Here is a 54,541-nt window from a genome sequence, read left to right on the forward strand (position 1 = left end):
CCGCAAGTCATTCCCATACCCAGCCGCCCCAACACGTTTCATCCTCTTATTATGTCAAATGCTCTAGTGTCGCTGGCGCAGGGCCTCGTACAGCACGACGGCAGCGGCCACCCCGACATTTAAGCTGTCGGCCTGCCCGCGCATCGGAATAGAAACCGCCGATTCGTCCCGCCGCCAGTGTGCCGGAAGGCCTTCGTGTTCGGTCCCCAGCAGCAGCGCGACTCGGCCTGTCAGATCGGCTTCCCAGAACGTGCGTGGGGCATCAGGTGTGCAGGCCACCAGGGTAAAGCCTTCTTGCTCCAACCAGGCCAGAGCCTCTGCCTCCTCAGTTTGGCGCAGCGGCACATTGAACACGCTGCCCTGTGAGGCACGGATCACGTTCGGACTGTAGGGGTCGGCCCCTCGGCCCAGGATAAGTACACCATCTGCGCCTACGCCGTCTACGGTACGCAAAATCGCCCCTACATTGCCCGGTTTCTCCAGGCCGTGCAGCACAACCAGCAACGCCTGCTCCGGCAAGCGGGGCCAGTCGCTGTGCGGTGGACGGCTCAGCAGCAGCACACCGTCGGGGTGCTCACGTCCACTGACCTTGGCGAACGCTTCGGGGCTCAGCTCGGTGATGGCGGAGAGCGGCAGCTGCGGGGCCAACTGAGCCGCTTCAGGACTCCATAGAGCCGAACACAGATACACCTCCTCAGGGGGCCAGCCTGCCGCCAGCGCGCGGGAAACCTCGCGGGCACCTTCAATTACGACTCTTCCCTCCCCTTCCCGGACACGGCGGCTGCCGCGCAGGCGGACCAAGCGCTTGACGGTGGGGTTTTGTAGGGAGGTGATGGGGCTGGGCATGGCTGTCACTATGCCGTATTCCGCCTGCTTTCTCCTCTTTTGTAATTCAAGATGTAAAAATTTCTTTCCTCTGTTCTTTGCTCCAGCTTCTACAATGAGAGCTGATGTCCCTCGAACCGTTGACGGAATCGCTGCAACACTGGGTCATGGGCGCGGCCCACCTGGTCGCTTCGCTGGCCGAAATTTCGGCGGTGCTGATTGTGGCAGCGGCGCTGCTGGAGGCGGCGTGGCGGTCTGTGCGGGTGTTCGCCCAACGTGACCGGGTGCTGGATGAGGTCAAGGAGTCGCTGCGGCTTCAGCTGGGGCGCTGGCTGGCGATTGCGCTGGAATTTCTGCTTGCTGCCGATGTGCTGCTGACGGCGGTGGCCCCCACCTGGGACGAAATCGGCAAGCTGGCCGCCATCGCCACCATTAGGACCGCGCTGAACTACTTCCTGCAAAAGGAAATTGAGGCGCACGAGCGTCAGCACGGCCGTACCAGCCACCCGGAGCACACCTGAGCCCCCCAGCGCTAAGCTGCAACTATGAGCACAGCATTTATCGGCCTGGGCGCGATGGGTTATCCCATGGCAGGCCACCTGGCCCGGCAATCTGACACCCTGGTCTGGAACCGTACCCCGGCGCGGGCCCAGGCGCACGAAGCCGAGTTTGGCAGCGCTGCATGCGAGCTAAGCAGCCTGGCGCACGCCGACGTTATTTTTTCGTGTCTGCCCACTTCTGCTGAGGTGTGGGAGGTGTTGCGGGTGCTGGACGGCCAGCTGGAAGCGGGCACCGTCTGGGTGGACTGCACCAGCGGGCATCCGCAAGAAGCCCAGGCGCAGGCCGCCTGGCTGGCAGAGCGCGGCGTCCACTTTCTGGATGCGCCCGTCTCGGGCGGCACGGGCGGCGCGGAGGCCGGCACCCTCACCGTGATGGTCGGTGGTGACCCCGCAGTGCTGGAACGGGTGCGCCCACGCCTCGCCTTCGCGGGCAAAGTGGTGCATGTGGGGCCAACAGGCGCAGGCTTTGCGGTCAAAGCGGTGAACAATGCCTTGCTGGCTGTGAATCTCTGGGCGGCGGGCGAAGGTCTGGCTGCCCTCAAAGCAGGTGGGGTGGAACTGACCGCCGCACTGGACGTGATTAATGCCTCTTCGGGCCGCTCGAACGCCAGCGAGAATCTGATCGGGCAGCGGGTGCTGAGCCGCGAATTTCCGGCGACGTTCGCTCTGGGGCTGCTGGCCAAGGACGTGGGCATTGCGCTGGACGTGGTCGGAGCCCAGAAGGGAGCGGCTCCGCTGCTGGGAGCCACAGGCGGACTGTACCGGGCCGCCGAGCGCGTCATTGGCGGCAGTGCCGACCATACCGCCGCGCTGAAGCTGGTAGAACAGATGAACGATGTGGAGATTTCATGACTGATTCCCAATTTGCGGTGGTGACCGACGGCGGCTTGGACGCCTTTACTGGCCTGAACAATGATGTGCCGGTGGCTCCTTTTTCGGTGACGTTCGGCAACGATACCTACGCCATGCACGAGCTGCCACGTGAGGAGCTGATGGCGCGAATTCTGGCCGGGAACCCCCACCCCAGCACTTCTCAGCCCACGCCGCAGGCCTGGCTGGAAGGCTACCGGCAGGCCGCCGCCCAGGGAGCGCAGCAGATTGTCGCGCTGACCATCAGCCCGGGGCTTTCGGGCAGTGCCAACGCCGCCGAGCAGGCCCGCACCCTACTGGAGCAGGAGCTGCCCGGCGTGCAGGTACAGCTGTTCAACTCTGGCAGCCTGAGTGCGGCGCAGGCCTTCGTGCTGCACGCTCTGATGACTGCCGCCGGGCGCGGTGAGAGCGTGGAGACAGCACTCCAGTGGGCCGAGCAGGTCCGGGACGAGACCGAGCTGTATTTCACCATCGAGACACTGGATTTTCTGCAAAAGGGCGGACGCATCGGCAAGGTGGCCGCCACGCTGGGCGGCCTGCTGAACCTCAAGCCAGTGGTGACGGTCGAAAAGCCCGCCGGTATCTACACCACTGCGGCCCGCGCCCGTGGGTACAAGGGGGGCATCCGCGAAATCGCGGCGCAGCTCACCCGGCGCTACGGTGAAGGCACGCCGCTGCGGGCGGGCCTGCTGTACGGCTCTCACCCTGAAGATGCCGAGGCCCTGCGCGAACAGATTGCCGCTTCGCACCCCCTGGTATGGGCCGAATATGCTCCAGTCAACGGTTCCCTGATGGTGCACACTGGCCCCCGCGCCGTCGGGGCTGCCGCTGCGCCAGGAGCCTGGCCTTGGGAGCGCTAACCACGCTGAATATTCAGCTGCTGGGAGCCGCCCATCCGCTGGCCGCCGAGTGGCTGCGCTGGACGGCCTGGCACCCAGAGCTGCGGACCGTGCGCCTGGTTTCGGCGGCGCATGCGGGCGCTTCGGCAGAGGAGCTGCACCCCGGCCTGTTCGGTTTCCGTGGCCTGGGCATCAGCACCGAGGCTGGAGCTGCCGATGTGACCGTCATCTGCCCGGAATGGACGGGTGACTTGCCGCCGGAAGGTGGACAAGTGCTGGACCTGCGCCCCCGCGCGGCTGGGCATCCCACCCTGCCGGAGCTGCATCCCCCTGCCGCTCTGGCTTCCCTGGCCAGCGTACCGGCCAGGGTGGTGGCCGCCGCGCTGGCGCTGGAGCCTTTGCTGCGGGGCCGGGTGGTGTCGCCGCGTGAAAGCATCGGCCTGACCCTGGACGCAGATGATCTGGAGGCGCTGCGCCCGCTGCTGACTGGGCATTTCCGCCTGGAGACACTGCCCGGTGATGGCGGGACCGTGCAGGCCCGCATTCCCCTGTTCGAGGGCTACTCCGAGCACGACGCGCTGGCGGTCTACCGCGATGAATACCGCTCACAGCCCTGGATCAGAATCCGGCGCGCAGCCGAGCAGGCCCTGGGCGTGACGGGCAGCCCCACCTGCGAACTACACCTGCGCATCCTGGAGCGCGAAGACCCCGAAATCCCGATTCCGCTACTGGGCGTCACTGCTGGGCTGGACCCGTTCCCGGCGCAGGCAGCGCGGGCAGTGGCGGCGCTGAACCTCTCGCGGGGCTGGCCAGCGCTGCTGGGGTTGATTCCCGCAGAGACGCCCGCTGCAGAGATATCCTCCTAAAGCGAAGGGCCTGTAGACTGTCATGCGCTTGACACTTCGCAGGTCCGGACTTACACTTGCTGGCATGTTGCCCCTGGCGAACAACAATGACGATTCCCGTTAGGGGACGTCTTTTCGCCGTGTGCGCCCCCGCTTCCTGAATCAGGCAAGCGGGGGCTTTCTTTTTCGCCTTCTCGCCCGACAAGGAGCCCTCACATGACCAGCCCACACGACACTCCCACTTTGCCCCGCACCTTTATCCGCGACCTGGCCCCCATGACCGGCCAGGAGGTCCGGCTGCGCGGTCAGATTCTGTCGCGCCGTGACCTGGGCGGCCTACAGTTCGTGACCCTGCGCGATGGCAGCGGTGCCGTGCAGTGCGTCAGCGACGGCCTGGGCCTGGACCTGCCGCTTCCCGAAAGCAGCGTGGAGATTCTGGGGACAGTGGCTCCGCACCCCAAGCAGGCGGGCGAGGTTGAGGTGCGGATGCAGGCCATGCGCCTGATTTCGGCGGCGGCTGAAGCCACTCCGGTTGAGCTGCCCAAGCTGAGCCGCGTCCACCCTGACACCCTGCTCAACCACCGCGCCGTGACGGTGCGTGGCCTGAAGGAACGCGCTGTGCTGCGGGTCCAGGCCGAACTGCTGGCCGGCTTCCGCGAGGCCCTGAGTGGCATGGGCTTTACCGAAATCAGCACGCCCAAAATCGTAGAGGCAGGCGCAGAGGGCGGGGCCAATCTCTTCAGCGTGGATTATTTCGGTGAACCGGCTTACCTGGCGCAGAGCCCGCAGCTCTACAAGCAAATGATGGTGGGCGCATTCGAGCGGGTGTTCGAGGTGGCCCCCGTATTCCGGGGCGAGCAGCACAACACCAGCCGCCACCTGACCGAATACCTCAGCCTGGACGCCGAGCTGGGCTTTATTGACTCGGAAGAGGATGTGATGGACGTCGAAACCGAGGTGCTGCGCGTGATGCTGGCCCGCGTCGCCGAGCGCTGCGGCCCCGAGCTGAAGCTGCTGGAGGCCACGCTGCCACAGGTGCCGGACCGGATTCCGCGCATTCCGCTGCTGGAAGCCCGCGCCCTGGTCGAGCGTGAATTCGGGCACGCGGTGGGCGGCAAGGATCTTGACCCCGAAGGCGAGCGGCTGCTGGGCGAATACTTTATCCGCGAGCACGGCAGCGATTTTGTGTTCGTGACCCAGTTTCCACAGGCGGCGCGGCCTTTTTATACCCATCCGGCGGGCGAGGTAGACGGTGTGCCGGTCACACGCGGCTTTGACCTGCTGCTGCGCGGGCTGGAAATCACGTCGGGCGGGCAGCGCATCCACGACCCGGAAATGCTGCGCCGCAGTATCGAAGCCTATGGCCTGAACCCTGAAACCCTGCGCGGCTACGCGGAGGTGTTCCGCTACGGCATGCCTCCCCACGGAGGTTTTGCCATCGGCGCAGAGCGGCTGACGGCGCTGCTGCTGGGCATCAGCAATGTGCGGATGGCGCGCGCCTTTCCGCGTGACCGGACCCGGTTGCAACCCTGAGCCGCTGCCTGCGCCGCCTTCATGGTTGCGTGGGTAAGCGTGGGCGCAAGAGAAGTGCAAGTTTGCCTGCCCTAGCATGAGCCGAGCCTTATGATGGAGTAAAGCGGGTCACTCCGCTTTGTTGCACGGTTCTTCGCCACTTCTCCCAAGTCCTTTCAAGAAGGAACCCCGATGAATTACGTATTGACTGCCCTGCTGCTGGTAATTGTCGTCATTGCCGCCCTGCGTGTGCGCCGTATTTTGCGTGACCGCGCCGCCGAAGCGGGTCAGACTGCTGCCGCTCCACTGGACCAGGCCCCCTTGGAGCCCGCACAAGTGGAGGTGGGCATGCAGGGAGCGCCCGCGCCTGCCCAGCACTTGCAGGCGACCTCGCAGGAGGTGTACCGGCCCGCGCCGAGCGTCATCCCCACCATCACCTGGGAAGAGCTGGACGATGAAACCGCCGAGCGTCCTCAGGTAGACGCCGAGCTGCTGCGGACAGCGCGGGCCAGTGTCTCGGCAGAGATTCCCGACGAGGTGCTGGAGGAAATGCTGTTCAAGGCAACGCCGCAGCAGACCGCGCAGATGCTCTCGGGCGTTTCTCCGGACCTGATGGCCGACCTGACCGCTGGGCATGGGCAGGGCGTCCACTTCGAGGGCCAAGCCCGCGCTGAGGACCTGGCCGCTCTGAGCAGCCTGGGCAGCGCTGTAGATGACCTGGATATCTGGGATTTTGGCGAGGAAAGCGGCGATAAACTCAGGGCATGACCCCGCCCCGCCCGTATGTGCCTGAGTTCCGCGCCCGCTGTGTCCCCTCGCCTTGCCTGATGTCAGCGCGGTGCTGGCTGTGAGGGAGGTGCTCAACACTGCCGAGCACCTGGCCCGGCAGGCGGGCGACCTCGTGCGGCGCTTGCGGCAGGGGACGCTGAACGTGGACTACAAGACCGGAGCCGACGACCCGGTGACCGAAGCTGACCGCGCCGCCTCGCAGCTGCTGATGCGTGAGCTGGCCGCCGCTTTTCCAGAAGATGGTCTGCTTTCAGAAGAAGAGGCCGACAGCGCCGGGCGGCTGAGCCGGGAGCGGGTCTGGCTGATTGACCCGATTGACGGCACCAAGGAGTACGCGGAGGGCAGCCCTGACTACTGCGTGTCCATTGGGCTGGCCGTGGCGGGCGAGCCGGTGCTGGGCGTCATTTATGCGCCGGAGACGGATGAACTGTTTTCAGGAGCGCTAGGGCTAGGGGCTTTTAAGAACGGGCAGCCGGCTTTGCACCATTCGGCTGCGCCCTATGTCATCGCCACTTCAGTGACTGAGACGGACCGCGAACTGAAGGACCTGCCTCTGGCCGGGATGCGGCCCAGCGGCTCTACGGCCCTCAAGCTGGCCCGAATTGCAGCGGGCGAGGCAGACGCCACCTTCACCATGTCCCCCCGCGCCGAGTGGGATATTGCCGCCGGGCATGCCCTGCTGCGCGCCCAAGGCGGCGACCTGACCCGCCGGGACGGCCAGCCGGTTCGCTACAACCAGCCCAAGCCCTATCTGGAACAGGGCTTGCTGGCCGGGCACCCAGCAGCGCTGGCATGGCTGCGGGCCGAGCTGCTGCGGCTGGACGTACCCAACGCTGTACTGGCCCTAGAACCGGATGCGCAGGGGCAGCGCCGACATGTGCGCCGGGCAGGCAAACGTGAGCTGGCCTGGCTCGTGACCGCGCAGGATGAGCGGGGAGAGACAGTGGTGCTGGACATGGGCGGCGACGCCTTTCACCTGGAGCGCCTGACGCGTGATGTGCGCCGGGGCCGCGACTCGCTGCGCTAACGCTGGTACGAAACCCCGGGAAGAGGCGCACCCCGCCTATAATGTCGCCCGTGCGCCTGAGCAAGCTCTCTACCCTGAATTACCGTAACCTGGCCCCCGACACGCTGGAGTTTCCGGCGGGGGTCACGGGTGTATGGGGTGAGAACGGCGCGGGCAAGACCAACCTGCTGGAAGCCGCTTACCTGGCACTAACAGGCCGCACCGAAGCAGGACGTCTCGAAGAGTTGGTGCTGGCCGGGCAGGCCGAAGCCTACGTGCGTGCCGACGTGCTCGAAGGGGGCAGCCTCAGCGTGCAGGAGGTGGGCATCGGGCGGGGACGGCGGCAGCTGAAGGTGGACGGGGTCCGCACCCGCACCGGCGACCTGCCACGCGGCAGCGCCGTGCTGATTCGCCCGGAAGACTCCGAACTGGTGTTCGGCTCGCCCTCTAAGCGCAGGGCTTATCTGGACTCGCTGCTGGGCCGCCTCAGCGCCCGCTACGCCGAGCAGCTCAGCCGCTATGAGCGCACGGTGACGCAGCGCAATGCCGCTCTGCGTGACGGCCAGGACTGGGCGCTGGACGTGTGGGACAGTCCTCTGGTCACGCTGGGGCGCGACATCATGGAGTTCCGGGGCCGGGCGCTGGTGCGGCTAGAGGAGCTGGCGCGGCAGGCCAACGCCGAACTGGGGAGCCGCAAGGCATTGCAGATTCGGCTGCTGGAAAGCACTGACCTGGAGACGTACGCCCAGACCCTGCACTCGCGCCGCGCCGAGGAATTGGCACGCGGCGTCACGCTGACTGGTCCACACCGCGATGACCTGGAGCTGACCCTGGGCGGCCTGAGCGCGGGCACCTACGCCAGCCGGGGCGAGGGCCGCACCGCTGCGCTGGCCCTCCGCTACGCCGAGTTGCAGCTGCTCAGCGAGCGGTTCGGGGAGCCGCCCGTGCTGCTTATTGATGACTGGACCGCCGAACTGGACCCGCAACGCCGGCAATTTCTGCTGGACCTGGCGGCCTCGGTGCCGCAGGCCATCGTGACCGGGACCGAGCAACCACCAGGGGCGCAGCTGGTGCTGCAAGCCGCTGCCGGACGCTTTAGCCCCCAGGAGGTGCCCGCGTGAACAGTGACCGCGACCGTCCCTACACTCCCAAGCCCAGCTTCCGCACCCGCGCCCGCAGTGGCCGGCGCGAAGGCGACCTCCGCACCGTCGGGGAACTGATGAACGCCGCCCTGGGCAAGAACCGCCTGGGCTTTGGGGTGCAGCGGGCACAGGCGCTGCTGATCTGGCCGCAGGCCGTGGGCCCCGATGTGGCGCGGCTCACACGGGCACGGTCCTTTCAGTTCGGCACGCTGCACATTGAGGCCCGCGACTCGGCAGCGGCGCACCATCTCAGCATGCAGCGGCACCACTTTCAGCGGCGGCTCAATGAGCTGCTGACGCAGCAGGCCCCGCCCGGCGTGACTCCTGAGCAAGTCACCGAAATTCGCTTTGGCACCGGCTGGACCGACCCCGGCGAAGTGCGGCGCGTGCAGGCCCCACAGTTGCCCGCGCTGGCCCCAGCCGAGCAGGCCCGCGCCGCAGAGGTGGCCCAGGCTGCCGGTGAAGAGTTGCAGGAAGTGGCGCGCCGGGCCGCTGAAGCCGTGGCTCAGCGTCGGCGCTGGCGTGAGCAGCAGGGATGGCAGCCCTGCCCCGTCTGCGGCGAGCCAAGCCCGCACACACCTTGCCGCCCCTGTCAGCTCACCCTGCGCGAACCACTGGTCCGCCGCGCTGCCGACGAGCTGATGCACCGGCCTGAAACCGTCCTTGGTCTGGAAGACCGCCTGGGGCCAACAGCAGAGCAGGCCGCACATTTTCTGGCGGTGCAGGGCTTAGAAGGCCGGCTCAAACTGCTGGCGCTGGAATGTGTGCAGTCGGGCGGAGCAGGCGACTACCACGAATTCCTGGAAGAACAGTGCGGCAAGCTGCTGGCAGTACTGGGACGCAAACCGCTCAGCGCCGTGACCGCCAGCGACTACGCGGCGCTGCCCGAACAGGTCCGCCAAGTGTTGCTGGCTGGACGTAAGGCCAGCCAACGTTGAGACGCCGGAAGCAAGTTCAGAGGCCTGAGGGCCTTGGCCGCGCTGCTTGTTCCACACTTTCCACGCTCAAGCGGTGGTGCAAGTAACCGCGCTCCTCCTCTGCCGTCCCATGCTCTCCTGGGCCCTACTGAAATCTTACTTTTTTGACGCTTGCCGGGGGTGGGGCGGAGTATGGTAAGCGCATGTCTCCTTTAGCGGACCACGCTGCGCCGGCCACGCACCTGCCCCGCACTCCCCTGGTCCTGCGCTGCGGGGTGCTGACGATCAGCGACACGCGCACGCCAGACACGGACCACAGCGGGCAATTTCTGGTCACGGCGTTGCAGGAGGCCGGGCATCAGGTGGACGGCTACCGCATCGTGCCGGATGAGCAGGCAGACATTGATCAGCAGCTACGCGACTGGCAAGTGGGCGGCTTTGACCTGATCCTCAGCACCGGCGGCACCGGTATCACCGGGCGGGACGTGACTGTGCCTGTGGTCGAGAGCCTGCTGACCAAGCCCCTGCCCGGCTTTGGGGAGCTGTTCCGGATGCTGTCGTATGGAGAAGTGGGCGGCGCAGCCATGCTGTCGCGGGCGGTGGGTGGGCTGGCCGGCCACACCCTGCTGTTTGCGCTGCCGGGGTCACGCGGCGCAGTGCAGACCGGCTGGACCCTGCTTGAAGGGCAATTGCAGCACCTGGCGGCTGAGGTACGCCGGGGGCAGCCCTGATGCTCGAAGGGCTCCTCACCACGCCCTTTTTGGAGCGGCTGAACCTGTGGTTCGTGGCTGCCTGGGCCGTGCTGGCCCTGTACTGGCTGACGCGGGTGGGGCTTGCGGCGCGGCAGCGGCAGCGTCCAGCGGTGAGCTGGTGGAGCATTCCGGGGCTGCTGCTGCTGCTGCTCGCTCCTCTGCTTGAAGTGCCGGTGCTGTTCGGACTGGGCGCAGCCGTGCTGTTGCTGGCCGAATGGTGGCCGCGTGCCTTTGTGCCGGTCTGGCAGCGAACCGCCTGGGGTTGGGGACTGGTGCCAATAGCGCTGGGTGGAGCCGCGTTGCTGGCGCAGCCCGTGACTTTTCTGAGCCTATGTGGGGGCTTGGCGCTGGCCCTGTGGGGCTTGGCCCACCTGCTCGGAGGTCTGCTCTGGCTCCCGCCCCGGCCACCAAGTGGCTGGCTCCCGGCCAGCAGCCTGGGCAAGGTCGAGTCCCCCACCTTTGGCACGGCTGTCCGCTGGCAGCCCCGGCACCGGCCTGACCCACCCGAGCTGAGTGTGGCGCTGGGACCTGGTTACCTGACGCTCCGCAATGAGAGTGGGCAAACGGTGCAGCTGCGCGGCTGGACTCCGGCCCACCGCAACGCTTTTCTGGCCCTGGACCGCGCCCTTGCACCCCGTGCCGAGCACCGCCTCAGGCGCGACCCCGCGCAGCAAGGGGTCCGGGTGTGGTACACGGCGGACGGCAGCCGTGACGTGCGTGTGCTGCACGCCGACTGGCAGGAGCCCACGCCAGAGCGCACCCTGAACTAAAGCGTTGGCTTCCAACAACATCAAGCAGGAAGTGAAAATGGCCTCTTCACCGGGACAAGCTTCACTCTGCGGACCAGGCCGCCGCGTTAGACTGGCCGTTATGGTCGAAGTTGCCAGCGCCCCTACCCTCACGGTTGCTTTTATCGCCGGGTTGCTGTCTTTTCTCAGCCCCTGCGTGCTGCCGCTGGTGCCCTCCTATCTGGGGGTCATCGGCGGTACCCGCGCTCCGCTGGTCCGCGCCCTGGGGTTCATCGCCGGATTCGGTTTGGTGTTTGTGGCGCTGGGTGCGACCGCCAGTGCACTGGGCGCGCTGCTGGCTCCGCATAAGCTGCTGCTGGGTCGCCTGGCCGGTGGACTGATTGTCTTCTTTGGCCTGGTGATGCTGGGGGCGATTCGCCTGCCCTGGATGATGCGCGACACCCGCCAGATGAGCAGCGCCGACCACTACGGCCCGGTGGCACTGGGGGCCGCTTTTGCTTTTGGATGGAGTCCCTGCCTGGGGCCAGCGCTCGGCAGCATTCTGGGTCTGGCGGCCAGCACCAGCTCGCTCTCGCAGGGTGTGGTGCTGCTGCTCATCTATACCCTGGGGCTGGCGGTGCCGTTTCTGCTGGCCGCGCTGCTGTGGGACCGCGTCAACCTGCGCGGCCTGAACCGCTACACCGGCACCTTCGAGAAAGTAGGCGGAGCCATCCTGGTGGTGGTCGGTCTGCTGATGCTCAGCGGCTACTTTACGGTGCTGTCGTCCTTTTTTTACAGCGTGATGCCCGAATGGCTGCGGGTCTGAGGTGACGGGTACGGGCGAATACGCTGTGCAACTGCGTGCAGTCTGGCTGCGGCTGGGCCGTGAAGCGGTGCTGCGCGGCATTGACTTGGACATTCCACAGGGTGAGCACGTCACCTTGCTCGGCCCGAACGGCGCGGGCAAAACCAGCTTGCTGCGGCTGCTGGCTTCGGCGCTGCGTCCGGCGCGGGGCGAGGGGCGCATCCTGGGCTATGACCTGCGCGACGCTGCTGCCGTACGCGAGCAGATTCACCTGATGCCGGTAGACGCGGCGCTTTATCCGGACCTCACCTGCCGCGAGAATCTGGAATTTGCCCTGCGGATGCACAGCCGCCCCCTGAGCGGTGTATCAGAGGCCCTGGCCCGCGTACACCTGACCGACGCTGAGGACCGACGCACCCGCTTCCTCTCGGCGGGGATGCGCAGGCGCTTGGCCCTGGCCCGGGCCTGGGTCCTGGCCCGCCCACTGACCCTGGTGGACGAACCCTTTGCCAACCTGGATACGGCTGGGCGTGAGCTGGTGCTGGAGCTGCTGGGCGACCTGACGACTCGCGGCACGACCCTGATCATTGCCGCCCATGAGCCGGAACTGGCCGCCCGCCTGGCCCCCCGGCAGCTGCATGTGGCAGCGGGGCAGCTGCGTGAAGTGCGCGAGGCTGCCAGATGAGCGCCCTACACGTGGCCTGGGCGGTGGCCGCCAAAGACCTGCGCCTGGCGGGCCGCACCCGTGACGCGCTGCTGGCCACTGCTTTTTATGTGGCCCTGGTCCTGCTGGTCCAGGGCTTCGCGCTGGGCGCTCCGGATGGCCGCTCTGCGGGGGCCACCGCCAATCTGGCTGCGGGGGCCGTGTGGACCGCACTGACACTGGCCTCGGCGGTGGCGGCGGGCCGCGCCTTTTCTGCTGAGTCGGAAGCGGGCGCGCTGGAGCAGTTGCTGCTCTATCCTGCCCCGCCTGCCGCCATCTACCTGGGCAAACTGCTGGGCGTGCTGCTGCCACTGCTCCTGATTGCTGCAGTGACCTTGCCCACTGGCCTGCTGCTGTTTGGCGCACTGGGGGCAGGTCAGCCCCTGCCCTGGCCTGGGCTGCTGGGCGTGCTGTTGCTAGGTATCTTCGGCCTGAGTGCAGCGACCACCTTTTACGCCAGCCTGACCGTCAACCTGCGCGCCCGCGAAGCGCTGCTGCCCGCCCTGGCCTTCCCACTGCTGGTCCCGCTGGTGATCGCCACCGTGCGCATCACCTCCGTCCTCCTGACTGGGGGCTGGACGGATGAGGCCCTGTCCTGGGCGGGCTTTTTGCTGGCCTTTGACCTGGGCACGGTGGTGCTGGCGGCGTGGCTGTTTGGATATGCGGTAGAGGGATAGGGCTCGGTGAGCTATAGGCATCTTCCCTTCTTTCAGCTTTTATTGGTAATTCGCGCTGCAAAACAGCGTGTTGAAAGAGGAGGCTCTCGCCTCCCTGAATACCGCTGACTTCAGAGTTACTTCAGTGCGCCCTGTTCATACAGATATTCGGCAATCTGCACAGCATTCAGCGCCGCGCCCTTGAGCAGTTGGTCCCCCGCCACAAACAGCTCAATGCCGCCATCAAAGACCAGGCTCTGACGAATGCGGCCCACTTCCACGTCATACTTGCCGGTGGCCGTCAGGGGCATGGGGTACACCTTTTGCTCCACGTCATCGCGCACTTCCACGCCGGGCGCAGCGGCCAGCAGCGCGCGGACCTCCTGCGGGGAAGCCGGACGCTCCAGCTCCAGCGTGATCGCCTCGGCGTGGGTGCGGAAGGTGGGAATCCGCACCGCCGTGCAGCTCACCAGCAGCGACTCGTCGCCAAAAATCTTGCGGGTTTCCCAGGCCACTTTCATCTCTTCTTTGGTGTAGCCATTGTCCTGAAAAGCGTCAATATGCGGAATGACATTGAAGGCAATGGGATGCGCGAACGCTGCCGGCGTATAGCTCTCCCCAGCCAGCTCCTGACGGGTCTGCTCCTGCAACTCCTCGATGCCCTTTTGCCCGGCTCCCGAGGTGGCCTGATAGGTGCTGACAATCATCCGCTTGACCCCGTAGCGCTGGTGGATGGGATACACCGCCACCGCTGCGATGGCTGTGGTGCAGTTGGGATTGGCAATGATGCCCTGGTGCTTCAGGGCCGCTGCACCGTTGACTTCGGGCACCACCAGTGGCACGGCGGGGTCATAGCGAAAGGCGCTGGAGTTGTCAATCACCAGCGAGCCGCCCGCCACCCACTTGGGAGCCATCTCCTGGCTGATAGAGCCGCCCGCCGAAGCCAAAATCACATCGGCAGGAATCGCGCCCTCGGGCATGGCCTGCACTGTGAGCGGCTCACCACGGAACGGCAGCTGCGTCCCAGCTGAGCGGGGGCTGGCATACAGTTGCAGCTCGTCAATAGGCAGGCGGCTGGCTTCCAGCACTTTCAGCAGCTCATGCCCTACGGCTCCGGTGGCTCCAACAATCGCAAGTTTCATCCCTTACAGACTAGAGCAAAGCCTAAAGCTACAGAAAGTGCGCTGGGCCATGACAGCCCCTGGCCGGTGGCCTAGACTACAGGCAATGTCAACTGCGTTTTCCCCTTTTCTGCCCACAAGCGCTCAGGACCTCTTTTGACCGGGCCTGATCTCACTGCGGCGGACACCCAGAGCAGCACTTCCGCCGAACAGCTCACCCTCCAAATTGACCTGGAGCACCGCGAGGAAGCCCTGGCCCTGCTGGGCACGGGCGACGAGAACCTGCGGCTGATGCGCCAACTGACCCCTGCCCAGATACATGCGCGGGGCGGCACCGTGCAGATCAGCGGCACGCCCGCCGATGTCGAAGTGGCCGAGCGAATGGTCCGCGACGCTCTGGACGTGGTCCGCAAAGGCGGCGAACTGACCCCGGACCACCTGCGCCGCAGCGCTCGCCTGAGTGGAGAAGGCCGCTCGCTGGCTGCCGAAACCGAGGTCAGGGGCCTGAGCCTGCCACGCGGCCTTAAGCCCAAGACCCCCAGCCAAAAGGACTACCTCGAAAAAATCGAGAACAGTGACATTGTCTTTGGGGTGGGCCCAGCCGGGACCGGCAAAACCTATCTGGCTGTGGCGATGGCCGTCCAGGCGCTCAAGACCAAAAAGGTCAAGCGCATCATTCTGACCCGCCCGGCAGTGGAAGCGGGCGAACGCCTGGGCTTTCTACCGGGCGACCTTCAGGCCAAGATTGACCCTTACCTGCGTCCGCTGTACGACGCCCTGTACGACATGCTGGACCAGGAAAAGTTCGAGTCTTACCTGCAAAGTGGCGTAATTGAGGTAGCTCCGCTGGCCTTCATGCGGGGCCGCACCCTCAACGACGCCTTTGTGATTCTGGACGAGGCGCAGAACACCACGGGCGAGCAGATGAAAATGTTCCTGACCCGCATGGGCTTTAGCTCCAAAGTGGTTGTGACTGGTGACGTGACCCAGATTGACCTGCCGCGCCATGTCACGTCCGGCCTGGCGATTGCCAAGCGGGTCCTGTCGCCTATCGAGGGCATCAGCTGGCACGAATTCACCGATGTGGACGTGGTGCGTCACCCACTGGTGGGCCGCATTATCAAGGCATACCAAGTGGCAGAGGACGCTGAAGAAGACCGCCGCGCTGCCCGCCGGGGCGAGTTCGCAGGGATTCCCGAAGAAGAACTGGACCGCCCAACCCAAAGCTGAGCCGCTGCGCCCTGGCCCCCGTCCGTATGACGGGGGTTTTTTGTTGAACGCTCGCTTGACCACAAAAAAACCGCCCCGGAGGGCGGCTTCTGAGAGGACCAGTCTTACTTGGCTTCAGCGTAGCGGCGGGCCACTTCGTCCCAGTTCACCACGTTCCAGAACGCCTTCAGGTAATCGGGGCGGCGGTTTTGGTAGTTCAGGTAGTAGGCGTGCTCCCACACGTCCACACCCAGAATTGGAGTGCCGCTGGTACCCGACACAGCTTCACCCATCAGTGGGTTGTCCTGGTTGGCGGTGCTGACCACAGCCAGCTTGCCGTCCTTCACAACCAGCCAGGCCCAGCCGGAGCCGAAACGGGTCTTGGCGGCGTCTTCAAACTTCTCCTTGAAGGCGTCAAAAGAACCGAAAGCACTGGTGATGGCTTCCATCAGTTCGCCGCCCGGCTGGTTGCCTTCGCCCTGACCGCCGCCCAACACCGTCCAGAACAGGCTGTGGTTGGCATGGCCACCAGCGTTGTTACGCACTGCACCCTTCTTGTCTTCGGGCAGGCGGTCCAGGTTCTGGATCACGTCCAGCACGTCCTTGTCGGCCCACTCGGTGCCTTCCAGGGCTTTGTTGGCATTGTCAACGTAGGCCTGGTGGTGCTTGCCGTGGTGAATCTGCATGGTCTGGGCGTCAATGTGAGGTTCCAGAGCGTCGTGAGCGTAGGGCAGTTGGGGAAGTTCAAAAGCCATGATAGATCTCCTTTCGGCAGAAGTTAGGAATTCTGCCTGTGCAGCTCTAGTGTAGGTCACAGCTGCCCACCGTGCCCAGACCTTCTAGGGAGCCTTAAGTTGTATGCGGGCGAATATGGAAGCAGTGCGCTATGGTGAACAGCGTGACCACCGAAGCTGGACCCCAAGGCAGTCGGGCTGCCATTCGACTTCTCCAGGGTTATCTCTGGCATCCGCGTGAGCTGAGCATAGACCTGGACGCTTATCTGCCCCGCGAACTGGACGAGGCCAACGTCCTGTGGGATGAGATCGACCCGCCCTTCGCCTTTTTTGACAATGGCGAGCCGAGCAGCGGGCAGGTGTTTTATCAGTTCACCGTGCTGCGCGTCTATGACGAGCGTCCAGATGCCGAGCAACTGCACGCTGACGCCCAGGACGCCAGCCAGGCGCTTGAGCCGCTGCTCCAGGGCACTCCGGCTGGCCTGGGCTGGCAGCTGATGGAAGACCTGCGCGAACTGTGATGCTGTGGCTGGACCTGCTGACCGAGGGCGACCCTCACCCCCGCCGCTTTGACAGCCCGGCCAGCTTGCGGGCCTACCTGCTCAAGATGGAGCGCTTGGAAGAAGGCGCAGCCGAGCAGCTGCTGGCGCAGGGCCGCCTTGACCCACCAGACAGCCGCCGGAGCCTGCGCGTCAGACCTTTTCTAGAAGCCGCAGCATCGGACGCGCAGCCTTCAACATAAATAGAGTAGGGAAACTCGGTGATTACCGAATATCTGACCTTGCTTGCCCAGCCGCCTGCTGCGTGGTGGGCTGAACTGGAACAGCAAGTCGCTGAGGCCGGGATCATGTTGGAGCGTGAGCGGGGTGAGAGTGTGGGCCGCCTGTACTGACGGCTGACGCTGCGGGGCCCACAGGACGCGGTAGAGCAGGTGCGCAACTGGACTGTGCGCCGCTGCTGGCAAGAAGGCTTGCAGGTCTTTACGGTGTAGCAGCCGCAGAAGTGAATAAGAGCACCCAGCCTCACTCCACACATTGAACACCACAGTCGAAGCGGCGCAGCCTGCGCTAGCCTAAGTCTTATGCAAGACAGGCCCCGCCGACTTCGCCGTACCCCAGCCCTTCGCCGCATGGTGCAGGAAATCCAGCTCTCTTCCGCCGACTTTATTCACCCGATTTTTGTGCACGAGGGCCAGGATGTGACCGAGATCCGCACCATGCCTGGGGTCCAGCGTCACACCTATGCCAGCGCTGTAGAGCAGGCGCAGCAGGCACACGCCCTGGGTATACCCGCAGTTATCTTGTTCGGTATTCCCGACCACAAGGACGCAACGGGCACTCAGGCTTATGCCGCAGAAGGCGTGGTTCAGCAAGCCACCCGCGCCATCAAGGCAGCCGTACCGGAGATTGCCGTGATTGCCGATACGTGCCTGTGCGAGTACACCGACCACGGACACTGCGGCCATCTGGTGCAGGACGGCCACCAGTGGACCGTAGACAACGACCCTTCGCTGGAACTGCTGGCCCGCACCGCCGTGTCGCAGGCGGACGCAGGCGCAGACATCATCGCTCCCAGCGCCATGATGGACGGACAGATTGCGGCCATTCGCAGCGCTCTGGACGCCGCTGGACATGCCCAGATTCCGGTGATGAGCTACGCCGTCAAATATGCCAGTGCCTACTATGGCCCTTTCCGCGAGGCAGCGGGCAGCGCACCCAGTGTGGGTGACCGGGCCAGCTACCAGATGAATCCAGTGGGCGGCTACCGCGAGGCCCTGCATGAAGCGCGGCTGGACGTAGAGCAGGGAGCCGACTTCCTGATGGTCAAGCCCGCGCTGGCCTATCTGGACGTGCTGCGCTTGGTGCGTGACGAGTTCGACCTGCCGCTGGTGGCGTACAACGTGAGCGGCGAGTACGCACTGGTCAAAGCGGCGGCGCAGGCGGGCTATATGGACGAGCGCCGCACCGTGCTGGAAACCCTGGGGGCCATGAAGCGTGCGGGAGCAGACACCATTCTCACCTACCACGCCCTGGACGCTGCCCGCTGGCTGAGGGACGGCTGATGAGCGGGGCGATCCGGGTGGACTGGATTCCCACCGCGCTGTGGCCGGGGCGCTTGGGGCTGACCTTCGCTCCCGGCAAAAAAGGCCCCAGCCTGCTGCAACCGGGCGTGCAGCATGACCGCGACTTGGCCGAGGATTTCGGCACACTGCGCGCTCAGGGTATGACGCTGCTGGTTTCCTTGCTAGAGCCGCCCGAATACGAATTGCTGGGCATCACCGATTACGCCGAGCAAGCAGCGGCACAGGACATCACGGTCCTGACCTGCCCGGTGCCGGACCGCTGCGCCCCACACAACGCACAGGCGTTCGAGGAAACAGTGCAGCACGTGCTAGGAGGGCTGCTGGACGGACAACATGTGGTGCTGCATTGCCGGGGTGGGCTGGGCCGCGCCGGGACGCTGGCCGCCTGCGTGCTGGTGCGTATGGGCCTAGACGCGGAGACCGCCATCAGCCGAGTCAGAGCGGCGCGGCCCGGGGCCATCGAAACCGGAACCCAGGTGGACTTTATTCACCGCTACGCCGAGCAGGACATCGCTTCTGCCCAGATTCAGGAGGCCTGAAATGATTACCGTTGCCAACCGTATTTTTGTTCATCCCAGTTACCACGACCAATTTGAAGCCCGCTTTCAGGACCGCGCCGGTCTGGTAGACGGTATGGACGGCTTTATCGCCAATCAGGTGCTGCGCCCAACCGCCGAAGGCGATCCTTTTGTGGTGCTGACCTTTTGGCGGGACCGCGAATCGTTCGAGGCCTGGACCCGTTCCGACGCTTTCCGCCAGGGACATGCCAAGTCGGGCAGCCTGCCCAAAGAAGCGTTCAGCGGCCCCAACAAGCTAGAAGTGCATGACGTGGTGCAGGTGACCGGCGAAGTCAGACCTCAGTAGTACGCTCGGTCATAGAACACACACAGTCACAAAAAAGCCCCTCCATAGCAGAGGGGCTTTGAGTATTTGAGTCGTAGCTCAGGCTTGACCGTACATCACCGAGCGCTTGACCTGTTCAATCAGTTCGGTAATCGGGATTTCGCGGGGGCAGGCTTCGGTGCAGTTGTAGGCGGTGCGGCAGCGCCATACGCCGGTGTTCTGGTTCATCAGGCCCAGACGCTGCTGGGTGGCTTCGTCACGGCTGTCAAAGATGAAGCGGTGGGCCTGCACGATAGAAGCCGGGCCGAGGTAGCTGCCGTTGGCCCAGAAGATGGGGCAAGAGGTGGTGCAGCACGCACACAGGATGCAGTTGCTGGAGTGCGCCATCAGCTCGGCATGCTCAGGCGATTGCAGGCGCTCGCGGGCGGGAGCCGGCGACTCGTTCACGAAGAACGGCATGATGGCCTTGTAGGAGTCGAAGAACGGCTCCATGTCCACCACGAGGTCCTTGACCACCTTCAGGCCGCGAATAGGCTCCACCGAGAGAGTGCCACCTTCTTTGACCACATCACGGGCCAGCGTCTTGCAGGCCAGGCGGTTGCGGCCATTGATCAGCATGGCGTCGCTGCCGCAAATGCCGTGCCCGCAGGAGCGGCGGAAGTTGAGGGTGGTGTCCTGGAACCACTTGACCTGGTGCAGGATGTCCAGCACGCGGTCGGTCGGTGCCACTTCCAGAGCGTAATTTTCCCAGTGCTGCTTCTTGTCCTGTTCAGGATCGAAACGCAGAATCTTGACCGTAATGTTCATAGTTCTCCTCCCGCCTTAGTAGACGCGGGCCTTGGGTTCAAAGGCGCGGGTGTAGCCCTTGAGTGCAACCGGCTTGTAGCCGATCAGCACGTTGCCTTCGTTGTTCAGGTCTTTGTAGGCCATGGTGTGCTTCAGCCAGTTCTTGTCGTCGCGCTCGGTGTAGTCCTCACGCTCGTGGGCGCCGCGCGACTCGGTGCGGTTCACAGCGGAAGCGGTCATGGCCTCGGCACAGTCAAGCAGGAAGCCCAGCTCTACGGCGTCAATCAGGTCACCATTGAACTTGGCGCTCACATCGGCCACGCCCACATTCTTGTAGCGCTCCTTGAGCTCCTTGATGATCTCGACCTGCTTTTCCATGTCGGGGCCGTTGCGGAAGATACCCACGTTATTCATCATGGTTTCTTGCAGCACTTTGCGGATGTCGGCGGGGTTGTCTTTGCCGCTGTTGCTGCGGAGCCCGGCCAGCATCTCGCGGGTTTCGGCCTCGGGGTCTTCGGAGAGGCGGCCATACTCGGCCTGACGCGCATATTTGGCCGCCGAGATGCCAGCGCGGCGACCAAACACCACCAGGTCACCCAGCGAGTTGGTGCCCAGACGGTTGGCCCCGTGCAGAGACACGCAGGCCTGCTCACCAGCAGCGTACAGACCCTCAATCTTGCCGCCCGCGCCGTCACTGAGGCACTGACCGTCAATGTCGGTGGGGATGCCACCCATCGCGTAGTGGGCGGTGGGCTGCACCAGCACCATGTCCTTGAGAGGATCAAGGCCCAGATAGGTACGGGCCAGGTCGGTGATTTCGGCCAGCTTGCCTTCCACGGTTTCACGCGGCAGGTGGGTCAAGTCAATGTAAATGGCGTCCTTATCGGGGCCCACGCCACGGCCTTCGCGGATCTCGGTGATCATGCTGCGGGCCACGATGTCGCGGGGCGCAAGGTCCTTGATGGTGGGGGCGTAGCGCTCCATAAAGCGCTCTTCGTTCACGTTGCGCAGAATGCCGCCCTCACCGCGAATACCTTCGGTCACCAGAATACCCAGCTTGCTCAGGCCGGTGGGGTGGAACTGGTAGAACTCCATGTCTTCCAGCGGCAGCCCCTTGCGGTAGTAGATGCTCATCAGGTCGCCGGTCAGGGTAAAGGCGTTGGAAGTGATCTTGAACACGCGGCCATAGCCACCCGCTGCCAGAATCACAGCTTTGGCGTGGAAGGTGTGCAGCTCGCCCGTTGCCAGGTCGTAAGCCACCACGCCCGTGCAGCGCCCATCTTCGATCAGCAGGTCGAAGACATGGAACTCGTTGTAGAAGGTGGTGCCGTTTTTGACGTTCTGCTGGTACAGGGTCTGCAGAATCATGTGGCCGGTGCGGTCCTTGGCGTAGCAGGCACGCTCCACGGCGGCCTTGCCAAACTCGCGGGTGTGACCGCCGAACTTGCGCTGGGCGATGGTGCCGTCCGCCTCGCGGGAGAAGGGCAGGCCCATGTGCTCCAGCTCGATCACGGCGTCCACGATGTCCTTGGAGAACACCTCGGCGGCGTCCTGGTCGGTCAGGTAGTCGCCACCCTTGATGGTGTCGAACATGTGCCATTCCCAGTGGTCTTCGCCCACGTTGCCCAAAGAGGCACCGATGCCGCCCTGAGCCGCGCCGGTGTGAGAGCGGGTGGGGTACAGCTTGGAGACACAGGCCACAGACACGTTGCCTTTGGCGGCGTACAGAGCAGCCATCAGGCCAGCGCCACCGGCTCCTACCACGACCACGTCATAACGATGATGCATTGTCACTTCCTTTGAATAGACAGACTTTTAGAGTGTGAAAATTGGGGCCTTAGGCCTTCTCAGATAGAGAACAGGCCCACGGTGCCCAGCGCATAGATCAGGGCCGCCACCGAAAAGACCACCATCTTGACCCAGGCCCGGTTGGGGTTGGAGCGGATGTAATCCTCCATCACGTAACGTGCGCCGTTCATGCCGTGCAGCATGGTCAAGGTCAGGATCAGCCAGTCATACAGCTTCCACGCAGGGTTGCTCAGCTTGGCGACCACGGCGTGGTAGGTGGCGTCGGAGTCGGACACCTGAATAAAGGTCATGTAGATGTGACCCAACACCAGGAAAATCAGAATCAGGCCACTGACCCGCATAAAAATCCACCAGTTCAGCTCGGCGTTGCTGTGGGATTGGGCGCGGGCGTCCATCAAGGTACGGGCGCGGGTCATCAGTAGCCTCCCATGATGCGCGGGATATTCTTGAACAGCGTGTAGAGAGTAATCAGGGCGGTAATCGCCAGCACGGCGTACCAGCTCTGACGCTGATAGGCCACGCCCTTGCCGGTAAAGTCCATCGCCATGATGCGCAGGCCATTAAAGGCGTGATAGGCCACACCAGCCGTCACAAAAATCAGGCCGATGCGGAAGGGCCACAGGTCATACAGGTGGTGAACCCGCATATAGGCTTCTTCGCCAAAAATAATCAGGCTGATACTGATCACGTGCAGCAGGAAATAGGCCAAAATCGCCAGACCAGACAGGCGGTGCAGAAAAAAGGCCCACTGACCTTCTGTTCCCTTGTACATTCGCTTTCCTCCTCGCTCTACCAAAGGGGAGCTTCTCGGCGGAGCTGCCCCCTTCAGCATAGATGCACCGCTAGGGTGCACCGGCTTGGTATTGACCTTCGGGTCAGACACTTCAGACTAGCACCAAAATGCTGTGGGAGAGGTCGCCGGGCCGCCACCACCCTGCCCCCTGTCACTCATGGCCGGACAGGGCCGGGAGTGGACGGGTATGGTCGTCAATCAGGCCACCCCCCAGTAACCGGGGGCCGTCATACAGCACAGCGCTCTGGCCGGGAGCCACGGCAAACTGCGGCTCATCAAAGCGCAGGCGAAATCCGTGCTCATCCGCGTGCAGCACCGTCGCGCCGACTGGGGCCGTGCGGTAGCGCACCTGCACCTGCAAACGCTGGGGCAGCTCGGACAGGTCTGTGAGGTAGTTGGCCTGCGAAGCGCTCAGCTCATCCCAGAGGCAGTCCTCGTAGTCGCCGACCCACACGGTCTGGGTGTCCGGGTCCAGATGAACCACATGGCGCACCCGGTGGGTCTGGAACAGGCCCAGGCCCTTTTTCTGGCCCAGGGTGTAGAACTGCGTGCCCAGGTGCTCGCCCACCACCTCGCCTGTGCGGATTTCCCGAATCTGGCCGCGCACCTGCGGCAGATGCTCTGCCACAAAGTCCTGCACCTTGCCAGGTACGAAGCAGATGTTCTGGCTTTCAGGCTTTTGGGCCGTCAGCAGGCCGCGCTCGGCGGCGATTTCACGCACGCGGGGCTTTTCCAGTTCGCCCACCGGAAACAGGATGTACGGCAGCGCCTCGCGGGGCGTGCCCCACAGGAAGTAGGTCTGGTCCTTGCGGGGATCGTCACCGCGCCAGAATTCCACCTCGCCGCGCTCATTTTCTATGCGCTTTACGTAGTGCCCAGTGGCGACATACTGACAGCCCAGCATCTTGGCCTTCTTGACCAGTTCGTCGAACTTGACCTTGGTGTTGCAGTTCACGCAGGGGTTGGGCGTGCGGCCACGGGCGTACTCGTCAATAAACGGCTCAACGATATGCCGCTGGAACTGCTCGCGGTAGTCCAGCAGATAAAAGGGCACGCCCACCTGCTCGGCCACGCGGCGGGCTTCATAGGCAGCGTCGGGCGAGCAGCACGAATCGAAAGTTTCGGTGCGCTTGTCGTCGGGCCAAAAGCGCATCATGGCCCCTACCACGCTGTAGCCCTGGTCCTTGAGCAGCGCAGCCGTCACCGACGAGTCCACGCCGCCTGACATGGCACACAGCACGCGGGTGCCAGCAGCGCTGGGAGAAAGAGAGGTGGGCGCAGTCATCGCGCCTTAGCCTAACAGTGCCAGGCAGCCTGGGCCGTGACGGCGCTCACGGCCCGCTATGATGGGCAGCGTGAGTTCTGCACGCCCCACCGTCCCGCCCGTACCCAAAATCACAGATACCCGCCAGCGCATCTTGTCTGAGGCCGGCAAATTGTTCGTCTCACGCGGCTATCACGGTGTGTCCATGCGTGAAGTGGCGCTGGCAGTCGGCGTGACCAAGCCCGCCCTTTACCACCATTACGCTGACAAGGAAACACTGTTCGTGGCAATTTTGGAAGACTCGGTGGGCGACCTGGAAAGCATCATCAAGCAAATGGGCCAGCAGCCCGACCTGCGTGCTCAGCTGCGGAGTCTGGTTGGAAGCTTGCTGGCTCAGAGTCCGGATTACTGGGTGGGCTTGCAACTGGCGGGCGAGCTCAAACACGTGGCTCCTGAGCGCCGCGCCGACTTCGAGAACCACTACCGCCGGGTTTGGCTGGGCGGCCTGGGACAAATGATTGGGGAAGCGATGGAGCGCGGCGAACTGCGCCGTGACCTCTCCCCCGCCGACTTGACCCGCGCCCTGATGGGGATCCTGTACCCGCTGGTGTCCGGGCCAGCCCATCCGGGGCGGGAAGCTGCCGGAGAATCACTCCTGGCCGTGTTCTTGGAAGGGGCCGTACCCCGCTAAGCGGGAGTTCTGCAGTGAGTGGCCTTAGTCCCTCAAAACTGGGGGCGCTGCTGGTGGGCAGCTACAGCTGGCAGCACAGGCGCAGATGTTCAGGGCCGCGCCACCTCAATCACACTGCGCCCGCGCAGTTCGCCCTCTAGAATGCGGCGCGACAGCCGGGGCAGGTCGTCCAGGGTGTAGGTCTGGGTCATGGGAGCCAGGCGCTCGGCGGGGAGGTCGCGGGCCAGGCGCTGCCAGGCTTCGCGGCGCAGCGGGCGCGGACAGGCCACCGAGTCAATGCCCAGTAGGCTGACCCCGCGCAGAATCAGCGGGAAGACGGTGGCGGTCAGCTCGGCACTCCCCGCCAGACCGCACACCGCCACAGCCCCTTGCCGCCGCAGCGCCGACATGACCCCACTCAGCGTACTGCCCCCCACCGTGTCAATGGCCGCCGCCCAGCGCTCAGATTCCAGCGGACGGTTCAGGCCACTGACCTCGTCGCGGTGCAGCACCACTCGGGCTCCCAGCTCACGCAAGTAGGCTTCCTCCTGCATCTTGCCGGTGCTGGCGTGGACCTCGTGACCAGCGGCGGCCAGCAGTGCTACAGCCACACTGCCCACGCCCCCAGTGGCCCCGGTGACCAGGACTGGGCCGTCCAGCACTGGGCCGTACAGGGTGTGACGCTCCAGAGCCAGTACCGCCAGCATGGCCGTAAAGCCTGCTGTACCCACCGCCATGGCCCAGGCAGCGTCGGTGCCGGGCGGAAGTGGCTCGACCCAGCCGGACTGCACGCGGGCATACTCGGCGTACCCGCCACTCGTATTTTCTCCGATGCCCCAGCCGGTCACAACCACCTGACTGCCGGGACCAAAGCCTTCGCCAGAACCTTCGACCACCTCACCGGCCAGGTCAATGCCGGGCACGATGGGAAATGTTTTGAGGATGCCGGGGCGGCCCTGGAGGGCCAGGCCATCTTTGTAGTTGAGGCTGGAATGGGTTACCCGGACAGTAACGTCGCCGGGCGGCAGGTCGTCAGGGCCCAGCAGGACAGACTCGACAGCGTGCCCCTGAGTGCGCTGGGCAGAGGCCAACCGGGTGGCCTGAAGGGCACGGAACTGTGGGGGAATAGACATGGTCAGACCTCCGAAAAGCAGTGAATTGGGGAATGATCCAACTGTAGCAGCTGACCCAAACAGAAGATGTGTAGTAGCATGGGCGCATGCAATTTCAGGAGGGCACCCTTAGTGCAGCTTGACCCCGGCGCAGTTATTGAAGGCCGTATCACCCGCGTGACCGATTTCGGAGCGTTTGTGCAGTTTGAAAACGGCGAAACCGGCCTGGTCCACATCTCCCAGATCGCCCACTCGTTCGTGCGCAACATCCACGATCATGTGCGTGAAGGCGAAAACGTTGAGGTCAAGGTACTTGGCCGCGACGAGCGTGGCCGCCTCGACCTTTCGATCAAGGAACTGTTGGAGGAGCCTGAGGAGGTGCCGCGTCCCCGCGCCATTGGCCGTCAGAGCCCACAGTTCGAGGCCAAGCTGCGCTCCTTTATGCGCGATGCCAAGGAGCGCACCGATCTGGGCGGCATGGGCAAAAAGCCCTCTAAGCGCAAGAAATAGCGGATAAATATCGGAACAGAGCGGTGGACTTGTGTAAGGTTCGCCGCTCTGCTTCTTTGCCTCGCTAGTAAGCCAGCAGCTCTACCTGCGCTCCCAGTGCCCGCAGATGTGCGAAAAACTCCGGGTAACTTTTGCGGATGTGGTGTGCGCCGGTCACACGGACCGGGCTGTCCGCCCGCAGGGCCAGCAAGCTGAGCAGCATGATCATGCGGTGGTCGCCGTGGCCGTCTACCTGGACGTTTCCACGTACCGCCCCTCCGCACACGGTCAGCGAGTCGGCAGTTTCTTCGGCCTGTAGCCCCAGCGTCAGCAGCTCGGCCCGCGTGTCGCTGATGCGGTCACACTCCTTGAGGCGCAGGGTCGCCACATTTTCCCAGGTGGTGCAGCCCTCGGCGCGGGCAGCAGCGGCACACATCACCTGAATGGCGTCGGTGAAATGGTCGCCATCCAGTGTGACCGCCTGGAGGGGCCGCCCACCTCGCACCGTCACGCCTACCGCGTCCTGGGAGATATCGGCCCCCATTTGCCGCAGCACCCCAACCACAGCCCGCTCTCCTTGCAAGTCTTGGGGGTCCAGGCCGGTCACGCGCACCTCACCGGGCAGCGTCGCCCCGGCCACCAGCAGCGCGGCACTGCCGGGATAGTCGCCGGGCACCACATATTTGCCCGCCCAGTACGTCTGAACGCCCGCTACCCGAATGCGGCGCAGATCGTCCGAGGCGTCCAGCTGAATGCCGAAGCGGCGTAGGGTGTCCAGGGTCTGGCGGATGGGCGGCTCGCTTTTGATGTGCCCGGTGACCGTGATATCCAGCCCTGCAGGGAGCAGCGGCGCAGCAAACAGCAGGCCCGAAAGAAACTGGCTGGACCGCTCGGCACTGACCGTGACGGCCCCGCCCGGCACCGGCCCGCCCCTGACCGTGACCGGCAAGCGGCCACCTTCCGCGCTACGGACCTCTAGCCCCAGCCCACGCAAGGCGTCCAGCAAGTCACCCATAGGCCGCTGCCCCAGCGAGTGCGGCGAGTCAGTCACGACCTCGGTGCCATCTGTCAGGGCGGCGACGGCCAGCAAGAAGCGGGCCACCGCGCCGGCGTTACCCACCTCCAGACGGGTGTCCGGACGGGGCCGAGCGCCAAATCCGGTGACGTGGGCGTCTGGACCGTCCAGCACAATCTGGGCTCCCCAGGCCCGCAGCGAACGAATCAAGGCGTCGGCATCTTCGCTGGCCGCCACGCCGCGTACCACGCTCTCCCCTTCTGCCAAGGCTGCCGCCAGCAGAAAACGGGTGGTGTAATTTTTGCTGGGCTGGGCCTGTACGGTGCCGCTGAGCCGGGCGGCAGGATAGACGACAGCGTCAAACTGGGCAGGGGTCTGGGTCATGCGGGCAGTGTAGGGCAAGTCTGGAACAGGGAGCAGCGCGGAAACGCTCCCGCCAAGGAACCCGTACCGGAAGGCAATGACCGCTAAGCCAGAGACTCCTCCCTCATCTCCGCCCCGGCCCTGGCCACTGCCGCGGCGCTGGCTGCTGAACTTCGGCAGTGTTTACCTGGCGGGTTACTTTCTGCTGGCTGGGCAAACCCTGTGCCTACCGCCGGACGCCCGGCAATAGCTGCACAGCGCTGTGGGCAGGCTCTATGAAGCTGCGCTCGGACAGTCCTGGCCCCCGCTGAGGCCCACCGGAAGCGGTGACACGGCGCTTGACTGGATGTTTTTCGGTCTGCTGTTCCTGGCAGCGCTGGCCGGGGGCACCCTCTGGACCGCCCTGCAAAAGCGCCTGCCTGCCTGGCAAGTTCCCGCACTGAGTGGATTCCTGCGCTTTTTTCTGGCAGCGTGGCTGCTCAGCTATGGCCTGATCAAGTTCAACTTTGGGCAGTTCGGACTGCTGCATGCCGAGCAGCTGGACACCACCTACGGCGAGTCCAGCCCCATGGGCCTACTGTGGCGCTTCATGGCGGCCAGTCCGGGCTATCAGTGGCTGGCCGGACTGGCGGAAGTGCTGCCCGCGCTGCTGCTGCACCGGCGCACAGTTACGCTGGGCGCACTGCTCTCCAGCGTCACCCTCACCAACATTGTTGCCCTGAACCTGCTGTATGACGTGCCCGTCAAGCTGTTCAGCGGGCACCTGCTGCTGGCCGCACTGATCCTGGCCGCTGCTGAGTGGCCCCGGCTGTGGGCTTTTGCGCGTGGCGAGGCGGTGCCCGCCAGGCAGGCACGCCGGCAACCTGCCGTCTTCCGCTGGGGGAGCTGGCTGCTAACCGCCCTGGTCCTGGTGACCGCTGGCCTCCACGCCAAGCAGGGCCTTGGAGAACTGGCCGAGTACCGGGCCGACCCGGCCAACTCGCAGACCCGCTTGCAGACGCGGGGCTTTCATCCCATCAGCCCGGAGCCGTTCAGCCGCTAGCATTCAGAGTTGCTGTGGCGTCCAGAGGCACTGCACCGCCAGAGCGCAGCACGCAGGACACCACGAAAAGGGCCGGGGCTATAGCTCCCGGCCTCCTGTCTTCCTTAGACCCTTGGACGCGGCGAATGCCGTCCTCAGTCCTTCACCAGCTCCACGCCGCTCAGTTCGCTCAGCGGCAGGCCCCACTGGTTCATCGCGTCAAAGAAGGGGTCGGGGTCGAGCTGTTCCACGTTCCAGACGCCGGGCTGCATCCAGTCACCCCGCAGCATCAGCATCGCGCCAATCATGGCGGGCACGCCGGTGGTGTAGCTCACGCCCTGCGCCTGCACCTCGCGGTAGCACTCGGCGTGGTCCTTGACGTTGTAGACGAAGTGAACCTTGGGCTGGCCGTCTTTGCCGGTGCCCTTGACCTGGACGCCGATGCAGGTCTGGCCCGTGTAGCCTGCCGCGAGCGATTCGGGCGCAGGCAGCACGGCCTTCAGAAACTCAATCGGGGCGATTTGCTGACCACGGAAGTCAATCGGCTCAATGGAGGTCATGCCAATGCCTTCGAGCACGTTCAGGTGCTTGATGTACGCCTCCCCAAAGGTCATCCAGAAGCGGGCACGCTTGATGGTCGGGAAGTGCTTGACGATGGATTCCAGTTCTTCGTGGTACAGCACGTAGCTCTTGCGGGTCGCCACGTTGGGGTAGTAGATGTCCTGGCTGATTTCCAGCGGCTGGGTTTCGACCCACTCACCATTCTCGAAGTAGCGCCCGTTGGCGGTGATTTCGCGGATGTTGATTTCGGGGTTGAAGTTGGTGGCGAACGCCTTGCCGTGGTTGCCGTTGTTGCAGTCCACGATGTCGAGGTACTGCATTTCGGAAAAGTGGTGCTTGGCGTGGTAGGCGGTCATCGCCTGGGTCGCGCCGGGGTCGAAGCCGCAGCCCAGCAGCGCCATGAGGCCCTTTTCCCTGAACTTGTCCTGGTAGGCCCACTGCCACGAGTACTCGAACTTCGCCACGTCCTTCGGCTCGTAGTTGGCGGTGTCCAGGTAATGCACGCCGGTTTCCAGGCAGGCGTCCATGATGGTCAGGTCCTGGTAGGGCAGCGCGAGGTTGATGACCATTTCGGGGCCGAAGCCCTGAATCAGTTCCACCAGCGCGGGCACGTTGTCGGCGTCCACAGTGGCAGTGCTGAATTTGGTCTTGGAGTCGGGGAAATGCTCGTGGATTTCGGCCACGATCTTGTCGGCCTTGCTGACCGTGCGGGTGGCGATCAGGACTTCGCTGAAGACTTCGTCGTTCTGGGCGCACTTCTTGGCGGTGACGTTGGCGACCCCACCGGCTCCGATGATGATGACTTTACTCATGAAGCACAGTCTAACGTGACGGGTGAGCAGTGCCCAGGCCCCAGCACTCCCGCAAAAGGCACGGCACCTCTGGGCACGCTGGGCAGTTGGGAACGCTGGGCAGTTAGGGAACGCTTGGAAGTACACTGGCAAGCATGACGAGTGCCCAGACCAGTGCCCAGGACGCCTACGCCGCTTTGCAGCAAAAAGGGCTGCGCCTGAACATGCAGCGCGGGCAGCCCAGTGATCAGGACTTCGGGCTGTCCAACCGCCTGATCGGTGCCCTGAACGAGCATGACTTTCAGATGGACGGCACCGACCTGCGCAACTACCCCGGCGGTATCCGGGGCCTGCCTTCGGCGCGGGCGCTGGCGGCCAATTATCTGGACCTCAAGGACGAAAACGTGATCGTGTGGAACAACTCCAGCCTGGAACTGCAGGGCCTGGTGTTGATGTTCGCGCTGCTGCACGGCCTCCCCGGCGGCCAGCCCTGGGCCGGGCAGCCGAACAAGATGATCGTGACGGTGCCCGGCTATGACCGGCACTTCAGCCTACTGGAGCATCTGGGCTTCGAGCTGCTGACGGTGCTGATGCAGCCGGACGGCCCTGACATGGACGCCGTAGAGCGGCTGGCGCAGGACCCCAGCGTGCGCGGCATCGTCTTTGTGCCGACCTATTCCAACCCCACCGGAGAGTCCATAAGCCCCGAAAAGGCGGCGCGGCTGGCCGGGCTGAAGGCGGCGGCCCCCGACTTCACCATTTTTGCGGACGACGCTTACCGGGCGCACCACCTGTACGCGGAGGACCGCGACGAGCCGGTGAATCTGGTCGCTCTGTGCCGCGACGCCGGGCACCCGAACCGCGCCTTCGTGTATGCCTCGACCTCCAAAATCACCTTTGCGGGCGCGGGCCTGGGCTTTGTGGGCAGCAGTGAGGACAACATCGCTTGGCTAGGTGAGCACCTGAATGCCCAGAGCATCGGCCCCAACAAGTTCGAGCAAGCCCGGCATGTGCGGTTTCTGGAGACTTACTCCGGCGGCTTAGAAGGCCTGATGGCCGAGCACGCCCGCCTGATTGCCCCCAAGTTTGCAGCAGTAGATGAAATCCTGAGCCGCGAGCTGGGCACCCAGGGCGAGTACGCCACTTGGACCAAGCCCAAAGGCGGGTACTTTATCAGTCTGGACACCGCCGAGCCAGTCGCCGCCCGCGTGATTGAGCTGGCCGGGCAAGCGGGCATTAGCCTGACGCCTGCGGGCAGCACCTTCCCCAAGGGCCAAGACGATGGCCGCAATATCCGCCTGGCCCCGACCCGCCCCCCGCTGGAAGAGGTCCGCGAGGCGATGGAAGGCGTGGCCGTGTGCATCCAATTGGCCACCGAGGAATACCGCAGCCAGAGGTGAGACAGCGGCGGCGCACAGCCCGGAAATGTGCGCCGCTTCTTAACTCCCGTTTCCGGGCGGCTGGTACACTGCCTCTATGCCCTGAACTGGGTGCGCCTGAGACATATCCCACCAAGCACGCACGAGTGCTGGCGGGAGTTTTTTTTGTTTTGGGGGTACTCAGCGGGCGAGTGACCCGGAGGTGAGCCGTGACCAGTCCATCAACGACCATGCCGCTTGAGCTGCTGCAGTCGCTGCGCAGTGAGCTGGCCCGTGCCGAGAAGAAAGAGCGGCGGGAAAAGCGTGAGGCTCAGGCCCAGGCCGCCGCCAAGGACCGGCCCAAAGCCGTGAAGCCCCAGCGGGAACGCGAACTTGAAGGCATTGACCTGAACGCCCACTCGCTGGCCCGCGCCCACGAGCGGCTGCGCGACGCCGTCCTGTTCTCGCGCTTTGAGGTGAAGCCCCACGCTGTCGGGCACGCCCGCGCCGAAGGCTTTTTGGAACACGACATTACCGACGTACTGATGCGTGGACGGGTGCGCGCCGTGTACCCCGAGGAGCGCCGCTGGCTGGTGTGTGGTTATTTTGAAGCCTGCCGGGTACGGCTGCCGCTGCATGTGGTGGTGGAGCACCACGCAGACGGTTGGCTAGATATCGTGACGGCGTTCGTGCCCAAGAACCCGCACCACATCATCTCGCGTCAGCGCCTGGCGGTCATGCTGCGCTACGACGACGAACAGATTCGCGCCCGCACGGCAGTGGCGGGCAACCGGGTAGGGCACCGGGGCAAAGGGCGCTGGCGGTGAGCGCTGTCTCGTCACGCCGCACCGATACAGCGCTGCTGATGCTGCGGCTGCTGCTGGGCGCTCTGCTCACCCTGCGCGGCTACCAGCATCTGTTCGTGGTGGGCATTGAGGGCACCGCCGCCGAGTGGCGCGGGCTGGGGCTCCCCTTCCCGCTGCTGTTCGCGCCGCTGCTGTCGCTGCTGGAACTGGTCGGCGGCCCACTGCTGATGCTGGGACTGGCTGTGCGCCCCGTCGCCACCATGAGCACCCTGGCCGTGCTGAGCGTTCTGGTGCTGACACAGGGCGAAAAGATGCTGACACAGGGCCTGAGCCGTGAACTGCTGGACCGGCTGCTGAACCCGATCATTCAGAACTGGCTGCTCTTGATAGCGGGCACGCTGACCCTGGCGCTGGCGGGAGCTGGCCGCTTCAGCATAGATGCCCAGCGGCAGCCGTCCCGTCCGGCGGGTCCAGCGGACCATCCACTGGACGCGGTGGCCGAAAGTAGGCCGGTCAAGGGGAAAAAGAAGCGCTGATGGTTGATAGCGGTGTGGTTGATGGCAGCGGCGTCCTTCTTCCACCAACCATCACTCCTGATGCATGCCGTCCAGATAGAGCCAGCGGCCTGAGTCATCCTGCACGAAGCGGCTGTCTTCATGCATGGTGTGCTTGCGTCCATCTTCCTGGAAGCGGGCGCTGAAGCGGACGCGGTCTGCTGCCGCACTGTGAATGGTCAGGCCCAGCCAGCGGGTGCCGCCCAGGTCCAGCGTTGCCGGGCGGGTGGACGGGTGCCAGGTCGCCCGCAGATAAGCAGCGTCTTGCAGCACGAACGCCGTGTAGCGCGAACGCATCAGCGCCTCTGGGGTTTCGGCGGGGCACTCACCGCTCAGGCGGGGGCCGCAGCAGACAGCAAAGCTGCGGCCAGAACCACAGGGACAGGGCTTGAAGGGTGGATAGGACACCATGCTGCCGAGCTTACGGCAATTCGGCGTAGGCAAACTGGCCCATCCTTCACCCATGCTGCCGCAGCAGCTCAAACAACACCTGCCGAGGCCATGCCGCTGCGCCCCCAAAGTCTGGCCCGGTTGGGGCTACAGCAACCCGACCAGCTGCCAGCGTAGGCTTGTATCCCGGCGGAGACCCGCCAGGGCAAAAGGTCCACGCTATGCTGTCTCCCGATGTCTGACCAAGCTGCCGTCACCCGTATCGCTCCCAGTCCCACCGGCGACCCCCATGTGGGCACCGCCTATCAGGCGCTGTTCAACTCGGTGTTTGCCCGCCAGCAGGGTGGCCGGTTCATTGTCCGGATCGAGGACACGGACCGCAACCGCTACAACGCGGCCAGCGAGGGGCGCATTCTGGACATGCTCGACTGGCTGGGCATCGAGCCCGACGCCAGCCCCCGCCGCGAGGACGAGCGCGGGCCCTACACCCAGTCACAGCGGGCCGAGCTGCACCGGGGCTACGCCATGCAGCTGCTGGAGTCGGGCGCTGCCTACCGCGCCTTTGACACCCCGGAGGAACTGGAAGAACGCCGCCGGGCTGCCGAAGAGCGCAAAGACTCGTATCTGGGCTATGACCGGCGTGACCGGGCCCTGACCCGCGAGGAATCGGACCGCCGCGCCGCCGCTGGCGAGGAGTTCGTGATTCGCCTCAAAGCTCCGCTGGAAGGCCAAACCGTGGTGCGTGACCGCCTGCGCGGCGAAGTGGTGTTCGACAATGCCCAGCTGGACGACAAAGTGCTGCTCAAGCGCGACGGCTTTCCCACCTACCACCTGGCGGCGATGGTGGATGACCACCTGATGGGCGTGACCCACGTGATTCGCGCCGAGGAGTGGCTGACCTCAACCCCCATCCACAAGCTGATTCTGGAAGGGCTGGGCTGGCAGGAGCCGGAATGGATCCACACGCCCTGGCTGCTCTCAAGTGGCGGCAAGAAATATTCCAAGCGCCGGGGCGACCCCAGTGTGGAGGACTTCCGCCGCATGGGGATTTTGCCGGGAGCGCTGCTGAACTACCTGGGCATGATGGGCTGGAGCATGCCGAATGGCGAGGAAGTATTCAGCGTGGACGACATGGTGCGCGAGTTCAGCTGGGACCGCGTCAGCCTGGGCGGCTCGACCTTTGACGTGACCAAGCTGAAGTGGCTGAACGGCAAGTACCTGCGCGAAGTCCTGAGTGCAGACGAAGTCGTAGAGCGCGTAAAGGCCTACCTGAGCGAGTTCGGCGCAGGACTGCCCACAGACGACGAGGCCTACTTTGCCGCTGTGGTCCGCTTGATGATTCCGCGCCTGGAGACGCTGGGAGACTTCAGCGAGATGACCGGATATTTCTGGACCGACGACTACGCCACCGATGAGAAAGCCGCCAAAGCTCTGGCGCAGGCCGCCGACCTGCTCCCTGACCTGCGTGCGGCCCTGGAAGGCGTGAACGACTGGACCGCCGACAGTATCAAGCACGCCTTGCACGAGTACGCCGAAGCCCACGAGCTGAAGCTGGGCAAGGTGATGCCCCCAGTCCGCGCCGCTGTGGCGGGCACCATGCAGAGTCCGGACCTGGCCGAACTGCTGGAAGTGCTGGGGCGCGAGCGGGTACTGGCGCGGCTGGCACGGGCGGGGGGCTAAAAGCTAAAGGCAGGTGGCAGGCCAGCGGCTCCCTGCCTTCTGCTTTCTTCCTTCTGCCCTACACTGACCCTCAATGCGCCCCCACCTCCAACAGATGGCCCTATCGCTGCTACCCGACCCTGCTGCGGCGTCTCGTCCCGAACTGCGCGCCTTTTATGACATGCTGCGCGACTACCCTGAGCGCGGCGGCAAGGGCCTGCGCTCGGAGCTGCTGCTGCTCTCGGCGCGGGCACATGGGCTGGCAGAGGGCAGCCCCGGGTGGGAGCGGGCACTGTGGCTGGCGGCGGCGCTGGAGCTGTTTCAGAACTGGGTGCTGATTCACGATGACATCGTGGACGATTCGGACGAGCGGCGCGGCGCACCTGCACTACACAAGCTGCATGGTGTGTCGCTCGCGCTCAACACTGGCGACGCCCTGCACGCCTATATGTGGGCGGCGGTGCAGCGGGCAGGGCTAGAAGGGGGCTTCAGGGAGTTCCTGAGCATGATTCACCGCACCGCTGAGGGCCAGCATCTGGACGTGAGCTGGGTGGAGCACGGCGAATGGCACCTGACCCCAGACGATTATCTGGACATGGTGCGGCTCAAGACCGGCTTTTATACCATCGTGACCCCGCTGCGGCTGGGAGCGCTGGCGGCTGGGCAACCGCCGCACCCCGACTTTGAACCGGCGGGCCTGGCACTGGGCGCGGCTTTTCAGATTCGGGACGATGTGCTGAACCTGACCGGCGACCCGGCCAAATACGGCAAGGAAATCGGCGGCGACCTGCTGGAAGGCAAGCGCACGCTGGTAGTACTGCACTGGCTCCAGCACGCCCACGAAACCCGCCGCCACATCTTCTTGGACCAGATGCGCCAGTCACGGACGGACAAGGACCCGGCCATCATCTCGGACCTGCTCGGCTGGCTTCTGGAGAGCGACTCTATCGAATACGCTCAGCAGTTTGCCGGTGCCGAGGCGGCGCGGGGGCTGACGCTGCTACGCGGGGCACTGGTGCAGGCTCCAGACCAGAGCGCCGCCAGCGAACTCCTGGCCTTGATGGACACCCTGACCCGCCGCGAAGCCTGAACCCGGAGCGTCCTCAAACCCAGTGCCTTCAAACCCAGTGCCCTCAAAAGGGGGGCGGCAATGGCGTGCGTTCTCCGCCCTCTACCCGGCTCACTTGAAAAGCCATGGCATCTGGCCCAAAGACCGGGCTGCCACCGAGCTTGCCGAGCGCTGCGCCCGCTTTTAGCCGTTCTCCCACCTGCACTGCGGGTTCGTCCAGGCCCAGATACGCCGTGACCAGCCCTCCGCCGTGGTCCAGCAACACCACCCAGCCCAGCGAGCTGAAGGAGGTGACCGCCAAGACCACGCCTTCGCCGGAGGCGCTGGCAACCTGACCGGACCCGCCGCGAATCACCGCCCAGGGGCTGTCTGGCGTATAGGCTTCGCTGACCCGTCCACCCTCTACGGGGAAGGTCAAAGCGTCCAGCCGTCCACGCAGGGGGGCCAGCTGCGCTTCGGTCAGCTGCACCCGCGCTTCGGCCTGGGTACGGGCTTCAGCCAGCTGCTGCGGCGTAGGCGCAGGTTCCTGCAGCGGGACAGGAGCCTGCGGCACAATCCGCACGTCGCTGCTGGCCGCCGGAGCGGATGTCGGTGCAGCAGGGGTGCGGCCCGGTGCAGGACGGGGCGAGGCCGGGGACGCGGGCGCAGCAGACCGGGGCGCAGCCGCCTGAGGCGCAGGAGGTTGAGACGCGGGAGGCTGAGGTGCCGGGCTTTGGGACGCAGAAGCTTGGGGCCCAGAAGATTGGGGCGCAGCAGATTGAGAGGCTAGGCTTTGGGAGGCTGGCCCTGGCGTGGCCTGTCCACCCGAACCCGCTCCGGCGTCCTGCGCCGCCCGCAGCCGCGCAGCGGTCTCGGCTTCGCGTTGCCGCTGGGCTTCCAGGTCGCGCTGACGCTGGGCTGCCAGCTGCGCTTGCTGCTGCGCGGCGGCGTCCAGCAGGGTGTCAATATTCTGCCCTGTTTGGGCCAGCTCAGCGCGGCCCTGCAACTCCAGCAGGCGCTGACCAGCCGCCGTGCGGCGAAGGCCCGCCAGCAAGGTCTGAGACTCAGCCTGCCGGGCAGCCAGCTCTGCCAGGGCCTGTTGCCGCTGCGCCTGCAGGGTCTTCAGTTCGGCGCGGGTCTTTTCCTGGGCGGCCAATTCGCTCTCCAGCCGCTCGGCGTCGCGGTCCAGCTCGCGGATCAGGGCCACTTGCCGCTCGCCCGCGTAGTTGGCCCAGCGCAGCCGCAGCAGCAGCTCAGGCAAGGTCTGGGCCTGGGCCAGCAGGGCCAGATATTCGCCGGTGCGCTCACGGTAGAGCGCATCCAGGTGGAGTGTGATACCGCTCCGCAGCTGCCCCACCCGCGCCTGCAACGCCAGGATGTCGCGCTCGGTCACCCCCAAGCGGGTCTCGGTCTGCCGCAGCTTGAAGTCCAGCAGCCCAGACTGGCCACGCAGCTGGTCAATCTCGGCATTCAGCCGGTCCAGCTGGTTCAGTGTGGCCTGCTCCTCACTGCTCAGCGAAGCGAGTGACCCGCGAATTTCGGCCAGCAGGGCACGCTGGCGCTCACCCACCTCCTGCTGCTGTTCCAACTGTTGCTGCAAAGGGTCGGGAACTGGCGTCCCCTGCTGCGCCAGGGCCCACAGCGGCGCAGTCAGCAAGGCCAGCACAGGCAACCAGCGCCCGGCGGGCAAGGGCTTCATTCCAGCTCCCGCAGGTAGCGGCCCGACGCCAGCCAACCGCCCAGCAACCCCACGCCCGCACCCAGGGCGGCCAGTTGCAGCCACAAGGTCAGCAGGGGGCCGGTGCCTTGCAGCAGCGGCAACGCAGGCACCAGCTCGGCGGCGCGGGCACTCAGCAGCCCCGCCACCGGCAGCAAAATAATGCCCGCCAGCGCTGCACCGCCCAGCCCCAGCAGCAGCCCTTCAATCAGGTGCGGCCCCTGCACAAAGGAGCGCCGCGCCCCCAGCAGCCGCATCACATTGATCTCGCCCCGGCGCGCATACATGCTGACCTGCACCGCATTCAGAATGCTAAACAGCGTGCCGCCCAGCAGCAGGCCAATCAGCAGGCCGCCCGCTGCCCGCAGGGTCCGCAGGGTCCCCAGCGCCTGGTCCACGTACCCGGCCCCGAACTCCACCGATTCCACGCCCCTGAGCATCCCAGCGGCGGCAGCCACCACGCGGGTCTGGTCCACACTGGTCACCCGCAGGCGCAAGGTGGCTGGAAAAGGGTTGCCCGCCAGCTGCGCAGCCTCGGCAGTGTAGGGATAGTCGCGGGTCATTTCGGCCAGCACCTGCTCGGGGCTGAGCAGCTCAGCCTGCGCCACACCAGCCATGCCCTCAGCATGCTTGAGCAGCGCGGGGCCGTCCGCTCCCGGTTCCAGAAAAGCCGCCACTTCCACCTGCCGCTCCAAACCCGCCAGGGTGCGGTTCAGGTTTTGCCCGGCCAACAGCACAGCGCCCAGCACCAACAGGGTGAGGGTAATGGTGGTCAGGGTCGACAGCACCGCTGTGAGGTTGGCCCGCATAGACGCCAGGGCCGATTGCAGGTGCTCACTCAGGGCGTGCAGCAGGCTCACAGTTCGTAGCCTCCCTCGGCGTCGTCGCGGACGAGCTCGCCCCGGCGCAGGGTCAGGGTGCGGTGGCGGCGCGACTCCACCAGCTCGCGGGCGTGGGTGGCGACCAGCACCGTGGTGCCGCTCTCATTCACCCGCTCCAGCACGCGCAGCACATCGCGGCTGTTCTCCGGGTCCAGGTTGCCGGTGGGTTCGTCGGCCAGCAGCAGGGCCGGGGCCCCGACCACAGCGCGGGCAATCGCCACCCGCTGCTGCTCACCCTGCGAAAGCTGGCGCGGCAAGGCAGCACGCTTGTGTTCCAGACCCACCAGACGCAGCGCCGTGCCCACCCGCTCATTCCAGGTGCCCAGCGACGAGACGCGTGGGGCCTCGGTCACGCGCAGCGCGAACGCCACGTTCTGGTACGCGGTCAGCTGCGGGAGCAGCATATTTTCCTGAAAGATGATGCCCATGCGCCGCCGCAGCACCGACACGCGCCCGCCCCGGTAGCGGTTCAGTGGCTCGCCCGCCACCCGCACCTCGCCTTCGGTGGGCAAAGCCCGCTTGAGCAGCAAGCTCATGAAGCTGCTTTTGCCAGCGCCCGAATGCCCGATCAGGTACACGAACTCGCCGCGCGCCACCTCGGTGGTGACCCGGCTCAGGGCCAGCGTGCGGGTCGAGGGGTACTGCAACGACACCTGGTCGAAGTGAATCATGGGCGGAACCGTTCCTGTCACGGACCGCAGCATACCGGCCCAGGAGTCACGGCTTTCTTTCTGGTCTTTTCCGCCCGTTTCTGCTCCTCCATACCCCCAACTGTGCTTACCGCTTCCTAACCCGCTGCGCTTACACTGGGCGGGTGAACAGAAATCAAGTGTTACTTCTTTCGGGTGCGCTGGCCGGCACTGCGGCTGTCGGCTACGCCCAGATGACGGGCTACTCGTCCGCCGACCTGCTCCGCACTGCCTCAGGCCGCAGCTTTACGCAGGTGCTGGACCTGCTGGAGCGCAACTACCTGTACGAAGTCGACGAAGACGCCGTAATGCGCGGGGCGATTCAGGGGGCGCTGGGCGCACTGGACGACGAATTCACCTACTACGAGCCTCCCGAGGACAACGAAATTGATGCCGCCAACCTCGAAGGCCAGTTCTACGGCATCGGCGTGGTACTGGAGGGTGACCGCAGCGGCAAGGGTGTGCGGGTAGGCACTGTGTACCAGGGCGGCGCAGCATTTGGCGCGGGTGTGCAGATGGGCGACATCTTTCTGGAAGTGGACGGCAAGGATGTGCGGGCCGCCACCACCACCGAGGTGGTCAAGCTAGTCCGTGGCAAGCAGGGTATGCCGGTCACCATTACCTTTGCGCGTGGCGGCAATCCATACACCGTCACCATGAAGCGCAAGGAAGTGCCCAACGTCAGCGTAGAAACAGCTGTACTGGACGGCGGCGTGGGCTACATTGCCCTGACCAGCTTCTACAACAAGCGCGCCTCTGAGCAGTTCCAAGCGGCGGTGCAGGAAATGAAGGCGCGGGGCGTCACCCAGCTGATTCTGGACATGCGCGACAACGGCGGCGGCTTGCTGAATGCGGGCGTGGACGTGGCCGACCAGTTTATGCAGCAGGGCCCCATCGTTTCGCTGCGCCAGAAAGACGGCAAGAACCGCCTGTACGGTGAAGCCGAAGCCAGCGCGGGCGACTATCAGGGCAAGCTGGTCGTACTGGTCAACCGCAACAGCGCCAGCGCCTCGGAAGTGGTGAGCGGAGCGCTGCAAGACGTGAAGCGGGCCACCGTCATCGGTGAAAAGACCTTCGGCAAGGGGGTCGCTCAGCTGCCCTTCGACACTCCTGATGGTGGCCGGGTGGCGATTGTCAACAGCGAGTGGGTGACTCCGAATGGCCGCCGCATCAACAAAGAAGGCATCCTGCCCGACATTCTGGTCAAGGACACCCGCTTCCCGGTGCCGCTGAACTTCGCTGGCAGTGGCGTCAAGCCCGGCACCGAGCTGACCCTGCTGGTGGACGGCCAGGAAGTCAAGGCCAAAGCCGCCGACGACGGTGTCTTCAAATATGTCGGGGAGTTCGCCCACCGCGAGCGCAGCGCCGTGCAGGGCCAGGCCACGGTGGACCTCCAGGCCGACCAGCAGCTGCGCGCCGCCCTGGAGTACCTGCGTACCGGCAGCGTCAGCAAAGACCTTCAGATGACCGCCGAAGAAGCCAAGAAGCAGCAGGAAAAGCAGGCAGACGGCGAGGAAACGCCCGAGCTGCCCCAGGCGGCCCCCACACCCACGCCCCCTGCGGTGACCCCAGCTCCCGCTCAGCCCTGAGCCAGAAACCCCAGCTCCAAAGAGAAGCTCCCGCGCCTGAGCAAAGGTCGCGGGGGCTCTTTTTCGATTCTGGGCTTGATGTCTAAGGCGGCCAAAGGGCCGCTGCACGGGGAGAACAACAAATTGACAGCGGGGCAAACATTCCCGCATAGTAACTCTACTTTCTGTATATCCTTGCATCCCTGACGGAAATGTCACTGCACCGGAACCTACACGGAAGCCCACCCATAGAAAAGCTCTGCGCCGCTGCCTTTTTGGCGTGCCTTCGGAGGTGACCGCTGGCCCCGATCAGCGCCTCCACCATGCCTGGCGCTGCCCAGTGTCCCTGGAACACACAGCCCCGGCCCACGGCAGCCAGGACTTTATCTCTACCATTTCCACCACCATTTGTTCCAAGGAGACTTTTATGACTGCATGGAGAAACCTGTCCCTCAGTACCCAGATTCTGGCCGCGCTGATTGCCGGCCTGATCGTGGGGTTGCTGTTCAACTTCCTGTCACCCAGCTTGCCAGTCCTGGCCACCATCAATACGCAGGTGTTCGGCACCATCGGCAACCTGTTTATGTCGGCGCTCAAGCTGCTGGTGGTGCCGCTGGTGTTCGTGTCGCTGGTGGTAGGCACCACTTCGCTCTCTGACCCGGCCAAACTGGGCCGCTTGGGCGTGGGCACCATGCTGTTTTATCTGGCAACCACGGCGTTTGCCATCGTGCTGGCACTGATCGGGGCCAAAATCGTGAACCCCGGTGTAGGCGTCAACATGGCGCTGCCCAGTGGCTACGAGGCTCCAGAGGCCCCGCCAGTCAGTGAGGTGCTGGTGGGCATCGTTCCGAGCAACCCGGTAGCCGCGCTGGCCGAGGGCAACATGCTCCAGATCATCTTCTTCGCCATTTTGCTGGGCCTGGCCATCATGCTGTCGGGCAAGCCGGGCGAGCGCATCAAGGCAGCCTTCGAGGACTGGAACCATGTGGTGATGCAAATCGTGAACATCGTGATGGTGTTTGCGCCTATCGGGGTGTTTGCGCTGATGGCGGGCGTGGTCGCCAAACTGGGCTTTGAGAGCCTTGCGCCGCTGCTCAAGTACTTCATGACCGTGCTGGTCGTGCTGCTGATCCACCTGTTTATCAGCTACCCGCTACTGCTCAAGCTGTTCAGTGGGCTGAATCCCGTCACTTTTATCAAGAAGATGCGCCCGGCGATGCTGTTTGCCTTTTCGACCTCCAGCTCCAACGCCACTATCCCGGTCAACCTGCGCACCGCCCGCGAAGCTCTGGGCGTGCCCAACCAGATTTCCAGCTTTACCATTCCGCTGGGGGCCACCATCAACATGGACGGCACCGCCATCATGCAGGGCGTGGCCGTGATTTTTATCGCGCAGGTGTACGGCATTGACCTGACGCTGGCGCAGCTGGGCACCGTGGTCATCATGGCCGTGCTGGCCTCGGTGGGCACAGCGGGCGTGCCGGGCGTGGGCCTGGTCATGCTGGCCACCGTGCTGACCCAGGTGGGCGTGCCGGTAGAAGGCATTGCCATGATTATCGGTATTGACCGCCTGCTGGACATGACCCGCACCGCTGTGAACATCACCGGCGACGCGGCTGTCACGGCCATCATGGCCAAGCGCGAAGGGGTGCTGGACGAGGCCATGTACAACGACCCCCGCGCCCAGGTCGAACTGGACGCCGATGAGCTGGGCAAGGAGCACGGAGGTCCCCGCACCGAGCAAACAATCTGAGGGACTGCCGATTTGCCTGCTCCTCCCCACCGGCGGGAGGGGCTTTTTTTTGACGGCCCGCCACCCTACTTCGTGACTCGCTTCGCTCGCGGGAACGATTTTTGCCATACTCTCCCTATGGCATGGACAACCCAGAAGCGGGTGGGCGACGCAACGGTGACCACCCTGACCGACGGCTGCTTTCGGCTGGATGGCGGCGCGATGTTCGGCACCATTCCCAAGGTGCTGTGGAACGACCTGAACCCCGCCGACGAGCTGAACCGCATCAGCCTACGAATCAACCCGCTGCTGATTCAGCTGGACGGGCGCAACATCCTGATTGAGAGCGGATTCTGGGACCAGGGTGGCGAAAAGTTCGAGCATATGTACGCGCTGGACCGTGACGAGACGGTGTTCCGGGGACTGGGCGAGGTGGGTCTGAGTCCCGACGACATCCACATCGTGATCAACACCCACCTGCACTTTGACCACGCGGGGCGCAACGTGACCCCGGCGGGCGAGCCCACCTTTCCGAACGCCCGCTATGTGGTGCAGCGCCAGGAGCTGCATGACGCCCGCCACGCCCACGAGCGCAGCCGTGCCAGCTATATCGCGGCTTACTTTGAGCCGATTGCCGACGCGGGAATGTTCGACGTGGTGGACGGTGAAGCGGAGATTGTGCCAGGCGTGAGCGTCCTGCCGCTGCCGGGCCACAACCTCGGCCAGCAGGGCGTGGTGCTGCGCTCCGGCGGCGACATGCTGGTGTATCCCGCTGACCTGATCGCCACCGCCGCCCACGCGCCTTATCCTTACGTGATGGGCTACGACCTGTATCCAGTGACCTGTCTGGAAATGCGCAAAAAGTATCTGCCGCAGTGGTTTGAGGAAGACGCCATGATCTGCCCACCGCACGACCCACAGCTGGCCTTCGGGCGGCTAAAAGAGGCGAAGCGCGGCTTTACCCTGGAAGCGCTGGAATGAACGCCGACCCTGCTCAGGACGCGGGCCGCATCACCTTTCCCAGCTTGCCCGCAGTGCCGGTGCCACGGTCATGCAGCCTGGACCCGGCGCTCTACGCACTGGACTGGGTGCTGAACTGGGCAGCTGACGTAAACGTGGCGGGGCAGCCGCACGCCGCCGTGCCCGTCTTTCCTCTGCTGCGCCGCATCCGGCATGACCCGGCGACCTATGGGGTCAGCCCCGCCGAAGCCCAGGCCGCCGCCGAGCGGTTCATGGCCGAAGCCACAGCGGCCCTGGAAGCCGAGGGCGGACGGCGCGAGTGGCTGGAGCGGGAATTCGGCGTCTAACGCAGTTCTCTGCCGCGCAGCAAGGCCAAATAGAGCGATGTCAATACGCGTTGTTTTTTGTTCTTTGGGGGAAAACGGAGGCAACTCAGCGCGCAACAATCAGACCAGCCTGCTCAAACTGCCGCAGCGTGCCCAGCAACAGCCGGGGGGGCAGGTTGCCCTGGTCCACCATCTCGCTGATACTCAGGCCACGCTCTATGCTGCGCAGCACCCGGAACTGCTGTCGGTTGACCGGCAAACGGTCATTCCACTGCAGCGTGAAATCAAAGGGCTGGGTCCAATCACTGTACTCGGCCAACAGCGGCTTCCAGGCTTCGGTCTCCTGAAACAACTGGCGCAGCGCCAGGTCGCCCGCCAGGGACAACGTTTCGTAGGCGGGGGCCTGTAAACCGTCAAACTGAAATTCGCCGCTCTCGGTGGTGGTCAGCAGCTGCATGGCGCTCTCGCCCTCCAACTGCCCCGCGGTGGCATGCACGATGGTGCCTTCATGGAACCACAGCTGCCCGGTGCGCGGCTCTCCGTGAACATCCAACCGGCCAGTATGTCCCGACGCCATCAGCATTTGCAGGACCGACAAGAAGGGAAACACCGAGAAATTGCCAGCGATCATGCTTCCCAGTGTAGAAGAATGCACCTCACATTTTCTCTACTGCCGGGACATCCCCAGCTCCGGCGTCGCTCGGAAATGTTCCAAGTGCAGCGCACTGGGGCTGGCCGGAGTCTGGTGCTGGAAGGCACAGGCCTGCATCTGCTCCCGGTCAAGGCAGGTGGAACATACAACCCGGCGGCGGGCCATTAGGAGAAATTCCTGGGCCTGATACGTGCTGCCGTCACGTACACGCACGCCTTCACGCCTGGACTCAGTGAGGACCTCAATTTTGGATCCGGGGAGCAGGCGTGAGGCTTCTTCCTCACTGACCAGCACGCGCCTTCCTGGCGGCAACAGTTCATCTTCCGAACCGAATAGAACGGCAGCTACGATACCGTTGACGCTTACACTTTGCCCGATTCTCCGCCACGCCTTCTCGCAGACCTCCGGCGATGCAAAGGGCAGGCTGAGTACTCCTTAGTCCTCTCCTGCACCAGTTGAATGTTCTCAGGTGAAATATCGAGCGCTGTGACTTGCCAACCCTCTTGGAGTAAAGCCAGCACATAGTGACCGGAGCCGCAGCCGAGGTGGATGGCCGTGTCAACTCGTGGCCGGGGCTTCTCGTCCAGCAACTTTAGAGCGCAGCGTATTCCTTCCAGAATGAAGCGGGTGTCATTTCGCACAGTGTCGGGAGTTTGCTCCCAGGCCAGCCCACCCTCTACAATCGAGTCAGCAACGACTGGGAGGAGTACCCCCTCACCCCCCAAAGAGAGCGCGGGCCGTGGCTGAGAGCCTGCGTGGGAAGGGAAGCGGAGAAAGTCGCCCACGAGCCAGAACGGCAGAAATCCCCGCATGATGAACCTGGGGAGAGTAGACCCGTCCGGGTGCGCCCGACACAGCGCGTCACGAGTGCCTGCATGAACGTGCAGGAAGCGCGGTGGTAACGCGGGACTTCTCCGACTTTCAAACGTCTACGTCTCGTCCGCATACGGAGCAGGCCGTGCGGGCGAGGCGTTTTGTGTTTTGCAGAAGGCAAAAGGCAAAGAGAGGCGGTGAAGATGTGATTACGTTCTACGGCACTCAGGCACAGGCGCGGGCAGACGCTGCGGCGCGGTCCTTACGTGAAAAGGTGCTGTGCTTTGTGGTGCGTGAGCGTGAGCTGCTGGTGTTTGACCATGTTCCAGACGGCGGCGCAGGCGTCCAGGTCGTGGCCGGTGGTGTAGAGGCAGCCGAAGCACCTGAAGCGGCTGCGGTGCGCGAACTTCGGGAGGAATCTGGTCTCCAACTGAGCAAGCCGCAGTACCTCTGCTCGTACCTGTGGGAAGCGCAGCTCCCGCACCGCTTCACGCGCATACCTACGCCTTTGCTGCGCCTGATAGCCTCCCCGACGAATGGCAGCACCACGCCGACGGGCATCTGTTTTCCTTCCACTGGGCCGACCTCGCAGACCCCAAGCTGGACTGGGAGATGGATGCGGCATTGCCTCACCTCCTTAGACATTTAGACCCTCAGACCCTTAGACCTCCAAAGGAGCATCCATGACCGACCCCACCCAAAACACTTCCGCCCTCCCCGCACAGTTCGACCCCGCCGCCACTGAGCCGAAGTGGGCCACGCTCTGGCGTGAGCAGCCGTTCAAGGCCGACGCACACAGCGACAAGCCTCCCTTCACCATCGTGATTCCCCCGCCCAACGTCACCGGCAACCTGCACCTGGGCCACGCGCTGGACAACACCCTGATTGACACCCTGATTCGCTACAAGCGCATGGCGGGCTTCGAGGCGCTGTACCTGCCGGGCATGGACCACGCGGGCATCAGCACGCAGGTGATGGTGGAGCGGCAGCTCAAGGATCAGGGCACGGACCGCCACGCGCTGGGCCGCGACAAGTTTCTGGAAAAAGTCTGGGAGTGGAAAGAAGAGTACGGCGGCGTCATTCTGGACCAGCTGACCCGCCTGGGCGTCAGCGCCGACTGGAGCCGCGAGCGCTTCACGATGGACGAGGGCCTCAGCCGCGCCGTGCGCAAGCAGTTTGTGGACCTGTACCACGACGGCCTGGCCTACCGGGGCGAGCGCATGGTGAACTGGGACCCGGTCAGCCAGACCACGCTCAGCGAGCTGGAGATTGACCGCGAGGAGCGCCAGGGCAAAATGTACACCCTGTCGTACCGGCTTGAAGATGCCAGCGAGCGCGAAAGCAACGGCGACGCGGGTGAAATCCGGATTGCCACCGTGCGGCCCGAAACCATCTTCGCGGACCAGGCGATTGCCGTGCATCCCGAAGACGCGCGCTTCCGCCATCTGGTCGGCAAGCAGGCCCGCATTCCATTGACCGAGCGCTGGATTCCCATCATTGCCGATGAAGCCGTCGAGATGGACTTTGGTGTGGGGGCACTGAAAATCACCCCAGCACACGACCCCACCGACTTTGAAGTGGGCGAGCGCCACGGCCTAGAGCGCCCCAGCGTGATCGACCTGACCGGCAACCTGGCGGGCGAACTGGTGCCCGCCGAGTTCCAGGGGCTGGAGCGCTTCGAGGCCCGCAAAAGTGTGGTGAGGGCGCTGCGCGAAAGCGGCGACCTGCTAGAAGAAAAAGACCATAAGACCGCGATTGGCCTGAGCGAGCGCACCAAAGTGCCGGTGGAACCGATTATCTCCGAGCAGTGGTTCGTGAACGTCAAACCGCTAGCCGAGCGCGTGCTGAAGGGTCTGGACAACGGCGACATGCGCCTGACCCCCGCCCGCCACGAGAAAATTAACCGCGACTGGTTGGAAAATATCCGTGATTGGAACATCTCAAGGCAGCTGTGGTGGGGCCACCAGATTCCCGTGTGGTACGACGAGGAAGGCAACATCTACGTGCCGGACCGGGACAACCCCGACCTCGACTGTGACAAAGACCCCCGCTACGCCCACCTCAATCTGCGCCGCGACCCGGACGTGTTCGACACCTGGTTCAGCTCTAACCTGTGGCCTTTTTCCACGTTGGGCTGGCCCGACACGGACGCCCCCGACTTCCGCAAGTTCTACCCCACCTCGGTGCTGGTGACCGGCTACGACATCCTGTTCTTCTGGGTGGCACGCATGCAGATGGCTGCCTATGAGCACACCGGCCAGGCCCCCTTCCGCGACATCATGCTGCACGGGCTGTATCTGGACGAAAAGGGCCAGAAGATGTCCAAGAGCAAGGGCAACGGCATTGACCCGCTGGAGCTGTTCGGGCAGTACGGGGTGGACGCCTGCCGCTTTGCCTTTACCTTCCTGAGTACCGGCGGGCAGGACATCCGCCACGATGACCGCCGCTATGAGCAGGGCCGCAACTTTGCCAACAAGTTGTGGAACGCGACCCGCTTTGCGCTGATGCGCCTCGAAGGCGTCACGCTGCCGCAGGAAGACCCGGCCACAGCCCTGCGTGAACTGAAGGCGGACGGTGAGCTGAGTCTGGCGGACCGCTGGATTATCAGCCGCCTGAACGCCGTGAGCGCCGAAGCAAGCGCCCAGCTGGACGACCTGGACATCGGCGCGGCGATTCGCACGCTGTACGCCTTTGCCTGGGACGAGTTCTGTGACTGGTACATCGAGGCCAGCAAGCCTGCGCTCGAAACGGGCAACGTGCAGACGGCCCGCGTCCTGAAAGCTGTGCTGGCGCAGATTCTGAAGCTGCTGCATCCCTTTATGCCGTTTATCACCTCCGAGCTGTACGCCGCGCTGGGCTATGAGGGCCAAATCGCCCTGAGCGAGTGGCCCCGCAGTGACGCCGCCCTACACGACGCCGAAGCCACCCGCGCTTTTGACGCGCTGCGTGCCGCCGTGAATGCCGCCCGCAGCCTCAAGAACGAGCTGGGCCTCTCGCCCCAGGACCGCCTGAGCGTGGTGGTCGAAGGTGACCTGAAAGACGTGGTTCACGCCAACGCCCGCGTGGTGGGGCAGATGGCCCGCGTGGACCTGGTGGACACGCTAGAAGGCCGCACCCTCAGTCAAGTCGAACAGGGCGTGACCATCCTCGCGCCGCTGGAAGGCACCGTGGACGTGGACGAGTGGCTGGGCAAGCAGCGTAAGCGCCTGGCCGAGTTCGAGAAGCAGATCAAGCAGGCGCAGGGCAAGCTGAGCAACGAGCGCTTCGTGGCGAACGCCCCCGCCGAGGTGATTGAAGAAGAGCGCAGGCGCGTGGAGGACTTCGGCAAGCAGAAGGAAAGATTAGAAGGGGTGCTGAAGCAGTTCGAGTGATTGAGGGTTGAAGGAAAGAGGCCCGCTGCCCTGAGGAGGGGTGGCGGGTTTTTTATGGTTTGATGTTCGGATATTGAGCGAAAAAGCGGGCACGCCGCTCTTTGCTGAAGAACACCACAAGATTATCGGCCATGCCGTCAATGATTTCGGGATTTTGGCGATCAACCTCAGCAGTGACGATAAAAACGGTCTTCTCGCCCACGTACAGTATGATTTCACCAAGCAATATCTCTAGACCTTTGAGCGGTTCTCCAATAAGCGCTTTCCAGTCAGGGTGTTCCGATACGCCTTCAAAAACTCCACCGGTCAGGTAATCCACCATTCGCCCAATCCGAACCGTAATCCCCTTTTCGTCGGCAGTATCCCAAGTGATGAAGAAATATCCCATATCAAAGATGAGCTCCACGCCTTGCCCAACATCGTGCGTGCCCAAATGGTTCAGATCAATATTCGCATCGCATGGCGGGCGATAGTAGACAATGCGCCGGAGCGGCTGATGGAGAAAGGAAGCAAGGTCAGGCAACACAAATCTATTTTGAACTTTTGCTCTTATTTTTGCTGCTTCCCGTCTCAGTCGAGGGCTCGCAGGTCCACCAACTCTACATCCGGCCCCAGTACCCGCAGCGCCGCTTCCAGCGGGCCTTTGTGCGCCAGCCCCACCAGGACCAGGAGCCGGTCACCGGGAATCGGCAGAGTGGCCGTCCGCAGCCGCGCCGCTATCGCCAGATTGCGGGCGTCCCAGTCGGCCTGCTTCATGCGCCCCGGCAGGCCCAGCCGGAAATTGACATCTGTTTCCAGAGCAATACTCTGCTGGACGCTCTGCGGAGCATTCACCGCCAGCAGGGTCTGCCAGTGGTCACTATGCTGAGGTAGCTGCGTCCCCGGCTGTTCGCTCAGCCACGCCTCAAAATCAGGCGAGGTCGCGGCCTGCAAGTAAGCCCGCTCCTGTTCTGTCGGCCAGTCTGTGAGTGGGAATTCATCAAACAGGCACAGACTGGCATGTCCCAGCTGACGGGCCAGAGCCACGCCCAGGCTCACGCTTTCCGCTGGCGACTGCGCGAACTCCCCCAGGTCAGCCCGCAGGTCTGCGGGAAGGTCAGCCTCTTCCCAGTGCAGCAGCGCATTATGCGGCTCCAGCGCCGCCAGATAAGCCAATGCCCGCTGTGGAATCGGTCCGCTCCGGGCCTGTGCCAGCGCCTCAAGGCGGCTCCAGCCCGTGACCTGCTGCGCCCGTTGGCCCAACTGCCAGGCCACCGGACGCCCACCGTGCCGCAACTCGGCATTGGGGTGACCGAGTTGCGAGTAAGTCTCCACCAGATCACCGGGCAGCACTTCCACCGCTATCTGGTCCGGTGCCCAAGCCCGCAGACGGTCTAGGGTCACGTCCAACTTCGGCTGCATCTTCAGCTGGGCCAGGTGCGGAGTGCCGATAACCAGGACCTCGGTGGGACAGCCCGCGTAAGTGGGAAGCATGGTTAAAGTGTAGCCACAGTCAAGCGCCGCGTGCGTAGCCCCTTGCACCCACTCCGTCAGCCCCGTATCATCGGCCTTCTGATGCCCACCCTGCACCTGCTGGTCGGCCTGCCCGGAGCAGGCAAAACCACCCTGGCCCGCACCCTGGAGCGCGAACAGAGCGCCCTGCGCCTGACCCCGGATGAGTGGATGAAGCCGCTGTTTGGCGTGGACGATACGGAGGGCAAACGCGGCCTGCTGGAGCGCGAGCTGCTGTGGTCGGTGGCGGGCCGGACGCTGGAACTGGGCGTCAATGTGGTGCTGGACTACGGCCTGTGGTCCCCGCAGGAGCGTGCCCTGTACCGAATGCGGGCGCATGACTTGGGGGCCGAGGTCCGGCTACATGTGTTGGACCTGCCGCTGGATGAGCTGTGGGCGCGGCTGGAAGGGCGTAACGCGGGCGGCGAACATCCTTTTCAGGTGTCCCGCGAGCAGCTGTGGGAATGGGACCGCTGGTTTCAGCGCCCAGACGCCGATGAGCTGGCCGAGTTCGGAACGGGCGCGGACGCTGCCGACTAAGCCATGTTTCAGCCCCGGCGAAATCCCGCGAAGGCTTCCTTGAGCAAGCGAGCACACTCGCCAGCGCGGTAGCCGCCCTGCACCTGCGGCTGCACACCCCAGCGGTGGCCCAGCAGGTCGTGAACGCCGCCCAGCGCCCCGGCTTTGGGGTTGGCCGCGCCATACACGATACGCCCCACACGGGCTTCCAGGGCCGCGCCCAGGCACATCGGGCAGGGCTCCAGGGTCACCACCAGGGTGCAGTCGCTCAGGTAGGGGGTGCCAAGAACGCCAGCAGCCTGCCGCAGCGCCTCCAGCTCGGCGTGACGGGTCATGTCTCCGCACTCACGGCTGCGGTTGCGCCCGAGGCCTACCACAGCGCCGGACGCGTCCAGCACGGCAGCCCCCACCGGCACTTCCTGGGCAGCAGCGGCAGCCCTGGCCTGGGCCAACGCGGCGTCCATCCCGGCCCACAGCGGGTCGTGCCAGCCGGTTTGTGCGCGGGCACCGGCGGCCCACACCGGCGGACGCAGCCCCACCCACTGCACCCCTTGTGCCGACACCAGCAGCGGCACCTGGGAGCGCCAATCGCGGGGCACGCGGGCTTCGGCCAGCACGTCACTCAAGCGGCGCGTGCCCCCCGGCAGCCGAATGCGGTCCCCCGGCTGCGGTGTGCGCCCCTGCCACTCGGCAGGATGGTCAAAGTCTGGGGCGCTGAAATTGGGTCGCGCGGCAGGCAACACGAGCTGCCCCCCCGTGACACTGACCGGCTGCCCCCCGGGCAAGGTGAGGTGCCGGGTCTCCCCTACAGCCAGCGCTGCGGCCAGCTCACGCAGCTGCCCAGCATGGACCTTCAGGCCAGCGCCGCCCAGCTCGGCCCGCAGCCAGCGGCGCAGCAGAGCGGGCGGCTGCCCCGACAGCGGTGTATGCGGCTGTATGGCGGCAGCCAGGCCCGTCAGCACAGCTTCGTCTTCAGCAGCGCGGCCAGCCAGGGCCGCCAGCGTTTCCTCAGCCGCAGGAAAGCGGGAGCGCAGCAGCGGCAGCACGTCCAACCGCAGCCACACACGGGTCAGGGCCGTGTCCGCGTTGGTGGAATCCTCACGCCAGTCCTGGCCCAGCGCCTGCAGATAGGCTTCGATCTCTTCCCGCGTCACTGCCAGCAGCGGGCGCTCGACCCCACCCCAGCGCGGCGCGATGCCGGTCAGGACCGCTTCACCGCGTAGCAAGCGCATCAGCACCGTTTCGGCCTGGTCGCGGCGGGTGTGGGCGGTGAGCACCGTTTCCATGCCTGCGGCCTTCGCCGTGCGCGTCAGGAACGAGTAGCGCAGCCGCCGCGCCGCCTCTTCCAGGTTCCAGCCCCGCGCCTGCGCTACCCGGCCCACATCGGCCTGCCCGCCTGCATAGGGAACACCCAGTTCAGCGGCCAGCGCCTCCACCCAGGCGGCGTCCTGTGCCGAGTCCGGGCGCAGCATGTGGTCAAAGTGGGCTGCGAGCGGCTCAGCGCCAGCGTCCAGCAGCCCCCGCAGCAGCGCCACGCTGTCGGCTCCACCCGACACTCCGGCCACCACCCGCCGCCCACGGTAGGGGCGCAGCGCGTCCCCCAACGCACCTGACGGCCTACCCACTGGCGGTTCACCTGAACAAGTCACGTCTGGCAGTGTAGCCGCCCACTGCAGGCCAGAATGGGCCTGGCAGACGGCGCGGCAGCTCGGGTATACTGTCTGGTCTGCACCACGCTGGATGTATATTTTCCAGCAAGCATTCCAGTAAAACGTAAGGAATGTTCTGCCCTTTGACACCCGCCCGGCAAGCCCAGACGGACTCCGCTCCCCTTTCACCTTCACGCCTTCTCCTGCAAACTCAGAGGAACCTATGAAAAAGACCGACACCGCCGCCAAACGCAAGACGGGCCAAAGTGCCCTGAAACTGGATCAGCTGGACCTTCAGCTGGTAGATGCCCTACAGCACGACGCCCGGCTGAGTATCCGCGAGCTGGGCCGCCGCCTGGGTGTGTCTGCGCCGACCGTTTCGGACCGGCTCAGCCGACTGGAAGCGGCTGAAGTGATTCGTTCTTATGGCGCAGTTGTGTCGCTGGGAGCCCTCGGCTACGGCGTGGTGGCTTTTGTAGGCGTGTTCGATACCGGCGAGAAGTTCGGGGAGCTGGACCAGTGGGCACAGGACCACCCGCACGTTCTGGAATGTCATCACCTGACCGGACGCTTCGCTGCGCTGCTTAAGGTGGCCGTGACCGACATCACCGCCCTCAACGACTTGGTGATGGAACTGGTGGACATGGGCGTGCAGTGTGACACCAGCATCGTGCTGAAATCGCCCGTGCCTGACAAGCTGGTGACCGTGCAGCTGCCAAGCGAATAAGCCGGGCACACAGGACACGGAAGCAGGGCGCTGGGAAAGAATATGCTTCCAGCGCCCTGCTTTATGGACTTATTCGTCTGTGCGGGTCAGCCCCCGATTAGCGCACGCACAGGCCCGGCCTAGTCCAGCGACACGGTTTCGTTGGTGCCCAGGTCGCCGCGCTCACCAGTCACCAGGCCCTTGGCGAGTGCAAACGCCGAAGCCAGCTTGCCGCTGCTCGCCCACAGCTCGGCCCCGTGCGTCTCCACATGAATCAGCTGCACGTTGGGGTCATCTATGCCCTGGGGGAAATAAGCCTTATAAAAGTCGCTCCAGACTTCTTCCAGCTTGGCGCGGTCATCCGACAGCTGGGCGCGGCCCGTGATGCTGACATAGTTCTGGCCGTCCGGCTGGGCGTAGGCCAGGTTCACTTCGGGGCGCTGCGAGATGTCATGCACCCACTCGGTATCCTTGCCACCGATAAACCACAGGTCGCCGTCAAACTCCTGCTCCTGGGTGGTCACCGGGCGGCTGTGCAGGCGGCCCTCATCGGTCTGCGTGACCAGCATGCAGAACTTGATGCCTTTGATCAGCTCGGCCACCTTCTGGACAGCTTCTGTACGGCTCATATCGTTGTTCATGCCTCTAGCATGCCAGACCCGGCGCAGCCGCCCGCCACAGGTAAAGCGAGGGTTAGGCTCTGCTTCAGCACTATACGGGCCGGAAGGTAGGCTCAGCCGCCAGAAAATGGTCCCAGGTGGCCGGGGTGCGCGGCAGGGCTTCGGCCTCGGTCCAGGCCCAGTAGGGCGTATACAAGCTGCGCGCAGTCAGCAGTTCTTGACGGAAAATCTCAGCACTCAGGCCAGTGCGCAGGTAGCCGCTCTCGCCAAAGCGCCGCAGGCTGCCCGCATGGTCATAATCCACCCGGACAATCCGGGGCTCCCAGCCACCTGGCCCCGACGTGAGCAGCAAGTAGGCGGCGCGGGGATCACCGTCGGCGGACACGCCTACCCCGCCGGTATTCAGCACCAACGTGTCGCCGCTGCGGTGCATGACCGGGCGGTGAATGTGTGACCCCACCAGCACCCGGTGCCCCCCCGACACTTGGCGCAGGCGCTCGGCGCTCATGCGGTCACTGAGGCCCTCGCGGTAGTTGTCCACCGTGCCGTGGGCAATGAGCACCTCCGGCAGTCCCTCCACACGCACCACTTCCGAAAAAGCCCAGCCCTGCGGCACATACAGCAGTCCCGCCCGGTCCAGAGCTTCGGCATTCCAGGCGGTGGCTTCCCAGAAGGGGTCAGTGAACCAATCCGGCGGCAGGTCCTCTGAGCGCTCTTGCCACAGCCGCAGCAGATCGTCGTGGTTGCCCAGAATAAAGGTCACGTTCTCCCGCTCCAGCAGCTCCTGCATCACAGCGGCAGAGTCCGGGCCCCGGTTGACCAAGTCACCATTCACGATGACGCGGTCTACGCCGCGTGCCTCTATATCCCGCAGCACAGCCCGCAGGGCCTGGAGGTTGCCGTGTATATCTGCAATGACGGCAACATTCATATTTAGCATTGTACGGTGGCCCAGTTAAGACATCTGTTGTACTCGGCATGTTTAGAATGTTCGTCGTGATTCCAAACCTGCTGATGGCTGCGCTGTGTTACCTGCTGGGCGCAGTGCCCGCTGCTACCTGGGTGGCCCGCTCACGTGGCGTGGATATTCGCACCGTGGGCAGCGGCAATTCCGGCGCGACCAACGTGCTGCGCTCGCTGGGCAAAGGCCCGGCAGCCTTCGTGGCGCTGTTTGACATTCTCAAGGGCGTATTGGCCGTGACTCTGGCCCGCCTGGTGGGCCTGGAACCGGAGTGGGTGGCGCTATGCGGCGTGCTGGCCGTCATCGGGCACAACTTCAGCGTATTTCTGGGAGGGCGCGGGGGCAAAGGGGTCGCCACGTCGTTTGGCACGGTGGCTGCACTCTCGCCCGCCATCGGCTTTTTTGCATTCGTGCTGGCGATTTTTACCATGTGGCTGACCCGCTATGTTAGCGCGGGC

The 54,541-nt window shown here is 64.6% G+C and carries 60 protein-coding genes (1 of these 60 cut by a window edge); 38 read left to right on the top strand and 22 right to left on the bottom strand.

The features are described 5' to 3' along the window. Window positions 1–63: 63 nt before the first annotated feature. A complete protein-coding gene (locus IE158_RS05005; protein WP_189642574.1) occupies window positions 64–846 on the bottom strand; it encodes a TrmH family RNA methyltransferase in 783 nt (260 codons plus the stop codon). Between the two features lie 104 nt (window positions 847–950). Here IE158_RS05005 and IE158_RS05010 point away from each other — a divergent pair, with 104 nt between their 5' ends. The 14 genes from IE158_RS05010 to IE158_RS05075 all read left to right on the top strand — a co-directional run bounded on the left by IE158_RS05010 (window position 951) and on the right by IE158_RS05075 (window position 12,970). Further along, entirely contained in the window at window positions 951–1,346 is a 396-nt protein-coding gene (locus IE158_RS05010; RefSeq protein ID WP_189642575.1) for a DUF1622 domain-containing protein, read from the top strand. Window positions 1,347–1,370: 24 nt separating this feature from the next. Further along, window positions 1,371–2,237 carry an NAD(P)-dependent oxidoreductase gene (locus IE158_RS05015; protein WP_189642576.1) on the top strand — a complete coding sequence of 289 codons (867 nt, stop codon included), beginning with the start codon at window positions 1,371–1,373 and terminating at the stop codon, window positions 2,235–2,237. Further along, entirely contained in the window at window positions 2,234–3,115 is an 882-nt protein-coding gene (locus tag IE158_RS05020) for a DegV family protein (protein ID WP_189642577.1), read from the top strand. The genes IE158_RS05015 and IE158_RS05020 overlap by 4 nt, the downstream gene beginning before the upstream one ends. Beyond that, window positions 3,103–3,960 carry a hypothetical protein gene (locus IE158_RS05025; protein WP_189642578.1) on the top strand — a complete coding sequence of 286 codons (858 nt, stop codon included), beginning with the start codon at window positions 3,103–3,105 and terminating at the stop codon, window positions 3,958–3,960. Before IE158_RS05020 ends, IE158_RS05025 begins: the two co-directional genes overlap by 13 nt. 195 nt (window positions 3,961–4,155) lie before the next feature. Continuing rightward, window positions 4,156–5,472, top strand: coding sequence for an aspartate--tRNA(Asn) ligase (gene aspS, locus IE158_RS05030; protein ID WP_189642579.1), 1,317 nt, complete (start codon window positions 4,156–4,158; stop codon window positions 5,470–5,472). A 171-nt stretch (window positions 5,473–5,643) separates the two neighbouring features. Then, complete coding sequence (locus IE158_RS13530; protein ID WP_229838904.1) at window positions 5,644–6,219, top strand: hypothetical protein; 576 nt, start codon at window positions 5,644–5,646, stop codon at window positions 6,217–6,219. A 52-nt stretch (window positions 6,220–6,271) separates the two neighbouring features. Next, complete coding sequence (locus IE158_RS05040; protein WP_229838905.1) at window positions 6,272–7,267, top strand: 3'(2'),5'-bisphosphate nucleotidase CysQ; 996 nt, start codon at window positions 6,272–6,274, stop codon at window positions 7,265–7,267. 41 nt (window positions 7,268–7,308) lie between these two features. Next, window positions 7,309–8,367, top strand: a complete 1,059-nt coding sequence (recF, locus tag IE158_RS05045) for a DNA replication/repair protein RecF (RefSeq protein WP_189642580.1) — start codon at window positions 7,309–7,311, stop codon at window positions 8,365–8,367. Continuing rightward, a complete protein-coding gene (locus IE158_RS05050; RefSeq protein WP_229838906.1) occupies window positions 8,364–9,326 on the top strand; it encodes a DciA family protein in 963 nt (320 codons plus the stop codon). Before recF ends, IE158_RS05050 begins: the two co-directional genes overlap by 4 nt. Before the next feature lie 182 nt (window positions 9,327–9,508). After that, a complete protein-coding gene (locus IE158_RS05055) occupies window positions 9,509–10,036 on the top strand; it encodes a MogA/MoaB family molybdenum cofactor biosynthesis protein (protein ID WP_189642581.1) in 528 nt (175 codons plus the stop codon). Further along, entirely contained in the window at window positions 10,036–10,827 is a 792-nt protein-coding gene (locus IE158_RS05060) for a hypothetical protein (RefSeq protein ID WP_189642582.1), read from the top strand. Before IE158_RS05055 ends, IE158_RS05060 begins: the two co-directional genes overlap by 1 nt. Window positions 10,828–10,927: 100 nt before the next feature. Further along, window positions 10,928–11,611 (top strand): cytochrome c biogenesis CcdA family protein, encoded by a 684-nt coding sequence (locus tag IE158_RS05065; RefSeq protein WP_189642583.1) that lies wholly within the window; start codon window positions 10,928–10,930, stop codon window positions 11,609–11,611. Window position 11,612: 1 nt separating this feature from the next. Next, window positions 11,613–12,275: a heme ABC exporter ATP-binding protein CcmA gene (gene ccmA / locus IE158_RS05070; protein ID WP_189642584.1), complete on the top strand. Its 663-nt coding sequence runs from the start codon at window positions 11,613–11,615 to the stop codon at window positions 12,273–12,275. Further along, the gene (locus IE158_RS05075; RefSeq protein WP_189642585.1) at window positions 12,272–12,970 is read left to right on the top strand and encodes a heme exporter protein CcmB; all 699 of its coding nucleotides are present in this window, start codon (window positions 12,272–12,274) and stop codon (window positions 12,968–12,970) included. The genes ccmA and IE158_RS05075 overlap by 4 nt, the downstream gene beginning before the upstream one ends. A gap of 116 nt (window positions 12,971–13,086) precedes the next feature. Here the strand turns inward: IE158_RS05075 and IE158_RS05080 are convergent, their stop codons facing one another. Continuing rightward, complete coding sequence (locus tag IE158_RS05080; RefSeq protein ID WP_189642586.1) at window positions 13,087–14,091, bottom strand: aspartate-semialdehyde dehydrogenase; 1,005 nt, start codon at window positions 14,089–14,091, stop codon at window positions 13,087–13,089. Between the two features lie 204 nt (window positions 14,092–14,295). Between IE158_RS05080 and IE158_RS05085 the strand changes: the two genes are divergently transcribed. Then, entirely contained in the window at window positions 14,296–15,300 is a 1,005-nt protein-coding gene (locus IE158_RS05085; protein WP_229838914.1) for a PhoH family protein, read from the top strand. Between the two features lie 104 nt (window positions 15,301–15,404). Here IE158_RS05085 and sodA read toward each other — a convergent pair whose 3' ends face one another. Further along, entirely contained in the window at window positions 15,405–16,034 is a 630-nt protein-coding gene (gene sodA, locus IE158_RS05090) for a superoxide dismutase (RefSeq protein WP_229838907.1), read from the bottom strand. A gap of 131 nt (window positions 16,035–16,165) precedes the next feature. Here sodA and IE158_RS05095 point away from each other — a divergent pair, with 131 nt between their 5' ends. From IE158_RS05095 to IE158_RS05115, 6 genes are all read left to right on the top strand, one after another. Continuing rightward, window positions 16,166–16,534, top strand: coding sequence for a DUF3208 domain-containing protein (locus IE158_RS05095; protein WP_189642588.1), 369 nt, complete (start codon window positions 16,166–16,168; stop codon window positions 16,532–16,534). Continuing rightward, window positions 16,534–16,755, top strand: coding sequence for a hypothetical protein (locus tag IE158_RS05100; protein WP_189642645.1), 222 nt, complete (start codon window positions 16,534–16,536; stop codon window positions 16,753–16,755). Before IE158_RS05095 ends, IE158_RS05100 begins: the two co-directional genes overlap by 1 nt. Before the next feature lie 18 nt (window positions 16,756–16,773). Continuing rightward, a complete protein-coding gene (locus IE158_RS13685; RefSeq protein WP_268248060.1) occupies window positions 16,774–16,905 on the top strand; it encodes a hypothetical protein in 132 nt (43 codons plus the stop codon). A gap of 189 nt (window positions 16,906–17,094) precedes the next feature. Beyond that, entirely contained in the window at window positions 17,095–18,075 is a 981-nt protein-coding gene (gene hemB / locus IE158_RS05105; protein ID WP_189642589.1) for a porphobilinogen synthase, read from the top strand. Next, a complete protein-coding gene (locus IE158_RS05110) occupies window positions 18,075–18,635 on the top strand; it encodes a cyclin-dependent kinase inhibitor 3 family protein (protein WP_189642590.1) in 561 nt (186 codons plus the stop codon). Before hemB ends, IE158_RS05110 begins: the two co-directional genes overlap by 1 nt. Before the next feature lies 1 nt (window position 18,636). Continuing rightward, window positions 18,637–18,960, top strand: a complete 324-nt coding sequence (locus IE158_RS05115) for an antibiotic biosynthesis monooxygenase family protein (RefSeq protein WP_189642591.1) — start codon at window positions 18,637–18,639, stop codon at window positions 18,958–18,960. Window positions 18,961–19,038: 78 nt separating this feature from the next. Here the strand turns inward: IE158_RS05115 and IE158_RS05120 are convergent, their stop codons facing one another. The 5 genes from IE158_RS05120 to mnmA form a co-directional block, all read right to left on the bottom strand. Beyond that, the gene (locus tag IE158_RS05120) at window positions 19,039–19,746 is read right to left on the bottom strand and encodes a succinate dehydrogenase iron-sulfur subunit (protein ID WP_189642592.1); all 708 of its coding nucleotides are present in this window, start codon (window positions 19,744–19,746) and stop codon (window positions 19,039–19,041) included. A gap of 15 nt (window positions 19,747–19,761) precedes the next feature. Next, window positions 19,762–21,513: a succinate dehydrogenase flavoprotein subunit gene (gene sdhA, locus IE158_RS05125; RefSeq protein ID WP_189642593.1), complete on the bottom strand. Its 1,752-nt coding sequence runs from the start codon at window positions 21,511–21,513 to the stop codon at window positions 19,762–19,764. Window positions 21,514–21,572: 59 nt separating this feature from the next. Further along, on the bottom strand, window positions 21,573–21,950 hold the full coding sequence (gene sdhD, locus IE158_RS05130; protein WP_189642594.1) for a succinate dehydrogenase, hydrophobic membrane anchor protein: 378 nt from the start codon (window positions 21,948–21,950) through the stop codon (window positions 21,573–21,575). Next, window positions 21,950–22,306, bottom strand: a complete 357-nt coding sequence (gene sdhC, locus IE158_RS05135; protein ID WP_189642595.1) for a succinate dehydrogenase, cytochrome b556 subunit — start codon at window positions 22,304–22,306, stop codon at window positions 21,950–21,952. The genes sdhD and sdhC overlap by 1 nt, the downstream gene beginning before the upstream one ends. Before the next feature lie 172 nt (window positions 22,307–22,478). Next, window positions 22,479–23,612, bottom strand: a complete 1,134-nt coding sequence (mnmA, locus tag IE158_RS05140) for a tRNA 2-thiouridine(34) synthase MnmA (RefSeq protein WP_189642596.1) — start codon at window positions 23,610–23,612, stop codon at window positions 22,479–22,481. A gap of 70 nt (window positions 23,613–23,682) precedes the next feature. Here mnmA and IE158_RS05145 point away from each other — a divergent pair, with 70 nt between their 5' ends. Next, window positions 23,683–24,282, top strand: coding sequence for a TetR/AcrR family transcriptional regulator (locus IE158_RS05145; protein WP_373295826.1), 600 nt, complete (start codon window positions 23,683–23,685; stop codon window positions 24,280–24,282). Between the two features lie 89 nt (window positions 24,283–24,371). Here IE158_RS05145 and IE158_RS05150 read toward each other — a convergent pair whose 3' ends face one another. Then, window positions 24,372–25,394, bottom strand: a complete 1,023-nt coding sequence (locus IE158_RS05150; RefSeq protein ID WP_189642598.1) for an MDR family oxidoreductase — start codon at window positions 25,392–25,394, stop codon at window positions 24,372–24,374. Between the two features lie 78 nt (window positions 25,395–25,472). On the opposite strand from IE158_RS05150, the gene IE158_RS05155 reads away from it, so the two are divergent. Beyond that, a complete protein-coding gene (locus IE158_RS05155) occupies window positions 25,473–25,883 on the top strand; it encodes a S1 RNA-binding domain-containing protein (protein WP_189642599.1) in 411 nt (136 codons plus the stop codon). A 64-nt stretch (window positions 25,884–25,947) separates the two neighbouring features. Here the strand turns inward: IE158_RS05155 and aroA are convergent, their stop codons facing one another. Further along, on the bottom strand, window positions 25,948–27,261 hold the full coding sequence (aroA, locus tag IE158_RS05160) for a 3-phosphoshikimate 1-carboxyvinyltransferase (protein ID WP_189642600.1): 1,314 nt from the start codon (window positions 27,259–27,261) through the stop codon (window positions 25,948–25,950). Window positions 27,262–27,586: 325 nt separating this feature from the next. Here aroA and IE158_RS05165 point away from each other — a divergent pair, with 325 nt between their 5' ends. Further along, the gene (locus tag IE158_RS05165) at window positions 27,587–28,282 is read left to right on the top strand and encodes a hypothetical protein (RefSeq protein ID WP_189642601.1); all 696 of its coding nucleotides are present in this window, start codon (window positions 27,587–27,589) and stop codon (window positions 28,280–28,282) included. A 134-nt stretch (window positions 28,283–28,416) separates the two neighbouring features. Here the strand turns inward: IE158_RS05165 and IE158_RS05170 are convergent, their stop codons facing one another. Next, window positions 28,417–29,634, bottom strand: coding sequence for a saccharopine dehydrogenase family protein (locus IE158_RS05170; RefSeq protein ID WP_189642602.1), 1,218 nt, complete (start codon window positions 29,632–29,634; stop codon window positions 28,417–28,419). Window positions 29,635–29,768: 134 nt separating this feature from the next. Here IE158_RS05170 and IE158_RS05175 point away from each other — a divergent pair, with 134 nt between their 5' ends. The 3 genes from IE158_RS05175 (at window position 29,769) to IE158_RS05185 (ending at window position 32,313) form a co-directional block, all read left to right on the top strand. Next, window positions 29,769–31,013: an aspartate aminotransferase type Ic gene (locus IE158_RS05175; protein ID WP_189642603.1), complete on the top strand. Its 1,245-nt coding sequence runs from the start codon at window positions 29,769–29,771 to the stop codon at window positions 31,011–31,013. A 188-nt stretch (window positions 31,014–31,201) separates the two neighbouring features. Continuing rightward, window positions 31,202–31,798, top strand: coding sequence for a DUF4258 domain-containing protein (locus IE158_RS05180; RefSeq protein WP_189642604.1), 597 nt, complete (start codon window positions 31,202–31,204; stop codon window positions 31,796–31,798). Then, entirely contained in the window at window positions 31,795–32,313 is a 519-nt protein-coding gene (locus IE158_RS05185; protein WP_189642605.1) for a DoxX family protein, read from the top strand. The genes IE158_RS05180 and IE158_RS05185 overlap by 4 nt, the downstream gene beginning before the upstream one ends. Before the next feature lie 51 nt (window positions 32,314–32,364). Here IE158_RS05185 and IE158_RS05190 read toward each other — a convergent pair whose 3' ends face one another. Beyond that, the gene (locus IE158_RS05190; protein ID WP_189642606.1) at window positions 32,365–32,742 is read right to left on the bottom strand and encodes a YchJ family protein; all 378 of its coding nucleotides are present in this window, start codon (window positions 32,740–32,742) and stop codon (window positions 32,365–32,367) included. A 213-nt stretch (window positions 32,743–32,955) separates the two neighbouring features. Here IE158_RS05190 and gltX point away from each other — a divergent pair, with 213 nt between their 5' ends. Together gltX and IE158_RS05200 are read left to right on the top strand one after the other, a co-directional pair. After that, complete coding sequence (gene gltX / locus IE158_RS05195) at window positions 32,956–34,401, top strand: glutamate--tRNA ligase (protein ID WP_189642607.1); 1,446 nt, start codon at window positions 32,956–32,958, stop codon at window positions 34,399–34,401. Window positions 34,402–34,474: 73 nt separating this feature from the next. Further along, entirely contained in the window at window positions 34,475–35,470 is a 996-nt protein-coding gene (locus tag IE158_RS05200; RefSeq protein ID WP_189642608.1) for a polyprenyl synthetase family protein, read from the top strand. A 43-nt stretch (window positions 35,471–35,513) separates the two neighbouring features. Here IE158_RS05200 and IE158_RS05205 read toward each other — a convergent pair whose 3' ends face one another. The 3 genes from IE158_RS05205 to ftsE are packed head-to-tail and all read right to left on the bottom strand — an operon-like array spanning window position 35,514 to window position 38,697. Next, the gene (locus IE158_RS05205; RefSeq protein ID WP_189642609.1) at window positions 35,514–37,127 is read right to left on the bottom strand and encodes a murein hydrolase activator EnvC family protein; all 1,614 of its coding nucleotides are present in this window, start codon (window positions 37,125–37,127) and stop codon (window positions 35,514–35,516) included. Then, on the bottom strand, window positions 37,124–38,005 hold the full coding sequence (locus tag IE158_RS05210; protein ID WP_229838908.1) for a cell division protein FtsX: 882 nt from the start codon (window positions 38,003–38,005) through the stop codon (window positions 37,124–37,126). Before IE158_RS05210 ends, IE158_RS05205 begins: the two co-directional genes overlap by 4 nt. Further along, window positions 38,002–38,697, bottom strand: a complete 696-nt coding sequence (gene ftsE / locus IE158_RS05215; RefSeq protein ID WP_189642647.1) for a cell division ATP-binding protein FtsE — start codon at window positions 38,695–38,697, stop codon at window positions 38,002–38,004. Before ftsE ends, IE158_RS05210 begins: the two co-directional genes overlap by 4 nt. Window positions 38,698–38,840: 143 nt before the next feature. Between ftsE and IE158_RS05220 the strand changes: the two genes are divergently transcribed. From IE158_RS05220 to IE158_RS05235, 4 genes are all read left to right on the top strand, one after another. After that, window positions 38,841–40,304 carry a S41 family peptidase gene (locus IE158_RS05220; RefSeq protein ID WP_189642610.1) on the top strand — a complete coding sequence of 488 codons (1,464 nt, stop codon included), beginning with the start codon at window positions 38,841–38,843 and terminating at the stop codon, window positions 40,302–40,304. A 406-nt stretch (window positions 40,305–40,710) separates the two neighbouring features. Next, a complete protein-coding gene (locus tag IE158_RS05225) occupies window positions 40,711–42,036 on the top strand; it encodes a dicarboxylate/amino acid:cation symporter (RefSeq protein ID WP_189642611.1) in 1,326 nt (441 codons plus the stop codon). Window positions 42,037–42,153: 117 nt separating this feature from the next. Continuing rightward, entirely contained in the window at window positions 42,154–42,996 is an 843-nt protein-coding gene (locus tag IE158_RS05230) for an MBL fold metallo-hydrolase (RefSeq protein WP_189642612.1), read from the top strand. Next, the gene (locus IE158_RS05235; protein ID WP_189642613.1) at window positions 42,993–43,322 is read left to right on the top strand and encodes a hypothetical protein; all 330 of its coding nucleotides are present in this window, start codon (window positions 42,993–42,995) and stop codon (window positions 43,320–43,322) included. The genes IE158_RS05230 and IE158_RS05235 overlap by 4 nt, the downstream gene beginning before the upstream one ends. A gap of 85 nt (window positions 43,323–43,407) precedes the next feature. Here IE158_RS05235 and IE158_RS05240 read toward each other — a convergent pair whose 3' ends face one another. Both IE158_RS05240 and IE158_RS13750 read right to left on the bottom strand, forming a co-directional pair. Further along, window positions 43,408–43,932, bottom strand: coding sequence for a DUF4388 domain-containing protein (locus IE158_RS05240; protein ID WP_189642614.1), 525 nt, complete (start codon window positions 43,930–43,932; stop codon window positions 43,408–43,410). A 383-nt stretch (window positions 43,933–44,315) separates the two neighbouring features. Beyond that, on the bottom strand, window positions 44,316–44,765 hold the full coding sequence (locus tag IE158_RS13750) for a class I SAM-dependent methyltransferase (RefSeq protein WP_373295827.1): 450 nt from the start codon (window positions 44,763–44,765) through the stop codon (window positions 44,316–44,318). 206 nt (window positions 44,766–44,971) lie between these two features. Here IE158_RS13750 and IE158_RS05250 point away from each other — a divergent pair, with 206 nt between their 5' ends. After that, on the top strand, window positions 44,972–45,415 hold the full coding sequence (locus IE158_RS05250) for an NUDIX domain-containing protein (RefSeq protein WP_229838909.1): 444 nt from the start codon (window positions 44,972–44,974) through the stop codon (window positions 45,413–45,415). A 34-nt stretch (window positions 45,416–45,449) separates the two neighbouring features. Further along, the gene (locus tag IE158_RS05255; RefSeq protein ID WP_189642616.1) at window positions 45,450–48,137 is read left to right on the top strand and encodes a valine--tRNA ligase; all 2,688 of its coding nucleotides are present in this window, start codon (window positions 45,450–45,452) and stop codon (window positions 48,135–48,137) included. A 52-nt stretch (window positions 48,138–48,189) separates the two neighbouring features. On the opposite strand, the gene IE158_RS05260 is transcribed toward IE158_RS05255, so the two are convergent. Together IE158_RS05260 and IE158_RS05265 are read right to left on the bottom strand one after the other, a co-directional pair. Beyond that, entirely contained in the window at window positions 48,190–48,663 is a 474-nt protein-coding gene (locus IE158_RS05260; protein WP_189642617.1) for a hypothetical protein, read from the bottom strand. A 44-nt stretch (window positions 48,664–48,707) separates the two neighbouring features. Next, the gene (locus tag IE158_RS05265; RefSeq protein ID WP_189642618.1) at window positions 48,708–49,610 is read right to left on the bottom strand and encodes a DUF5694 domain-containing protein; all 903 of its coding nucleotides are present in this window, start codon (window positions 49,608–49,610) and stop codon (window positions 48,708–48,710) included. Between the two features lie 81 nt (window positions 49,611–49,691). On the opposite strand from IE158_RS05265, the gene IE158_RS05270 reads away from it, so the two are divergent. After that, complete coding sequence (locus IE158_RS05270; protein ID WP_189642619.1) at window positions 49,692–50,168, top strand: P-loop nucleotide/nucleoside kinase family protein; 477 nt, start codon at window positions 49,692–49,694, stop codon at window positions 50,166–50,168. Window positions 50,169–50,176: 8 nt separating this feature from the next. Here IE158_RS05270 and tilS read toward each other — a convergent pair whose 3' ends face one another. Continuing rightward, window positions 50,177–51,796, bottom strand: coding sequence for a tRNA lysidine(34) synthetase TilS (gene tilS / locus IE158_RS05275; protein WP_229838910.1), 1,620 nt, complete (start codon window positions 51,794–51,796; stop codon window positions 50,177–50,179). 223 nt (window positions 51,797–52,019) lie between these two features. Between tilS and IE158_RS05280 the strand changes: the two genes are divergently transcribed. Beyond that, a complete protein-coding gene (locus IE158_RS05280; RefSeq protein WP_189642620.1) occupies window positions 52,020–52,523 on the top strand; it encodes an Lrp/AsnC family transcriptional regulator in 504 nt (167 codons plus the stop codon). Between the two features lie 119 nt (window positions 52,524–52,642). Here IE158_RS05280 and IE158_RS05285 read toward each other — a convergent pair whose 3' ends face one another. After that, window positions 52,643–53,143 (bottom strand): pyridoxamine 5'-phosphate oxidase family protein, encoded by a 501-nt coding sequence (locus tag IE158_RS05285; protein WP_229838911.1) that lies wholly within the window; start codon window positions 53,141–53,143, stop codon window positions 52,643–52,645. A 70-nt stretch (window positions 53,144–53,213) separates the two neighbouring features. Further along, window positions 53,214–54,053 carry a metallophosphoesterase family protein gene (locus IE158_RS05290; protein ID WP_189642621.1) on the bottom strand — a complete coding sequence of 280 codons (840 nt, stop codon included), beginning with the start codon at window positions 54,051–54,053 and terminating at the stop codon, window positions 53,214–53,216. A 56-nt stretch (window positions 54,054–54,109) separates the two neighbouring features. Between IE158_RS05290 and plsY the strand changes: the two genes are divergently transcribed. Continuing rightward, window positions 54,110–54,541 carry the 5' portion of a glycerol-3-phosphate 1-O-acyltransferase PlsY gene (gene plsY, locus IE158_RS05295; protein ID WP_189642650.1) on the top strand. Its footprint extends 183 nt past the window's final position, so 432 of the gene's 615 nt are visible here — the first part of the coding sequence; the start codon lies at window positions 54,110–54,112; the stop codon falls past the right edge of the window.

This window comes from Deinococcus piscis, from assembly GCF_014653275.1.
GTDB lineage: Bacteria > Deinococcota > Deinococci > Deinococcales > Deinococcaceae > Deinococcus > Deinococcus piscis.

Coding starts and splice junctions, on each gene's coding strand:
- IE158_RS05280 (WP_189642620.1), top strand. CDS start 52,020: ATGAAAAAGACCGACACCGCCGCCAAACGCAAGACGGGCCAAAGTGCC.
- hemB (WP_189642589.1), top strand. CDS start 17,095: ATGCAAGACAGGCCCCGCCGACTTCGCCGTACCCCAGCCCTTCGCCGC.
- IE158_RS05225 (WP_189642611.1), top strand. CDS start 40,711: ATGACTGCATGGAGAAACCTGTCCCTCAGTACCCAGATTCTGGCCGCG.
- IE158_RS05230 (WP_189642612.1), top strand. CDS start 42,154: ATGGCATGGACAACCCAGAAGCGGGTGGGCGACGCAACGGTGACCACC.
- ftsE (WP_189642647.1), bottom strand. CDS start 38,697: ATGATTCACTTCGACCAGGTGTCGTTGCAGTACCCCTCGACCCGCACG.
- IE158_RS05270 (WP_189642619.1), top strand. CDS start 49,692: ATGCCCACCCTGCACCTGCTGGTCGGCCTGCCCGGAGCAGGCAAAACC.
- aspS (WP_189642579.1), top strand. CDS start 4,156: ATGACCAGCCCACACGACACTCCCACTTTGCCCCGCACCTTTATCCGC.
- aroA (WP_189642600.1), bottom strand. CDS start 27,261: ATGACCCAGACCCCTGCCCAGTTTGACGCTGTCGTCTATCCTGCCGCC.
- IE158_RS05020 (WP_189642577.1), top strand. CDS start 2,234: ATGACTGATTCCCAATTTGCGGTGGTGACCGACGGCGGCTTGGACGCC.
- mnmA (WP_189642596.1), bottom strand. CDS start 23,612: ATGACTGCGCCCACCTCTCTTTCTCCCAGCGCTGCTGGCACCCGCGTG.
- IE158_RS05110 (WP_189642590.1), top strand. CDS start 18,075: ATGAGCGGGGCGATCCGGGTGGACTGGATTCCCACCGCGCTGTGGCCG.
- IE158_RS05205 (WP_189642609.1), bottom strand. CDS start 37,127: ATGAAGCCCTTGCCCGCCGGGCGCTGGTTGCCTGTGCTGGCCTTGCTG.
- IE158_RS05170 (WP_189642602.1), bottom strand. CDS start 29,634: ATGAGTAAAGTCATCATCATCGGAGCCGGTGGGGTCGCCAACGTCACC.
- sodA (WP_229838907.1), bottom strand. CDS start 16,034: ATGGCTTTTGAACTTCCCCAACTGCCCTACGCTCACGACGCTCTGGAA.
- IE158_RS05115 (WP_189642591.1), top strand. CDS start 18,637: ATGATTACCGTTGCCAACCGTATTTTTGTTCATCCCAGTTACCACGAC.
- recF (WP_189642580.1), top strand. CDS start 7,309: ATGTCGCCCGTGCGCCTGAGCAAGCTCTCTACCCTGAATTACCGTAAC.
- sdhC (WP_189642595.1), bottom strand. CDS start 22,306: ATGTACAAGGGAACAGAAGGTCAGTGGGCCTTTTTTCTGCACCGCCTG.
- IE158_RS05235 (WP_189642613.1), top strand. CDS start 42,993: ATGAACGCCGACCCTGCTCAGGACGCGGGCCGCATCACCTTTCCCAGC.
- IE158_RS05190 (WP_189642606.1), bottom strand. CDS start 32,742: ATGGTGTCCTATCCACCCTTCAAGCCCTGTCCCTGTGGTTCTGGCCGC.
- IE158_RS13530 (WP_229838904.1), top strand. CDS start 5,644: ATGAATTACGTATTGACTGCCCTGCTGCTGGTAATTGTCGTCATTGCC.
- IE158_RS05095 (WP_189642588.1), top strand. CDS start 16,166: ATGGTGAACAGCGTGACCACCGAAGCTGGACCCCAAGGCAGTCGGGCT.
- IE158_RS05065 (WP_189642583.1), top strand. CDS start 10,928: ATGGTCGAAGTTGCCAGCGCCCCTACCCTCACGGTTGCTTTTATCGCC.
- sdhD (WP_189642594.1), bottom strand. CDS start 21,950: ATGACCCGCGCCCGTACCTTGATGGACGCCCGCGCCCAATCCCACAGC.
- IE158_RS05200 (WP_189642608.1), top strand. CDS start 34,475: ATGCGCCCCCACCTCCAACAGATGGCCCTATCGCTGCTACCCGACCCT.
- IE158_RS13750 (WP_373295827.1), bottom strand. CDS start 44,765: ATGCGGGGATTTCTGCCGTTCTGGCTCGTGGGCGACTTTCTCCGCTTC.
- IE158_RS05015 (WP_189642576.1), top strand. CDS start 1,371: ATGAGCACAGCATTTATCGGCCTGGGCGCGATGGGTTATCCCATGGCA.
- IE158_RS05175 (WP_189642603.1), top strand. CDS start 29,769: ATGACGAGTGCCCAGACCAGTGCCCAGGACGCCTACGCCGCTTTGCAG.
- IE158_RS05285 (WP_229838911.1), bottom strand. CDS start 53,143: ATGAACAACGATATGAGCCGTACAGAAGCTGTCCAGAAGGTGGCCGAG.
- IE158_RS05120 (WP_189642592.1), bottom strand. CDS start 19,746: ATGAACATTACGGTCAAGATTCTGCGTTTCGATCCTGAACAGGACAAG.
- IE158_RS05255 (WP_189642616.1), top strand. CDS start 45,450: ATGACCGACCCCACCCAAAACACTTCCGCCCTCCCCGCACAGTTCGAC.
- IE158_RS05055 (WP_189642581.1), top strand. CDS start 9,509: ATGTCTCCTTTAGCGGACCACGCTGCGCCGGCCACGCACCTGCCCCGC.
- IE158_RS05240 (WP_189642614.1), bottom strand. CDS start 43,932: ATGATCGCTGGCAATTTCTCGGTGTTTCCCTTCTTGTCGGTCCTGCAA.
- IE158_RS05005 (WP_189642574.1), bottom strand. CDS start 846: ATGCCCAGCCCCATCACCTCCCTACAAAACCCCACCGTCAAGCGCTTG.
- sdhA (WP_189642593.1), bottom strand. CDS start 21,513: ATGCATCATCGTTATGACGTGGTCGTGGTAGGAGCCGGTGGCGCTGGC.
- IE158_RS05100 (WP_189642645.1), top strand. CDS start 16,534: ATGCTGTGGCTGGACCTGCTGACCGAGGGCGACCCTCACCCCCGCCGC.
- IE158_RS05290 (WP_189642621.1), bottom strand. CDS start 54,053: ATGAATGTTGCCGTCATTGCAGATATACACGGCAACCTCCAGGCCCTG.
- IE158_RS05150 (WP_189642598.1), bottom strand. CDS start 25,394: ATGTCTATTCCCCCACAGTTCCGTGCCCTTCAGGCCACCCGGTTGGCC.
- IE158_RS05010 (WP_189642575.1), top strand. CDS start 951: ATGTCCCTCGAACCGTTGACGGAATCGCTGCAACACTGGGTCATGGGC.
- IE158_RS05155 (WP_189642599.1), top strand. CDS start 25,473: ATGGGCGCATGCAATTTCAGGAGGGCACCCTTAGTGCAGCTTGACCCC.
- IE158_RS05265 (WP_189642618.1), bottom strand. CDS start 49,610: ATGCTTCCCACTTACGCGGGCTGTCCCACCGAGGTCCTGGTTATCGGC.
- IE158_RS05165 (WP_189642601.1), top strand. CDS start 27,587: ATGTTTTTCGGTCTGCTGTTCCTGGCAGCGCTGGCCGGGGGCACCCTC.
- gltX (WP_189642607.1), top strand. CDS start 32,956: ATGTCTGACCAAGCTGCCGTCACCCGTATCGCTCCCAGTCCCACCGGC.
- IE158_RS05060 (WP_189642582.1), top strand. CDS start 10,036: ATGCTCGAAGGGCTCCTCACCACGCCCTTTTTGGAGCGGCTGAACCTG.
- IE158_RS05075 (WP_189642585.1), top strand. CDS start 12,272: ATGAGCGCCCTACACGTGGCCTGGGCGGTGGCCGCCAAAGACCTGCGC.
- IE158_RS05080 (WP_189642586.1), bottom strand. CDS start 14,091: ATGAAACTTGCGATTGTTGGAGCCACCGGAGCCGTAGGGCATGAGCTG.